At 36.1% G+C, this 57,671-nt stretch carries 59 protein-coding genes and 2 pseudogenes (1 of these 61 running past the window's edge); 24 read left to right on the forward strand and 37 right to left on the reverse strand.

Annotated elements, in window-relative coordinates:
- Positions 1 to 237: helix-turn-helix domain-containing protein (locus M2139_RS06440; RefSeq protein ID WP_280738087.1), on the reverse strand; the 237-nt coding region annotated here is incomplete at its 3' end.
- Between the two features lie 229 nt (positions 238 to 466).
- On the opposite strand from M2139_RS06440, the gene M2139_RS06445 reads away from it, so the two are divergent.
- From M2139_RS06445 to M2139_RS06460, 4 genes are read left to right on the forward strand one after another with little or no spacing between them, the layout of a single operon-like run.
- Positions 467 to 1,105 carry an ABC transporter permease gene (locus tag M2139_RS06445; protein ID WP_280738086.1) on the forward strand — a complete coding sequence of 213 codons (639 nt, stop codon included), beginning with the start codon at positions 467 to 469 and terminating at the stop codon, positions 1,103 to 1,105.
- A gap of 14 nt (positions 1,106 to 1,119) precedes the next feature.
- Positions 1,120 to 2,001, forward strand: coding sequence for a glycine betaine ABC transporter substrate-binding protein (locus tag M2139_RS06450; RefSeq protein ID WP_280738085.1), 882 nt, complete (start codon positions 1,120 to 1,122; stop codon positions 1,999 to 2,001).
- A gap of 24 nt (positions 2,002 to 2,025) precedes the next feature.
- A complete protein-coding gene (locus tag M2139_RS06455; protein ID WP_280738084.1) occupies positions 2,026 to 2,796 on the forward strand; it encodes an ABC transporter ATP-binding protein in 771 nt (256 codons plus the stop codon).
- Positions 2,793 to 3,404 carry an ABC transporter permease gene (locus tag M2139_RS06460; RefSeq protein WP_280738083.1) on the forward strand — a complete coding sequence of 204 codons (612 nt, stop codon included), beginning with the start codon at positions 2,793 to 2,795 and terminating at the stop codon, positions 3,402 to 3,404. The genes M2139_RS06455 and M2139_RS06460 overlap by 4 nt, the downstream gene beginning before the upstream one ends.
- A 57-nt stretch (positions 3,405 to 3,461) precedes the next feature.
- Here M2139_RS06460 and M2139_RS06465 read toward each other — a convergent pair whose 3' ends face one another.
- The 12 genes and pseudogenes from M2139_RS06465 to M2139_RS06520 all read right to left on the reverse strand — a co-directional run bounded on the left by M2139_RS06465 (position 3,462) and on the right by M2139_RS06520 (position 12,338).
- Positions 3,462 to 4,145 (reverse strand): DUF1129 family protein, encoded by a 684-nt coding sequence (locus M2139_RS06465; RefSeq protein ID WP_280738082.1) that lies wholly within the window; start codon positions 4,143 to 4,145, stop codon positions 3,462 to 3,464.
- A gap of 134 nt (positions 4,146 to 4,279) precedes the next feature.
- Positions 4,280 to 5,380, reverse strand: a complete 1,101-nt coding sequence (gene ychF / locus M2139_RS06470; protein ID WP_280738081.1) for a redox-regulated ATPase YchF — start codon at positions 5,378 to 5,380, stop codon at positions 4,280 to 4,282.
- Positions 5,381 to 5,415: 35 nt separating this feature from the next.
- Entirely contained in the window at positions 5,416 to 5,589 is a 174-nt protein-coding gene (locus tag M2139_RS06475) for a DUF951 domain-containing protein (protein ID WP_280738080.1), read from the reverse strand.
- A 34-nt stretch (positions 5,590 to 5,623) separates the two neighbouring features.
- On the reverse strand, positions 5,624 to 6,514 hold the full coding sequence (locus M2139_RS06480; RefSeq protein ID WP_280738079.1) for a ParB/RepB/Spo0J family partition protein: 891 nt from the start codon (positions 6,512 to 6,514) through the stop codon (positions 5,624 to 5,626).
- Positions 6,507 to 7,268 (reverse strand): AAA family ATPase, encoded by a 762-nt coding sequence (locus tag M2139_RS06485; protein ID WP_280738078.1) that lies wholly within the window; start codon positions 7,266 to 7,268, stop codon positions 6,507 to 6,509. The genes M2139_RS06480 and M2139_RS06485 overlap by 8 nt, the downstream gene beginning before the upstream one ends.
- A 257-nt stretch (positions 7,269 to 7,525) precedes the next feature.
- On the reverse strand, positions 7,526 to 8,242 hold the full coding sequence (gene rsmG, locus M2139_RS06490) for a 16S rRNA (guanine(527)-N(7))-methyltransferase RsmG (RefSeq protein ID WP_280738077.1): 717 nt from the start codon (positions 8,240 to 8,242) through the stop codon (positions 7,526 to 7,528).
- A gap of 220 nt (positions 8,243 to 8,462) precedes the next feature.
- Positions 8,463 to 8,885 (reverse strand): DUF3788 family protein, encoded by a 423-nt coding sequence (locus tag M2139_RS06495; RefSeq protein ID WP_280738076.1) that lies wholly within the window; start codon positions 8,883 to 8,885, stop codon positions 8,463 to 8,465.
- A 2-nt stretch (positions 8,886 to 8,887) separates the two neighbouring features.
- A pseudogene (locus M2139_RS06500) lies at positions 8,888 to 9,524 on the reverse strand (GyrI-like domain-containing protein).
- 51 nt (positions 9,525 to 9,575) lie between these two features.
- Complete coding sequence (locus M2139_RS06505; protein WP_280738075.1) at positions 9,576 to 10,469, reverse strand: YafY family protein; 894 nt, start codon at positions 10,467 to 10,469, stop codon at positions 9,576 to 9,578.
- Between the two features lie 194 nt (positions 10,470 to 10,663).
- Positions 10,664 to 11,608: a Gfo/Idh/MocA family oxidoreductase gene (locus M2139_RS06510; RefSeq protein ID WP_280738074.1), complete on the reverse strand. Its 945-nt coding sequence runs from the start codon at positions 11,606 to 11,608 to the stop codon at positions 10,664 to 10,666.
- Positions 11,609 to 11,658: 50 nt separating this feature from the next.
- Positions 11,659 to 11,886, reverse strand: coding sequence for a hypothetical protein (locus tag M2139_RS06515; protein WP_280738073.1), 228 nt, complete (start codon positions 11,884 to 11,886; stop codon positions 11,659 to 11,661).
- An 11-nt stretch (positions 11,887 to 11,897) separates the two neighbouring features.
- Positions 11,898 to 12,338: a hypothetical protein gene (locus tag M2139_RS06520; RefSeq protein WP_280738072.1), complete on the reverse strand. Its 441-nt coding sequence runs from the start codon at positions 12,336 to 12,338 to the stop codon at positions 11,898 to 11,900.
- A gap of 237 nt (positions 12,339 to 12,575) precedes the next feature.
- Here M2139_RS06520 and M2139_RS06525 point away from each other — a divergent pair, with 237 nt between their 5' ends.
- The 9 genes from M2139_RS06525 (at position 12,576) to M2139_RS06565 (ending at position 20,713) form a co-directional block, all read left to right on the forward strand.
- Positions 12,576 to 12,818, forward strand: coding sequence for a hypothetical protein (locus M2139_RS06525; RefSeq protein WP_280738071.1), 243 nt, complete (start codon positions 12,576 to 12,578; stop codon positions 12,816 to 12,818).
- A gap of 433 nt (positions 12,819 to 13,251) precedes the next feature.
- Positions 13,252 to 14,157: an N-acetylmuramic acid 6-phosphate etherase gene (gene murQ / locus M2139_RS06530; protein WP_280738070.1), complete on the forward strand. Its 906-nt coding sequence runs from the start codon at positions 13,252 to 13,254 to the stop codon at positions 14,155 to 14,157.
- A gap of 16 nt (positions 14,158 to 14,173) precedes the next feature.
- A complete protein-coding gene (locus M2139_RS06535) occupies positions 14,174 to 15,496 on the forward strand; it encodes a PTS sugar transporter subunit IIC (protein WP_280738069.1) in 1,323 nt (440 codons plus the stop codon).
- An 89-nt stretch (positions 15,497 to 15,585) separates the two neighbouring features.
- Positions 15,586 to 15,879 (forward strand): hypothetical protein, encoded by a 294-nt coding sequence (locus M2139_RS06540; RefSeq protein ID WP_280738068.1) that lies wholly within the window; start codon positions 15,586 to 15,588, stop codon positions 15,877 to 15,879.
- 8 nt (positions 15,880 to 15,887) lie between these two features.
- On the forward strand, positions 15,888 to 16,790 hold the full coding sequence (locus tag M2139_RS06545) for a BadF/BadG/BcrA/BcrD ATPase family protein (RefSeq protein WP_280738067.1): 903 nt from the start codon (positions 15,888 to 15,890) through the stop codon (positions 16,788 to 16,790).
- A complete protein-coding gene (locus tag M2139_RS06550) occupies positions 16,787 to 17,875 on the forward strand; it encodes a MupG family TIM beta-alpha barrel fold protein (protein ID WP_280738066.1) in 1,089 nt (362 codons plus the stop codon). The genes M2139_RS06545 and M2139_RS06550 overlap by 4 nt, the downstream gene beginning before the upstream one ends.
- A 3-nt stretch (positions 17,876 to 17,878) precedes the next feature.
- A complete protein-coding gene (locus M2139_RS06555; RefSeq protein WP_280738065.1) occupies positions 17,879 to 18,616 on the forward strand; it encodes an alpha/beta hydrolase-fold protein in 738 nt (245 codons plus the stop codon).
- A 3-nt stretch (positions 18,617 to 18,619) separates the two neighbouring features.
- Positions 18,620 to 19,750 (forward strand): anhydro-N-acetylmuramic acid kinase AnmK, encoded by a 1,131-nt coding sequence (gene anmK / locus M2139_RS06560; RefSeq protein WP_280738064.1) that lies wholly within the window; start codon positions 18,620 to 18,622, stop codon positions 19,748 to 19,750.
- Between the two features lie 102 nt (positions 19,751 to 19,852).
- The gene (locus tag M2139_RS06565; protein WP_280738063.1) at positions 19,853 to 20,713 is read left to right on the forward strand and encodes a MurR/RpiR family transcriptional regulator; all 861 of its coding nucleotides are present in this window, start codon (positions 19,853 to 19,855) and stop codon (positions 20,711 to 20,713) included.
- 219 nt (positions 20,714 to 20,932) lie between these two features.
- Here the strand turns inward: M2139_RS06565 and M2139_RS06570 are convergent, their stop codons facing one another.
- The 10 genes from M2139_RS06570 to M2139_RS06615 all read right to left on the reverse strand — a co-directional run bounded on the left by M2139_RS06570 (position 20,933) and on the right by M2139_RS06615 (position 30,069).
- Entirely contained in the window at positions 20,933 to 21,271 is a 339-nt protein-coding gene (locus M2139_RS06570) for a hypothetical protein (RefSeq protein ID WP_280738062.1), read from the reverse strand.
- A 150-nt stretch (positions 21,272 to 21,421) separates the two neighbouring features.
- Positions 21,422 to 22,549, reverse strand: coding sequence for a hypothetical protein (locus tag M2139_RS06575; RefSeq protein ID WP_280738061.1), 1,128 nt, complete (start codon positions 22,547 to 22,549; stop codon positions 21,422 to 21,424).
- A gap of 356 nt (positions 22,550 to 22,905) precedes the next feature.
- Positions 22,906 to 23,868, reverse strand: a complete 963-nt coding sequence (locus tag M2139_RS06580; RefSeq protein ID WP_280738060.1) for a hypothetical protein — start codon at positions 23,866 to 23,868, stop codon at positions 22,906 to 22,908.
- A gap of 44 nt (positions 23,869 to 23,912) precedes the next feature.
- Positions 23,913 to 25,280, reverse strand: coding sequence for a hypothetical protein (locus M2139_RS06585; protein ID WP_280738059.1), 1,368 nt, complete (start codon positions 25,278 to 25,280; stop codon positions 23,913 to 23,915).
- Positions 25,281 to 25,310: 30 nt separating this feature from the next.
- Positions 25,311 to 26,195 carry a hypothetical protein gene (locus M2139_RS06590; RefSeq protein WP_280738058.1) on the reverse strand — a complete coding sequence of 295 codons (885 nt, stop codon included), beginning with the start codon at positions 26,193 to 26,195 and terminating at the stop codon, positions 25,311 to 25,313.
- 116 nt (positions 26,196 to 26,311) lie between these two features.
- Positions 26,312 to 27,178, reverse strand: coding sequence for a hypothetical protein (locus tag M2139_RS06595; protein ID WP_280738057.1), 867 nt, complete (start codon positions 27,176 to 27,178; stop codon positions 26,312 to 26,314).
- Positions 27,179 to 27,235: 57 nt separating this feature from the next.
- Entirely contained in the window at positions 27,236 to 27,709 is a 474-nt protein-coding gene (locus tag M2139_RS06600; protein ID WP_280738056.1) for a hypothetical protein, read from the reverse strand.
- 87 nt (positions 27,710 to 27,796) lie between these two features.
- Positions 27,797 to 28,561 (reverse strand): hypothetical protein, encoded by a 765-nt coding sequence (locus M2139_RS06605; protein WP_280738055.1) that lies wholly within the window; start codon positions 28,559 to 28,561, stop codon positions 27,797 to 27,799.
- Between the two features lie 81 nt (positions 28,562 to 28,642).
- Positions 28,643 to 29,041 carry a hypothetical protein gene (locus tag M2139_RS06610; protein ID WP_280738054.1) on the reverse strand — a complete coding sequence of 133 codons (399 nt, stop codon included), beginning with the start codon at positions 29,039 to 29,041 and terminating at the stop codon, positions 28,643 to 28,645.
- Positions 29,042 to 29,439: 398 nt separating this feature from the next.
- Positions 29,440 to 30,069 (reverse strand): recombinase family protein, encoded by a 630-nt coding sequence (locus tag M2139_RS06615; protein WP_280738053.1) that lies wholly within the window; start codon positions 30,067 to 30,069, stop codon positions 29,440 to 29,442.
- 172 nt (positions 30,070 to 30,241) lie between these two features.
- Between M2139_RS06615 and M2139_RS14275 the strand changes: the two are divergent.
- Positions 30,242 to 30,712: pseudogene (locus M2139_RS14275) on the forward strand (HXXEE domain-containing protein).
- Positions 30,713 to 30,816: 104 nt separating this feature from the next.
- On the opposite strand, the gene mnmG reads toward M2139_RS14275, so the two are convergent.
- Both mnmG and mnmE read right to left on the reverse strand, forming a co-directional pair.
- A complete protein-coding gene (gene mnmG, locus M2139_RS06625; protein ID WP_280738052.1) occupies positions 30,817 to 32,709 on the reverse strand; it encodes a tRNA uridine-5-carboxymethylaminomethyl(34) synthesis enzyme MnmG in 1,893 nt (630 codons plus the stop codon).
- A 173-nt stretch (positions 32,710 to 32,882) separates the two neighbouring features.
- Positions 32,883 to 34,280, reverse strand: coding sequence for a tRNA uridine-5-carboxymethylaminomethyl(34) synthesis GTPase MnmE (gene mnmE / locus M2139_RS06630; RefSeq protein ID WP_280738051.1), 1,398 nt, complete (start codon positions 34,278 to 34,280; stop codon positions 32,883 to 32,885).
- Positions 34,281 to 34,677: 397 nt separating this feature from the next.
- Here mnmE and M2139_RS06635 point away from each other — a divergent pair, with 397 nt between their 5' ends.
- Positions 34,678 to 34,971 (forward strand): heavy metal-binding domain-containing protein, encoded by a 294-nt coding sequence (locus M2139_RS06635; RefSeq protein ID WP_280738050.1) that lies wholly within the window; start codon positions 34,678 to 34,680, stop codon positions 34,969 to 34,971.
- 203 nt (positions 34,972 to 35,174) lie between these two features.
- On the opposite strand, the gene M2139_RS06640 is transcribed toward M2139_RS06635, so the two are convergent.
- Entirely contained in the window at positions 35,175 to 36,059 is an 885-nt protein-coding gene (locus tag M2139_RS06640) for an AraC family transcriptional regulator (protein ID WP_280738049.1), read from the reverse strand.
- A gap of 151 nt (positions 36,060 to 36,210) precedes the next feature.
- Between M2139_RS06640 and rhaB the strand changes: the two genes are divergently transcribed.
- From rhaB to fucO, 4 genes are all read left to right on the forward strand, one after another.
- Complete coding sequence (gene rhaB, locus M2139_RS06645; RefSeq protein ID WP_280738048.1) at positions 36,211 to 37,671, forward strand: rhamnulokinase; 1,461 nt, start codon at positions 36,211 to 36,213, stop codon at positions 37,669 to 37,671.
- A 1-nt stretch (position 37,672) separates the two neighbouring features.
- On the forward strand, positions 37,673 to 38,929 hold the full coding sequence (gene rhaA, locus M2139_RS06650) for an L-rhamnose isomerase (RefSeq protein ID WP_280738047.1): 1,257 nt from the start codon (positions 37,673 to 37,675) through the stop codon (positions 38,927 to 38,929).
- Positions 38,930 to 39,005: 76 nt separating this feature from the next.
- Positions 39,006 to 39,827, forward strand: a complete 822-nt coding sequence (rhaD, locus tag M2139_RS06655) for a rhamnulose-1-phosphate aldolase (protein ID WP_280738046.1) — start codon at positions 39,006 to 39,008, stop codon at positions 39,825 to 39,827.
- A 101-nt stretch (positions 39,828 to 39,928) separates the two neighbouring features.
- A complete protein-coding gene (fucO, locus tag M2139_RS06660; protein ID WP_280738045.1) occupies positions 39,929 to 41,080 on the forward strand; it encodes a lactaldehyde reductase in 1,152 nt (383 codons plus the stop codon).
- Positions 41,081 to 41,148: 68 nt separating this feature from the next.
- Here fucO and rhaM read toward each other — a convergent pair whose 3' ends face one another.
- From rhaM to rpmH, 11 genes are all read right to left on the reverse strand, one after another.
- The gene (rhaM, locus tag M2139_RS06665) at positions 41,149 to 41,460 is read right to left on the reverse strand and encodes an L-rhamnose mutarotase (RefSeq protein WP_280738044.1); all 312 of its coding nucleotides are present in this window, start codon (positions 41,458 to 41,460) and stop codon (positions 41,149 to 41,151) included.
- Between the two features lie 17 nt (positions 41,461 to 41,477).
- Positions 41,478 to 42,332, reverse strand: a complete 855-nt coding sequence (locus tag M2139_RS06670) for an AraC family transcriptional regulator (RefSeq protein WP_280738089.1) — start codon at positions 42,330 to 42,332, stop codon at positions 41,478 to 41,480.
- Between the two features lie 330 nt (positions 42,333 to 42,662).
- Positions 42,663 to 43,487 carry a sugar phosphate isomerase/epimerase family protein gene (locus tag M2139_RS06675; RefSeq protein ID WP_280738043.1) on the reverse strand — a complete coding sequence of 275 codons (825 nt, stop codon included), beginning with the start codon at positions 43,485 to 43,487 and terminating at the stop codon, positions 42,663 to 42,665.
- Between the two features lie 8 nt (positions 43,488 to 43,495).
- Entirely contained in the window at positions 43,496 to 44,791 is a 1,296-nt protein-coding gene (locus M2139_RS06680) for a TRAP transporter large permease (RefSeq protein WP_280738042.1), read from the reverse strand.
- 3 nt (positions 44,792 to 44,794) lie between these two features.
- Entirely contained in the window at positions 44,795 to 45,331 is a 537-nt protein-coding gene (locus M2139_RS06685) for a TRAP transporter small permease (protein WP_280738041.1), read from the reverse strand.
- Between the two features lie 76 nt (positions 45,332 to 45,407).
- Complete coding sequence (locus M2139_RS06690; RefSeq protein WP_280738040.1) at positions 45,408 to 46,415, reverse strand: TRAP transporter substrate-binding protein; 1,008 nt, start codon at positions 46,413 to 46,415, stop codon at positions 45,408 to 45,410.
- A 70-nt stretch (positions 46,416 to 46,485) separates the two neighbouring features.
- The gene (locus M2139_RS06695) at positions 46,486 to 47,592 is read right to left on the reverse strand and encodes a glycoside hydrolase family 88 protein (protein WP_280738039.1); all 1,107 of its coding nucleotides are present in this window, start codon (positions 47,590 to 47,592) and stop codon (positions 46,486 to 46,488) included.
- 230 nt (positions 47,593 to 47,822) lie between these two features.
- Positions 47,823 to 48,578, reverse strand: a complete 756-nt coding sequence (jag, locus tag M2139_RS06700) for an RNA-binding cell elongation regulator Jag/EloR (protein ID WP_280738038.1) — start codon at positions 48,576 to 48,578, stop codon at positions 47,823 to 47,825.
- Positions 48,579 to 48,636: 58 nt separating this feature from the next.
- Positions 48,637 to 49,434 carry a YidC/Oxa1 family membrane protein insertase gene (locus M2139_RS06705; RefSeq protein WP_280738088.1) on the reverse strand — a complete coding sequence of 266 codons (798 nt, stop codon included), beginning with the start codon at positions 49,432 to 49,434 and terminating at the stop codon, positions 48,637 to 48,639.
- Positions 49,435 to 49,589: 155 nt separating this feature from the next.
- Positions 49,590 to 49,931 (reverse strand): ribonuclease P protein component, encoded by a 342-nt coding sequence (rnpA, locus tag M2139_RS06710; protein WP_280738037.1) that lies wholly within the window; start codon positions 49,929 to 49,931, stop codon positions 49,590 to 49,592.
- Between the two features lie 488 nt (positions 49,932 to 50,419).
- Positions 50,420 to 50,554, reverse strand: coding sequence for a 50S ribosomal protein L34 (gene rpmH / locus M2139_RS06715; protein WP_010766794.1), 135 nt, complete (start codon positions 50,552 to 50,554; stop codon positions 50,420 to 50,422).
- 741 nt (positions 50,555 to 51,295) lie between these two features.
- Between rpmH and dnaA the strand changes: the two genes are divergently transcribed.
- From dnaA to gyrB, 5 genes are all read left to right on the forward strand, one after another.
- Complete coding sequence (gene dnaA, locus M2139_RS06720) at positions 51,296 to 52,645, forward strand: chromosomal replication initiator protein DnaA (RefSeq protein ID WP_280738036.1); 1,350 nt, start codon at positions 51,296 to 51,298, stop codon at positions 52,643 to 52,645.
- A 254-nt stretch (positions 52,646 to 52,899) separates the two neighbouring features.
- Positions 52,900 to 54,030 (forward strand): DNA polymerase III subunit beta, encoded by a 1,131-nt coding sequence (gene dnaN, locus M2139_RS06725; protein WP_280738035.1) that lies wholly within the window; start codon positions 52,900 to 52,902, stop codon positions 54,028 to 54,030.
- Between the two features lie 325 nt (positions 54,031 to 54,355).
- Complete coding sequence (yaaA, locus tag M2139_RS06730) at positions 54,356 to 54,598, forward strand: S4 domain-containing protein YaaA (protein WP_280738033.1); 243 nt, start codon at positions 54,356 to 54,358, stop codon at positions 54,596 to 54,598.
- Complete coding sequence (recF, locus tag M2139_RS06735; RefSeq protein WP_280738032.1) at positions 54,585 to 55,706, forward strand: DNA replication/repair protein RecF; 1,122 nt, start codon at positions 54,585 to 54,587, stop codon at positions 55,704 to 55,706. The genes yaaA and recF overlap by 14 nt, the downstream gene beginning before the upstream one ends.
- Positions 55,707 to 55,806: 100 nt before the next feature.
- Positions 55,807 to 57,671 carry the 5' portion of a DNA topoisomerase (ATP-hydrolyzing) subunit B gene (gene gyrB, locus M2139_RS06740; protein WP_280738031.1) on the forward strand. It continues 85 nt past the right edge of the window, so 1,865 of the gene's 1,950 nt are visible here — the first part of the coding sequence; it begins with the start codon at positions 55,807 to 55,809; its stop codon lies beyond the right edge, outside the window.

The raw sequence follows: 57,671 nt of genomic DNA on the forward strand, positions 1-57,671 counted from the left end.
TTCCTTTACTGCCTTTTCTAACTTATCAGAAGTAGATAATTCTCTTTCTGATGGACGTCCTGAAGAAAAATTTAGCCTCTCAACCTCGCCACTTAAGTACCACTTTTTCCATTTGTAAATAGTTCCTCTGCTAGAAATTTGAAATTCTTCACGAAGTGAAGCTGCACTTTCACCGTTTAAAAACCTTTTAATAATTTGAATTTTGAGTTCAGCTGGGTAAAAATTATGTTTTGACATCAGAAAACACCTCCAAATTTATTTTACCAAATTTGAGGTGCTCCTTTTTAGTTGTATCTAATTATAGTGGCAGTTCCCCCTCCCGATAATTTCTTTTTTTAGACCTTGCATTTTAAATAGAATACTATTACAATTAATAAATCGAACATTTGTTCATGTTTATCCGATTGGTGTAACCGAATCCTTATGAATGAATCTTCACTCTTACTATAGAAGGAGGTGCGGGTGATTGAATTTAAAAAATGATCTCCTGGATTATTTGTTCAATAACCACCAAGAACTGATTTCCCTAACCTTACGCCACATTTTTATCAGCCTCGTCGCGATTTTATGCGCCATTCTGATTGCTGTCCCTCTAGGTTATCTCTGCACGAAAATCCCTGCCCTAAGAAAAAGTACCGTCAATTTATTTCAAATCATACGTTTAATTCCCAGTTTGGCTATTTTGATTTTACTAATTCCGATTATGGGAACCGGTACGCTACCAGCGATTACCGCCCTAATTATTTTGGGGATTCCGCCGATTTTAATGAATACGATTGTCGGCTTTAATAGTGTTCCCAGCGTCATGATTGAAAGCGGCGTTGCGATTGGCATGAATGACCGGCAAGTTTTCAGAAAAGTCATTTTCCCTCTAGCTATGCCCTTGATTTTAAGCGGCATTAAAACTAGCTTGATTGAAATTATCGCCAGTGCAACTTTAGCTTCAAAAATTGGCGGCGGCGGTTTAGGAGATTTAATTTTTACTGGTCTAGGCTTAAATCGTTTAGATCTGACTTTAATAGGTGGTGTCGTGGTGGCACTCCTATCAATTTTCGCCAATTTTACCATGAATTTTTTAGAAAAACGCATCGTTAGATACGCATAGAAAGGATTTTACAAATGAAAAGAAAATTATTCGCGTTGGTTTCAGCCTTATTTTTATTCGCTGGCTGTAATAGTAATGAAAATGCTGAGGGGCCAGAAATTAAAATCGGCTCTAAAGATTTCACCGAAAACGCCATTGTCAGTGAAATTTACGCTTTAGCTTTAGAAGAAGAAGGTTATCAAGTGGAGCGGGTGCAAAATATCTCGGGCTCTTTGGTCCATACCGCTATCGTCAATGGTGAAATTGATCTATATCCCGAATACACTGGCACTGGGCTGTTAACGATTTTACAAATGGAATTAGAAACCGATCCTGAAAAAACTTATCAGCTGGTAAAAGAAAACTACGATCAAGAATTTGAAATTACTTGGTTGGACTACGCCGAAGCCAATGACGGTCAAGGCTTGGTGATTCGCGCTGATTTAGCGAAAGAATTAGGGATTACTACGATTTCTGATTTGCAAAAAAATGCTACTAAATTAAATTTTGCTTCCCAAGGGGAATTTGATAAACGGGATGACGGTCTGCCTTTACTTGAAAAAGTTTATGGTGATTTTGACTGGCAATCTTCAAAAATTTACGATAATGGCCTGAAATATGAAATTTTAGCCAACGAAGAAGCCGACGTTACGCCAGTTTATACGACAGAAGGTCAATTGACCAATACCGATCAATATTTACTGTTAGTGGACGATCAAAAAGTTTGGCCACCCTATAATTTAGCGCCAATTGTCCGCAACGAAACACTAACTGAAAATCCTGAAATCGCCACAATTTTAAATGACATTTCAGCAAAATTAGATACGGAAACACTACAAAATTTAAACGCCAAAGTTGACCTTGATAAATTAGAAGTTGAAGAAGTCGCTGAAGAATTTTTTCAAACACTTAAATAGCAAACACAGCAAGGAGGGAATTGTATGAAAGCAACTGCAATCGAATTTCAAAATGTTAGCAAATGCTTTGATAACGCTAATAAAAACGCGGTTAACAACCTTAATTTAACGATTCAAGAAGGCGAATTTATTACGATTCTCGGATCATCTGGTTGTGGCAAAACCACTTTATTAAAAATGATTAACAAATTATACGAACCAGACACTGGTGAAATTTTAATTTTCGGAAAAAATAGCCAACAATTAGATGCCGTTGAATTACGGCGGGGCATCGGCTATGTGATTCAGCAAGTCGGCTTATTTCCCCACATGACGATTCAACAAAATATCGCCCTACTTCCGAAAATTCTCAAATGGGAACCCGCCCGCATCGAAAAATTAGTGGACGATTTATTAACCATGGTGGAATTAGCCCCGGCTGAATATAAAAATCGCTTCCCTAGTCAATTATCTGGTGGCCAGCAACAACGGGTGGGGTTAGCGCGAGCTTTGGCTGCTGACCCGGCAATTATGTTGTTTGATGAACCTTTTGGGGCGATTGATGCGATCACCCGCACGATGTTGCAAGACGAAATTTTGCGGATTCATTATGAATTGCAAAAGACTTTTGTCTTTGTTACCCATGATATTAATGAAGCATTCAAACTAGGCAACCGCGTAATCGTTATGAATGGCGGGCAAGTTTTACAATTTGATACCCCTGAAAAAATTATTCAACAACCCGCTGATCCTTTTGTGGAAAAATTAATTCAATCGGCGATTACCCAACAAGAATTTTGGGGGCGTTACAAATGATTGCTTTCGCTTTAAAATATAAAGATAAATTATTGCAAGCTTTAGTGGAGCATCTGGAATTAGTTTTTTTCGCATTGCTGATTTCGGTAGTTATCGCTAGCTTATTGACTATTCTTTCGTTATATTCAAAAAAACTCACGACTTTTTTAATTAATTTGGCAGCCACTCTTTATTCGATTCCCAGTTTAGCTTTATTAGGAATTTTGGTGCCTTTTACCGGTTTAGGAAAAACCACGGCTTTGATTGCTTTAGTTTTGTATAATCAGTATATTTTATTGCAAAACTTTACTTCTGGCATTCAAAATGTCGACAAAAGCTTAATTGAGTCGGCACAAGGCTTAGGGCTCACCACTTTGCAAATCTTCACGAAAATTCAACTGCCTTTAGCGAAAAAATCCTTAATTGTCGGAATTCGCTTAGGGATTATTTCCACCGTCAGTATTGCCACGATTGCCGCGACCATTAACGCTGGCGGCTTAGGGGTAATTTTATTTGACGGCTTGCGGGCCATGAACATTTACAAAATTTTGTGGGGCAGCATTTTAACCGCCGCTTTGTCTTTAACTTTAAATTTCTTGCTGACGCAGGTGGAGGAGCGGCTGAGTTAATTTAAAACGCAAAAAAACGGATTTCTTAATTGAAATCCGCTTTTTTTATTCATTTTTTTATTGCATTGAAAATGCTCCGACAATGCCATATTTTTTCTTCAAGTAATGGCGAATGGCAAAGGCCGCGCCGCCAATCACGATTAACAGGATTGGGTCTAAAATTAAATTAATCGCTGGTGGTAACATAACTGTTGCCGTCATAGCAAACAGACAAAACAACATCGCTGGTAAGATTTTCAAAGTCTTTTTAATAAAGCCTGGTCGTTCGCTTTTCGGTACGCTTGCCCGGTCATAGCGGAAGCTGTATTTATACATCATATTAAATAGCCAGCCACCCGTTGTCGCCATGACAAGAATCGTTAACAAGCCATAAGGTGCCATGTTTTTAGAGAACATCCGCACAAGGCCTGACATTAACGCTAACACTCCTAAAAGTAATAAAGCATTATCTAGCCACATTAGTAACGGTGTCGCTTCTTTAGCGGCTTGTGGTTTGTTAATGATATTGTCCGCACAAGCTGATACGGTGCCAAAAATTTTGCGGGCAGTAATCCCTTTTTTCTGACCATCAACTAAGACTGGCAAAACTTCATGTAAAGCTTGAATTAACTCTTCTTCACCGAAATTTGCTGCCTTTAAAGATTTTTTCAAATCGAATATATACTGTTGGTTACGTTTGGTTAAAGTTGCTTCTAACTGACGATTTTCATCATCGATTTGCCGTAACAATTCTGGTTCCATTTTACTGGGTCCCCCTTCAAAAGCTGTCCAATTAAAATGTTTAACAAAAAGTATTTTAACATACTTTCCCCTCGGTTAGAAACCGTTTTTTTATAAATTCATTGGCTGACGTCAGCCTAACGATTCTCAAAGGTTTAAACATTAAATCTAAACAACATTACATCTCCATCTTGTACCAGATACTCTTTCCCCTCAGAACGGACTTTGCCAGCTTCTTTGGCTGCTTGCATATTGCCGTAATGACTTAAATCTTCATAAGAAACTGTTTCAGCCCGGATAAAGCCACGCTCAAAGTCAGAGTGAATGATGCCGGCTGTTTGTGGTGCTTTCATGCCTTTGCGGAAAGTCCACGCCCGCACTTCTTGTTCGCCTGCGGTAAAGTAAGTCGCTAAGCCTAATAAATCATAAGCCGCCCGAATTAATTGGTCTAAACCAGACTCTTCAATCCCTAAAGCTTCTAAAAATTCCGCTTTATCCTCTTCTTCCAACTCAGCAATTTCTTCTTCTGCTCGCGCACAAACTACGATAACTTCGGCGTTTTCAGAAGCCGCAAAATTGCGAACTTGTTGCACATAAGGATTGGCTTCCGCATCAGAAACTTCATCTTCAGAAACATTGGCAACATATAAAACAGGTTTAGTTGTTAATAAGAATAAACTTTTAACAATTTTGTCCTCTTCTTCGGTAAATTCAATGCTGCGGGCAGATTGGCCTTCTTCTAAAACCGGTTTGATTTTATCTAAAACAGCTAATTCAGCCACCGCATCTTTATCTTTCGTTTTAGCGATTTTTGCCACCCGCGTATGACGCTTCGTTACTGACTCTAAATCCGCTAAAACTAACTCTAAATTAATCGTATCAATATCGGCTAAAGGATCCACCCGACCTTCAACGTGGGTAATATTTTCATCATCAAAACAACGTACCACATGACAAATCGCATCTACTTGGCGAATATGGCTTAAAAATTGATTTCCTAGCCCTTCCCCTTTGCTGGCGCCTTTGACAATTCCTGCAATATCGGTAAATTCAAAAGTTGTCGGTACTGTTTTTTTCGGTTTCACTAATTCAGTTAGTCGTTGCAAACGACTATCAGGTACTTCTACCATCCCCACATTCGGATCGATAGTTGCAAAAGGATAATTCGCTGCTTCTGCTCCAGCTTTGGTAATTGCATTAAATAGAGTTGATTTACCAACATTTGGTAAGCCAACGATTCCGGCTGTTAACGCCATGGTTACACTCACTCTTTCTACTTTTTCTTTTTAGTTTAGCTTAATTTCTTTTTCAGCTTTTTTTCAAAATCGCGTCTTGTTAACATCACGATATGACCGCAATGTTCACACTTAATTTTGATATCAGCACCCATCCGGATAATTTCCCAACGATTGGTTTGGCAGGCATGGGGCTTTTTCATTTCGACGCTATCTCCCAAATCATACATTTGATTGCCTCGTTTCTATCCAAAAAGGAATTGTTTAGACTTCTTCATCAAATTGAATATTCAAAATATCTAAAATACGGGTTAAATCAGCGGGGGAAAGATACTCAATTTCGATTTTTCCTTTGCCTTCTTTTTCTTGAATTTCAACATTCGTGCCAAATTTATCCATTAAGCGATCTTCGCTTTCCCGCAAATAATAAGGTTTTTCCTTAACTAAGCGGGGGATTTTAGCTTTTTTATCTTTTTCATCATTTAAATTAGCAACAATTTGCTCTAATTGACGAACGGTTAGTCCTTCTTTAACACAGCGATTGGCTAATTTTAAAATCAAGGTTTTATTTTTCAAACCTAACAAAGTGCGGGCTTGCCCCATTGATAAACGTTGATCTTGTACCATTTCTTTGACCAATTCAGGTAAAGTCAATAAGCGCAAATAGTTAGCAATGTACGGGCGACTTTTCCCTAAACGTTCAGAAACTTCCACTTGCGTTAAGTTAAGATTTTTCATTAACATATCATAAGCTTCGGCTTCTTCCATTGGGTTTAAATCTTCCCGTTGCAAGTTTTCCAAAACCGCAATTTGCATCATGGCTTCTTCGTCAAATTCTCTGACAATCGCCGGAATAGTTTCTTGGTTAGCTAATTTTGACGCGCGGAAACGACGTTCCCCAGCGATAATTTCATAACCTTTAACCGCTGATTGACGCACAATAATCGGTTGAAAAACGCCAGATTGTGCGATTGAATTGGCTAATTCTTGTAAAGAGTTTTCATCAAAAGTTTTTCGTGGCTGGTAAGGATTCGGCCGCAATTCACTTAATGATAAATTTAGGACCTCTTCATTTTTCACATCGACTTCTTCTAAGCTGGCAAAATCTTGAAATAACGCATCAATCCCTCTGCCTAAGCCTTTTCCTTTACTCATGAGCCATCACTTCCTCTGCTAAGGATAAGTAAACTTCTGCCCCACGGGAGCGAATGTCATAATCAATAATTGATAAGCCATGACTTGGTGCCTCAGATAATCGGACATTTCTCGGAATAATCGTATCATAAACATTTTCCCGGAAATATTTCCGCACTTCTTCCACCACTTCGGCCCCTAAATTCGTGCGGGCATCATACATGGTTAATAAAACTCCTTCAATCTTCAAATCAGGATTGAAGTGTTTTTGCACCAAACGAACGGTATTTAACAACTGACTTAAACCTTCTAAAGCGTAATATTCGCACTGCACCGGAATTAAAATTGAATCGCTGGCAGTAAAGGCATTAATCGTCATATGTCCTAACGACGGCGGACAATCAATAAAAACATAATCATAGTCATCGCTAATTTCAGCAATCGCCATTTTCAAACGTGACTCCCGTGCCATCATTGAAGTTAACTCAATTTCAGCACCAGCTAATTGAATCGTTGCCGGAACAATATCCAAATTTTCGCGGCTAGATGGCAAAATCGTTTCTCTGATGGGCACTTCATTCACTAACACATCATAAATACTTTTTTCAACATCAGGTTTTCTAACACCTAAGCCACTGGTAGCATTGCCTTGGGCATCAATGTCAACAAGCAAGACTTTTTTACCATTGTAAGCCAGGCAGGCCCCCAAATTAACGGTGGTTGTCGTTTTACCAACACCACCTTTTTGGTTGGCAACTGATATAATCCGAGCCATATTTTATTTCCTCCTAGTTCGTTTTACGGTATTAATTTTTCAAAGAAAAATTAGTTTGATTCTCACCACGTATATCATTCCACTAGCTTGATTCTTGAGTAAGTGGAACTGACATCCTAGTTCGTTTTGTGGCATTAATTTTTCAAAGAAAAATTAGTTTAATTCTCACTACGTATACCATTCAACTACTTGATTCTTGGTAAGTTGAACTGGCATCCTATTATTAATTACAGCTGTTAAATCCAGCTATCTTTTAACTATTTTAGTGGTTGTTTATTGGGTGTACCAGCTTTGCGGGGATATTTTTTTGGGGTTTCTTTTTTCTTTTGAACCACAATAATGTGCCGCTGATCGCCGGTAACCGGTAGGGTCATCGCTACTTCTTGAATGAATTTGCCACCTAAAATAGCGATTGCCGGTTTAGCTTCCACTAATTCTTCATCGCTTTTCGCAGCTTTCAAGGCAAAAAAGTAACCTTGTTTTTTAACAAGTGGTAAACACAACTCAGCAAGAACATTCAAACGTGCCACAGCTCGTGCCGTTACAAAGTCAAAAGCTTCACGAAATTGTGGTTGTTGCCCGAAAGTTTCCGCCCGATCATGATAAAGCTGAACTTTTTGCAAACCTAAGCTTTCCACGACGGTATTTAAAAAATTAATCCGCTTATTTAAAGAATCAACAATCGTCACTTCTAATTCGGGAAAAGCAATTTTTAAAGGTAAACTAGGAAAACCCGCGCCAGCTCCTACATCGCATAAATAGCCGCTAGCTGAAAATTCTTCTGAAAAAGCCAACATCATTGAATCATAAAAATGTTTCAAATACACATCGCTCTCTTCAGTGATGGCGGTTAAATTAATTTTTTGATTCCACTCAACTAGCAAAGTAAAATATTGTTGAAATTGCGCCATTTGTTCCGGCGACAAGTCAATTCCTTGCTGCGCTAACTGGGCTTGAAATTCTTCTGGTGTCATCTTTTTTCCTCTCTAAAAAGCTTACCTTTTTGTGAAACAGAAAAATGTTTCACAACCTTTCTCTACTTTACATTAAAATACGCAATTTCGCAATCATTTCTTCGCTTTTTATCAAGCAAAACCAAAGAAGTTTATCAAAAAATAAAGGTCATTTCGCTTGTCTGCAAATATTTTACGCCAAAACAAAAAAGAGCTAGGTTTCCCTAACTCTCACGGCTGACTATTTCGCGGTTTTCTTAAAGCTTAATAGCTCACTAATTAACTCAATATGTTCAGCTTCTTGGATTGGTAAAATAAGCGCCACTAGCTTGCTGTTTTCTTGAATCGTAATTTCAGGATAGGCTTCCACCCTTGCAAACAAAGGCGATTCCATTAATTTAGGCCAAATTTTCCAACCAAAATAAATCGACACTTTCACGCCCGTTCCCCAAATAGAAATCCAGCCTAAATTTTTCTTCTTCGCTAAAATTTTCGCCAACCAAGCTTTGCCATCCTTATAATAGTGCCATTCTTCACAAAAATCTAGTTGCTGAATCGCCGCTATTAATTGCTGATAAAGCAAATAATTAGCGGGCGAAAGTTGCTGTTGCAAGTTTTCAGCACTAGGAAATACTGTGGCATCATTTAAAATCGGTTTTTCCATAACTATTCCTCCATCTTAGCAACCGTCACCCGCAAAATCGTTTTCCGATTTGCCGGTTGCGTTTTTCGGGTATCACTTAAATAAATTTCGCGATGCTCATAGGCAGTTCGTTGCAATTGATTGGCGGCAAGAAATTCCGCCATTTTAGCAAAAGAAGCCGGCTCATCGTCAAAAGAACCTTTGTGTAGCATTTGCACACACAAGCCTTCTGTCATGCTCTCAAAAAAGACCTCTTCCAATAATGGTAAGTCTTTTTTCTTTTTAACTTCCTGTAAGACGGTTAAAAACATTTCTTTTGTAATCCAATCAGGTTGTTTTAACATAATTGTATAAGCAAAGGCAGCTTTATCTTTTATCCGGATTTAATGTGCTCCAAACACCCTCTAACGGATAAACCGTGTAATCATCAAAACCGCTGGCTACCGCTAACTCAGGATTACTTTGACAATTTTTCTTAAAAGCCATCTTTAGCGGATAGGCCAACGCATATAAAGCCGTGATTCGCTGGGAAAAATCTTCCTGATTGGGATTGCCCACCCCTTTAATCATTAAAAAATTTTGCTTAGGAACCGTCAAAATCTGGGGGTTAACCTTTGCCCCATATGCATTTTTTTCTTGCTTGCGCCATTCATATTTCATAAAATCCTCCTTCCTGACATCATTATAGCGAAGCAAACTTGCCGCCTTATGTCAGGTTTGATATAAATGGTATAATTTTTCTATTTCCATTTGCATTTGCTTACGAAATTCAGCTGGCGCTAAAACTTCAACACGCGCCCCAAAAGATAGCAAAAATTGATAGCTGGATTCATTATCCGGCAACGTCACCTGCACTTCAAAAGAACCATCGGCTTTTTCTGTAATTTTTTCAAAATTTTCATAAACCCGATAAGCCAACTCTGCGGGGAAAGCCAATGTTAAATCCACCATTGCCATTGGCGCACTGGTGACTTGCGGTAAAACTTTTTCAGGCGCTGTTCGTTGGAAATATTCTGAAGTCACTTGTAACTCTTTCATGCGAGCTAATTTAAACAAACGATAATCTGCCCGCAAATGACAAAAAGCGTAGAGATACCAGCTTTTTCCTTTAAAAACCAATTTCAAAGGCTCGACTTCTCGCTGAAAAAACTGACCTTTATAACTAAGATAAGTAAACTTTACTTGCTGTTTTTCCACGATAGCTTGCTGTAGAGTACTATACAACAACTCACGATTGATGCCCCAATCAGAAAAATCAACTTCCAACCAATTAGCTGCCGATTTTTGAAAAATCCCTTTTAACTTGCCTAAAAGCGCTAAGGTGTTCTCTTGCTCAACGAAATTCAAATTTTGCAACGCCAATAAAATCTGATTTTGCTCCGCTTCTGAAATCAATAACTTATTCAAAACATATTCCTCTTGGATAAAAATCCCGCCACCTTGCCCTTGAATCGTATAAACCGGCACTCCGGCAGCACTTAAAGCGTCAATATCCCGATAAATCGTCCTAACCGAAACTTCAAACTTTTCTGCTAACGCCGGCGCCGTCGTATTTCCTTTTTCCAAAAGCAACAACAACATCTGCAACAAACGACTTTCCGTCAATATTCTTCACCTCACTATCATTCTATGATTATTTTTTCAGAAAAAAGCCAAAATGTTTCATGTGAAACAAACGTTCCCTCTGCGTCTAAGTAAAGCGCAGAATTAAATATAGTAGCTAGACATCTCGAAAAGCGAAATAAAAAACTAGCAGAGAAGTCCTCATTTTAGCGATTTCTTCTCTGCTAGTGTTGCTTTTAGCGATAACAAGCTTCAATAATCCGACTTAATCTAACCGCAGCATCAATGCCATATTCAGCAGGCACCGGGCGATTATTCATCACCGCATCTTGAAAGACTTCAATCGGATAAGGTTCGTTCGTAAAGTTGCTAAAACAAGCTTCTTTGCCAGCAAAAGTTGTGGAATGCAGTTTTAATTGTTGATTATCTTCGGCGCCAGAAACTTGCAAATAACCTTTACTGCCGAGAATTTCTAAAAAATTAGCAGGCGCATCAGCAACAAAAGAAGTGTGAGCAGTTCCGATTGCTCCATTAGCAAAAGTCATGACGGTGGTTGAATTATCATCAATGCCTTTATTAGCCATTTGCGTTTTACTACAATGAATGCTTTCAGGCTCACCCAGAAAATATGGCAAAATATTTAACCCATGACAGCCTAAATCCAACGTAACCCCACCACCCGTTTGATTTTGATCGTACCAATAAGCTGGCAACCAATCAGCTAAAGCCCCAGTGTGGGTACGGCGGAAATAAATGCTGCTGACTTCGCCTAATACACCGTCATCAATCATTTTTTTCGCTTGACGATAACCACCCCAAACCAACGTTTCTAAAGAAATCACAAATTTCACGCCCGCTTTAGCAATCACCGCTTTTAATTCTAAGGCCGCTTTTTCATCGATAGTAAAAGGTTTATCAATGAATATATGCTTCCCGGCTTCGGCTGCTGCCACCACTAAATCATAATGACTCATGGTCGCCGCTTCAATCACTACCGCTTCGACCTTTTCATCGGCTAAAATCGTTGTTAAATCCGGCTGAAATTGACTGGCGTACTGATCCGCTAAATTTTTCCCGCGCGTGTGATCCGTATCCCAAACGTATAGACAATTGGCTTCGGGAACCCGATTTAAAAAGCCTTGCGTGTGAACGTGCCAACCACTAATTAGTGCATAATTCATTGAACATTTCCTCCTACTCTCTTTGACTATCTTATTTTTCTGCGGAAAAATTAATTATATTTCCGTAAAATTCTTTGTAGTTCTTCTTGAGCTGCAGTGTCGGCGGAACGTTGAAAAACAATTTCTTCATTTGGTAAATAATAAGCATTAACATCGCCGTTATCATCAGCTTCACAAAAACCACTGCTAAATGAAGCTTGCGTTTGCGCTTCATAAACAACGCCGTTATCACCTAAAAGGTATTTAGTGAAAGGTTGATTGGTATCAGCAAATTCCATAAATCCATGAGCTAGAACATAAGTATTAGGTGCTTCGCTAATTTCATTAGTTTCACCGAATGATAAAAAACAACACCACCTAAACAATGAATTGGAACCCCATCAGCGCCTGGCCTACCAGGATCCATCGGTTGCTGAACCTGGATTAAACCATCATCTGTTACGGCATACCAATCACCAAAACCTGCTGCACCATGATTAAAATACTCACTATTTACTGCTAAGCCACCTTTTTCACCTTGTTTTCCTGCCCAAGTAACAAATTCATTATTAATTTGAATTTTTTCTTCCTTAGAGTACATTCGCTGTGGTACATTTTCTACCGTTTCACTCGTGCTGGTTTCTACCGTAGTGCTGCTGGTACTTGAACTCGTTGTTTGCGTACTACTTGTAGCGGTTGCTTCACTAGTTGAAGAGCTACTAGTTGTATCTTTTTTATTACTGCAAGCCACTAATAATAAGCTCCCACTTAGCACTTAATAGTAAAAAAATATTCTTTTTCATATTTTTTTCTCCTACCTCAAATTGTCTTTGCTTCTATTATACCCGATTGATGAGATGTTAGGGAATAGTAAAATCTTCTGTGGTAATTTGTGTTTTTATTAACAGTTATTTCGCCAAATCCCCCACAAATTCAGATTTATCGCCATTTATGTGCTATAGTGGAGATATGAGAAAGAAGGCAAATAATGAAAACTAAATATCATGTGATGCGGGCTTACTCCGTTGCACCACGCTTATATGCTCGCGAAGGCACCGCCAGAAACGCTAACCAATCTCAGGCAAAGGTAACTGTCACCTATCTTGTATTGAACCCCCGCCAATTTAACAAAATCCACAACGCCCCTTACATTTACGATACCGACCTCGTAAAATTTTCTACCTTTAAAGAAGCCATTCATGAAGGCGAAAAACGCTTAAACGTTAACTAATTTTCGCCACTATTTCTTAAACTCCCTTAGGCTTTCAGCGTTTTTTCTGAAAGTATGTTATAATTGTTTCATACAAAAAATATTTTTATACGAAATTTTATTCCATTTTGCTGAAGTTTATTCACAAGTTGGCGTAACTATAGAGTTACAAGGATGTATTAGAGGTTAGGGAATACATTGTTTAAATGAAAAATTGAGTAATTTTTAGTAATAAGTCTCTCGCAACTTTTAAAATAATAAATATTGATTAGTTAGGTAGCCTGCTCAGTGATGAGCAGGCTATTGTTCATTTTTCGGGGGAAATCATTCCCTTTTTTAACTAAAATAAAACACAAAAAAGAAATTTTATTTCGTTTTTATATTAAAACTATTGAAATTTTTAATCATTTAGTTTATATTCTAGTTGTAACTATCAAAAGAAGGAGGATATAGTGTGTTAGAAAAGTTAGCAACAGAAAAACGAAATAGCAAAACGGAAAATCTTGATCACTCATCTGTACGAGAAATCATCGAAATTATGAATGAAGAAGACAAAACTGTTGCTACTGCTATTTCGAATGAGTTAGATAGCATCGAAAGCTTGATTAACGCGGTTATAAACTGTATGCAAAATGGCGGAAGTCTCTTTTACATCGGTGCAGGAACAAGTGGACGACTTGGTGTTCTTGATGCTGCAGAGTGTATTCCAACATTTAATACAGACCCCAAGTTATTTCAAGCCTTGATTGCTGGTGGAATGGCTGCTATGACAGTAGCTGTTGAAGGTGCCGAAGATTCTATGTCACTAGCTAAAAAAGATTTGCAAGAACGGCACTTAACAAAAAATGATTTTGTTTTAGGGATTGCTGCTAGTGGTCGTACCCCTTATGTGATTGGTGGCTTAAACTACGCTCGTGAAGTTGGTGCTCAAACTGGCGCGTTATCTTGTAATAAAAATGCGGAGATATCAGCCCATGCTACCTACCCAATCGAAGTGGAAGTTGGACCCGAAGTATTGACTGGCTCAACAAGATTAAAAGCCGGTACAGCTCAAAAATTGGTTTTGAATATGATTTCAACAGCCAGTATGATTCGCCAAGGTAAAGCTTATAAAAACTTGATGGTTGATGTGCAACCGACTAATGAAAAATTAGTTGAACGGGCTAAACGAATTATTATTGATGCGACAGATTGCTCTAATGAGGAAGCGGCTTTTTATTTAGAAGATTCTGACCAAAACCCTAAATTAGCAATCGTACGAATTCTATCTGGTAAAAACAAAGAAGATGCCAAAGCCTTACTTAAAGCAAACAACAATCATGTCCGGGAAGCAATTGAAGACAATGAGGTAAATAATTAAAGGAGATGAAAAAACAATGCAAAAAATGTTAAATTGGATTGAGTTAAAATTAATGCCACCAATGGCAAGATTTGCTGAACAAAGACACATGAAGGCCATTCGCAACGGAGTTATTTCTACGTTGTCACTAATTATGATTGGTACACTATTTTTAACAATTTCTAACTTACCAATCCCAGGTTTTGAAGAATGGATTATTCCTTACAAAGCTGATTTAGTTATACCTTTCCGCATTACAATGGGATTATTAGGAATTTATGGCTCATTTAGTATCGGCTATAATTTGACAAAATCATATAAATTAGATGGTATCACTGGTGGGATTTTATCCCTAGCAACCTTCTTGATGCTGACTATCCCTAAAAATGTAGATGCTTTATTACCAGAAGGAAAAGGCATTGGTTTAGGCTGGGTTATGCCAATGGATTACTTAGGTGGTTCAGGTATGTTCTCTGCCATTCTTGCTGCTATTTTTGCCAGCGAAATGTATCGTCTTTTTACAAAAAGAAATATTACCATTCGTATGCCAGAACAAGTTCCACCTGCTGTAGCACGTAGTTTCGAAGCACTAATTCCAGGATTTTTCATTATTACATTTGTATGGGTTATTCGTGTGCTACTTGGTTTTGATATTAATAAAATGTTAATGGACTTATTTGCACCATTAGTAGATATTATGGGGAATAATTTATTAGGTGTGTTACTACCTATGTTCTTTATTCACTTGCTATGGGCTGCTGGGGTTCATGGTATGAGTATTATCGGTTCCTTAGTACGACCAATGTGGTTAGTTATGTTAGATGCCAATGCTGACGCTTTTGCTTCAGGAACAGCAATTACAGACCTTCCATATATTGCACCAGAGCAATTTTATCAATGGACCGTAACAATTGGCGGTGCTGGGGTTTCTATCTCAATTTGTATTTTATTATTATTCTGTCGTTCAAAATTTTTAAAACAAGTAGGTCGTTTCTCTTTATTACCAGGTATTTTCAATATCAATGAAATGTTAATCTTTGGTGTACCAATTATCATGAATCCAATTTTAGCATTACCATTTATTATTGCACCGTTAGTAACAAGTACTATTAGCTATTTCGCTGTAAGTATGGGGCTGGTTAATGGTTTTATCAGTAATCAAGCTTGGACGCTACCTGCACCAATCGGCGCCTACCTATCGTCAGGAAACGACTGGCGAATGATTGTTTTAGTTGTGATTAATATCTTAGTTGCAATGGCGATTTATTTCCCATTTGTTAGAATGTATGACAAACAAATGCTTGCTGAAGAAAAAGCCAATGAAGCAGCTGAAAAAGAAAATACTGTACAAACAGCTTAAAAAGATTTATATATTCAGAGTGAGCGTTATGACTGAGCAATCAGTCAGCCTCACTCTTTATAATTATTCCCAATTCGGAGGCAAAAGATATGATTCAACTATTATTGATTATCGCAATTATTGGTTTTATCCTGTTAGGTGTGACATTAACCCATTTTTTAGAAAAAAAACACTGGTTGCCCAATCGTTTAATTACAGGATTTATGGTATTTTTAATTATTATAATTCCTAGTATCCTATTTACAGAACTTCCTTTAATCGTGAAATGGGTACTTTATGGTATTAGTGGTTTGTTGGCAATTATCTTTTTTGAAACTTCTCGCTTAATGTTAGAGCGAGGTGAATACAAAGGAATCGTTAAAACAGAAACAAAGAGAAAGTAGCGAAAAAAATGAAATATATCATTGGTATCGACAGTGGCGGAACAAAAACTGAAGCGATTGTTTACGATTTAGCAGGAAATGAACAACAACGGCTAAATACAGGGTTCGGCAATCTATTAGTTGATAAGAAACAAGGATTAGCAAATATCAAAGCAGCTATCACAGGTGTTTTAGCGAACCGAAATCTTTCTGAATGTCAATTATTAGTTCTTGGTTTAGCTGGTATTGACAGTGGTGGTTTAAAAAAATTTTTAGCTGCGGAACTCGCTGAATTTCAAATTCCTTTTGTCTTGTTAAATGATGCTCAGTTAGCTCATTATGCGCAGTTTAAAGGTGAATCAGGGATTTTAGTAATTGCGGGAACTGGTTCGGTTTGTTTAGGGATGAAAGCCAATACTTGGTATCGTGTTGGTGGCTGGGGACATTTATTTGGTGATGAAGGCAGTGGTTATTACATAGGAAAATGCGCAGTACAACAGGCCCTTGCTGAATATGATGCCGGTTTAGCTCCTAGCTTACTCACCAATCAGCTATTTACTCATTTTAATATCACTAACACTTTAGCGTTAGTAAAAGTAGCTTATCAACTTACTAAAAACCAAGTAGCTGAACTTGCAAAAATTATAGCTGAAGTCGCTCCTTGCGAGCCCCTTGCCGCAAATATTCTTACTGAAGCCGGACATGCCCTTGGAGAAGAAGTTCAGAAAACCGTTAACAAAATGCAAGTAAATAATCAAGTCATCTCCATTGGTTTAAACGGCAGTGTTATCGAGCATAATCCTTATGTACGCCAAGCTTTTTTTACTTATTTGGAGCAAGCTTCATTTATTCCAAATTTTATTGAAAAAGAAACTTCTAGTACTAAAGGTGCTTATTATTATTTTAAAAAGAATGGAGCAATAAATAAATGAGACGATTAGGAATTTCTGTTTACCCTAACCATAGTGGTGTAGAAGAAATAAAACAATATATGACAACCGCTGCAAAATATAATTTTAAGCGCGTGTTTACGTGCTTACTATCTGTAGAAGCTGGCAAAGAACAAATTGTAAAAGATTTCACTGAAACAATTACCCATGCAAAAGCTTTAGGAATGGAAGTTATCGCCGATGTTAGCCCTAAAGTATTTGGAGAGCTAGATATCAGTTACGATGATTTATCTTTTTTTAAAGAAATTGGTGCTGACGGGATTCGTTTAGACCTTGGTTTTACTGGTAATGAGGAGTCAATCATGACCTTTAACCCACAGGATTTAGCGATTGAATTGAATATCAGCGCTGGAACGCGTTATTTGGAAAATATTTTAAGCTATCAAGCAAATCCAGATAAATTGTTAGGGTGTCATAATTTTTATCCCCATCGCTACACAGGTTTAAGTTATGAGCATTTTATAGCAACTACCAAAATCTATAAAGAAAAAGGGATTCATACAGCTGCTTTTGTAAATTCGACTTCTGCTTCAATTGGTCCGTGGCCAGTCGAAGAAGGTCTTTGTACTTTAGAAATGCATCGGGAGTGGCCGATTACAACACAAGCTAAACATTTATGGGCAACTGATTTAATCGATGATGTCATCATCGCCAATGCTTTCGCTTCAGAAGAAGAATTAAAAGCATTAAGTCAAATCAATCCTTATAAATTAACTTTTGATTGTACAATTAAAAAAACAACACCTGAACTAGAACGTAAAATCATTTTAGATGAGTTTCATTTTAATCGTGGTGATGTTTCTGCCTATGTTGTTCGCTCAACACAAAGTCGCGTAAAATATAAGGGGCACTCATTTGAACCTTTCAACACCGTTGATATGACCACTGGTGATATTATCGTAGAAACTTCTTTATACGCTCATTATGCTGGTGAACTACAAATTGCTTTACTCCCAATGGAAAATTCTGGAAAATCAAATGTTGTCGGCAAAATCACAGAAGCCGATCAAGTTTTATTACCTTATTTACGTCCATGGCAAAAATTCGCCTTTAATCAAGTAGGTTAAAAAATGGCGATTATTCATGGAAGTTTTTATTCGGAAACACTTTTTCAACTGACCAATTATACTGCTATTCTACCTGACCAGCCTTATACAGAAGTGGCTATTATGTATTTGCTTCATGGCCGTTCAGGTAATTGTCAATCTTGGTTAAATCAAACTGGAATTAGTCGCTATGTCGCCGGAATGCCGCTTGTCATTTTTTGCCCTGAAGTTGCTTTAAGTTACTATAGTAATATGGCTATTGGTAGCAAATATTGGGATTTTTTAACAAAAGAATTCCCACAAAAAATGCAACTCTTTCATTCTTATACAGCAAGTAAAAATTTTGTTGTAGGAAATTCAATGGGTGGTTACGGCGCACTAAAATGGGGCTTATCAGAACCAGAGAAATTTGATTTTATCGGTTTGCTTTCTCCGTTAGTAGACGTCCGTAGTTTACTAACCATTTTTCCTGAAACAGCTATTGAATTTCAAGCTGCTTTTCAAACGAAAGAAGACTATGAGAGCTCTGAAAATAATTTGTTTAATACAATGAAAACTACTACGCCAAACAATCTACCACCAATTTATCACAGCTGTGGGAAGCAAGATTTTTTGTATCAAGATAGTCGACACTTACAAAAAACACTACTTACGCTTAGTAAAAACTATAGCAGTACCTTTGAAGAAGGCCATCACGATTGGCAAGAATGGGACAAACGAATTCAGGAAGTTATCATTTATTTAACACAAAAGGAGACATAAATAATGGTTTATGCAGTCGGTTTAATGTCAGGAACTTCTTTAGATGGAATTGATGCCGCCTTAGTGGAAATCTCTGGGGAAAATCAACAGACATCAGTAAAATTACTAGAATTCCTTACAATGCCTTTACCAGCAGATACACTAAAACGAATTAGAGCGGCTCTCTCAATTGAAGAATCCAACGTTGAAAAAATTTGCTCTCTTAATTTTGAATTAGGTGAAAAATTTGCAGAAGCTGCTATTGCTGTTTGTCAAAAAGCAGCGATTGCTCCAGAAGAATTAGCTTTTATAGGCAGTCACGGTCAAACGCTGTTTCATATTCCCGAAGCAAGAGCTGCCTACTACGCGTCAACCCTTCAAATTGGCGATCCAGCAATCATTTCTGAACGAACCAAAACTACTGTAGTTTCTAATTTCAGAGAGCGAGATATGGCGGTTAGCGGTCAAGGTGCGCCAATCGTTCCCTACTCTGAATATGTACTTTTTAAAAGCGAAACTTGTACCCGTTTACTGCAAAATATCGGCGGAATCGGCAATGTAACTGTGCTACCTAAAAATGGCCAACTGGAAGATACAGTTGCTTTTGATACCGGGCCAGGAAATGTCATTATCAACGAACTTTGCCTGCATTTTTATCAAAAAGAATACGATAAAGACGGTCTTTATGCCCAACAAGGCACCGTTAATGAAAAATTGCTGACTACATTAATGAATCATCCTTACATTAAACAAACTTATCCGAAAACAACCGGTCGCGAAACCTTCGGCAAACAATTCACTCACGGATTATTAGCGAAATGGCAACTATCTGCTGCGGATTGGTTAGCAACAGCTACCATGTTTACCGCTCGTTCAATCGCGCAAGCAGTTACACCTTTTATCGATGAACAAACAGAATTAATTGTTGGCGGTGGGGGTAGTTATAACCATACTTTAATGACGATGCTACAAAGTGAATTGCCAACCATTCAAGTTAAAACACAAGAAGATTTAGGTGAATCTTCTGAAGCCAAAGAAGCAATTGCTATGGCAATTTTAGCGAATCAAACCTTACATCACCAACCAAGTAATGTTCCTTCAGCAACTGGTGCTTACAAATCAGTTCCTTTAGGAAGAATTACTTTTTATCAGTGAACAAAAAGAAACAATCATTCAAAAAAAGATGATTGTTTCTTTATTTCGTGCGATAATAATTAAAATAATAGATATTAGTTCGACTAGAAGGGGTTGGAAAAAATGAGTGGAGAGAATATTCAAGGTAGGATTCGCAGTGTTATTGACATACTACCCACTTCTGAAAGAAAAATTGGTTTGACTATTTTAGATGACCCATCTGCAGTTATTAGTATGACTGCTGCTGAGCTTTCAAAAGTTGCAGGAACCAGTCCCGCTACGGTCATTCGCTTTTGTAAAAAAATAGATATCCCTAGTTTCACTCAACTAAAAATTAAGTTGTCCGCTGAAATCGAAACACCTATTCAAGAAGGATACTCTGATATTACTGAAAATGAATCAATTCCAGATTTGAAAAGTAAATTATTAGCTAATGCCTATCAATCAATGCAAGAAACCGTTGCTTTGCTAAATGATCAACGAATTGAGCAAGTTGTTGATTTGCTAATTGCTGCCCCCATTATTTATGTTTATGGTGTAGGCGCTTCTTATTTAGTAGCAGAAAACATTGCCCAAAAATGGAATCGCGGTGGTAAAACAGTCATTTGTATTCGTGATCCCCACATTTTAATTACAATTATCATTTCAGCACCTAAAGATGCTGTTTTCTTCGGAATATCTAATTCTGGAGAAACTAAAGAAGTCTTGCGTTTAGTAGACATCGCTAAAAAATATCAGCTTCACACAATTGGCCTCTCTCAGTTTGGATCCAATTCTCTTGCTACTAAAGTGGATTTGCCTATTCAAACAGTCCGTTCAAATGAAGCGATTGTAAGAAGTGCTGCGACAACTTCTTTGCATGATCAATTTATTGTCATCGATATTCTTTTTTATGCTTATGCTTCAAGAAATTTCAATAAAATGATTGATCGCATTCAAAAATCCAAAGAAGAAGTCCATCGCTTTGATAATCGCGGGAAATAGCTAAGAAGAAAAAGCCAAAGAAAAAGACGATCTTTTTCTTTGGCTTTTCATTTAATTCTTTTTTCTAAATTCTATTCTCCTTTAAATTTAGCGTCAAGATTTTTCTGAATAGCAAGTAAAAATGGCGCCTGCTGGACTTACAGCGGGCCCCAAAACGAACAATTGTTTCACATGAAACAAAGAAAATAACTTATCATGATTTATTTAAATATCATACTTTTACCTAAGATTCTCTCTGCTTTTTTTATAAGCAACAAAGATATCTGCCACTAACATTGAGCCAAAAATGTAAATCAAATAAGCGATTCGCAATCCTAGTAAATATTTCGTTTCTTTGGCAGCTAAGCCAAATAGGAAAAAGAAGGCAATACTACCAACGAATAATGTCAGGCCAAAAATTCTGTTGGAATATTTGTAAATATAGCCACGCTCTTTTTCAATGGATTTCCAAAAGAGAAGCCCTTTATACCCCAACTGCCCATTGCCATTGTAATAATACGATGAAAAAAAGCATAAAATAGCGACGACGATTAAAATACCTGCAACTTTCGTTTCCAATAAAATACTACCTCCTTTACCTTCCTTATGAAGAATGAAACTTCTAATAGATAATTGTATTATACTCCCTTAATTCAAAAAAGATACAAAAAAAGTGGTCAGGCACAATCTCTGCCTGACCACTTAACGCTTTATTTATTGACTTATTTATTAATAAGCTCCAACAATTAACCAGTTGCTTGTATTTGCCGTTAAATCATAAGAAGTTCCTGTAATTGAATCATTTCCTTGAACGTGGAAATTAGGTGCTCCTTGACTAGTCACATCTCTGCCATTTTTCTTAACTTTTACATTTGCTAATTTCAAAGTAGCATTTTTGCCTTTCCAGTCTTCGATTTGAGCATGTAAAATATAGCGGCCATGAGCAAGGGTAGTTAATTTTGTTTTGTATGCTCCAACGACTTGGTCGTTTAAGCGCGTAATTACATATTCACCCTCAGCAACTTTATAATATTGAACGGTTACTTTAGCCTTTTGTTCCATTTGAGCAGCGGTATTAATAGAGTAAAATTGTTCTCCGTTAGTACCTGCGCCTGCTGGGAAGTTGACAGTTTTAACAGCAATTCGATTTTGGGCAAATTCTGCTGAAGTACCGGCTTGGAAACCGATATCTAAACCAACTTGACCTGAACCAGGGCCGTCACCAGCAATGACAAATTGCATACCGAAGAAATCGTTAGCGCCTCTTGAACCGTTCATTGTGATGTCTGCTGAAAACTCAAACATTGGTTCTTGCGTAAAATTCGGAATCGCATCGTAAGGTTTGTTAGAGTATAACAAACGGTAAGAACCTGGAACGCTGCCTTCGCCACCGCCAACAGTGGTGATATTTTCATCCACTTTTCTTGGTGGAACAGTGCTTACAGGTGGTTTTGGAATTGGTTTTGGCGCTGGCACATAGCCTGGTGGGAAATCGGCTTTCGGATTGCCTTCTGCTTCCGCATACCACGCGATACCTTCATCTTTCCAGCCCATGCTAACTAATGCATCTTTTTCTTTTACATCAGGTGTGTAATGGTGCTCGCCACCATTTTTATTGTATAGACGATAAACAGGTTCACCCGTATTTGAGTCCGGTGCCACCCAGCCTGTTCCTTCGTATTTCCAACCAATGTTAATTAAATTGTTGGCTTCCGGTGCTTTCGCTGTATAAAAATGCTCCCCGCTATTGGCATTATACAGACGATACATATCCGCCGCTTCCGCTTCGGCGCTAAACCCCAATAACGCCGCTGATGCACAGAGCATCCCTACCCCATAAACTATTTTGCTTTTCATTCTTAATTCCTCCTATGATTTGATTATTTAAACTGAGTTTCCCCAGTTTTTCCCCGTTTTTTTACCAATTTCACCCAAAGTTTATCATAGCTAATTTACTTTTTCACTTTTTTTTGCTCAAAATATCAAAAAAAGTTTTTATTACTTAAAAAATCGATAGCTATGCGGTTAAAAATTGGTGTAAAATCCTAATGAATCCTAAAAAAATCAGCACTGAAATCACACACACATTAACACACTTATTTTACATCTTTTTCAAAAAATCCTAGTTTTTCTTTTTAAATACTGACTTTTAGGTATTCATTAGGAGTAATACCAAGTTAAATTTTGATAAAATATCTTTACTCATTTTTTTGCTAATAATGAATATCCATCGTAAATTGAGCCAAAGTATTATAATCTGCATCTTTTATTTCGCCAGCCCAAGTTAACTTATCACCTGACTTCATTTGATGTTTAAAAAGCTTATTTCCACCAAGTGTTTCCCCATCTTCAACATCACCAGGTTCCCCTATATCTTCTATTCTAATCTGACTTATATTTTCTGTTAATACTCCATTAGGAACCAACTCACCAATATAGCCAAATGAATACATATTAACGACTATACTATCATTCAAATTTGCATTCCCATCAATTGTTAATTCATTTTCTGTTAAATTCTTAAATGTTATAATTCCACCAGATTTAGTAACTTTAATATACTGATCAGAATACAGTTCTCCATCGTTTTTTTCAGCTGGTTTTGTTTCTTGACTCGGTTCTGTTACCGATTCTTTCTTTATTTCAGAACTAGAATCTGATACTGTTTCTTTATATTTTGCATAATCATCTTCTGTGAAGAGCGTAACTTCCCAATTGGGATAATAATGACCACTGAATTCAAGATCAGAACCTTTTTTCACATCTACCTTTATAGCATGCCCACTCCTGACCTCTTCAGTATGTCCACAGCCATTAACAAAAATAGAACCATGTTTGTATTTGTCATCAGAAGCATATTCTAGTTTAGTTAATACTATATAATAAACTCCAGCATTAATGTGTTTACCTTCTTCATACTTTCCATCCACATCAAACTTAACAGTTTTAGTTAACTCTATATTTTCAATTGATGTACTAGTCGAAGTATCAACATTACTTGAATTAGTTGTAGAAAAGTCCATTGCAAGATCACTACTTATATTCTGCTCAGTTTGTTTATCCCTACTTGAAAATCTCCCTACTATAAAAGCACCACTAATTAAAATGACTACACCAACAATCGTAAGTATATTTTTATTGGATTCTAACCATTTTATTATTTTTTCTTTATTCAATTTAACAACTCCTATTTAACAGTTTCTATTTAGCCATAAACTACTTAAATATTTTGTGATAATAAAAAGTAATAATTATGAATCAATACATTAATCAAGATGTAACTCATCAAGATAAACAGATAAATATAGCTTTTTTTCGTAGGCTGAATGAAAAAATTGATAATCTTTTCAAAGCCGAAAGTGATCATTATGATAAACGGTGCTACGATCGCCATGATATATCTTCCTTGTGGTTGATAATCAATCTTCAAGCAATAATACCAATGAAGCCCAAAGGTAATTAAACAACCTAACATAATCAATATAAAAGCGATGCGTTTACGTTGAATAACCAAATTTGGTGTCTCTTGTTGAAAATGTTTTTGAATGCTTTGCACCACAAAAGCTAAAATTCCTGTGCCAAAAAGACAATAGTAAATCTGATAATACTTTATATCTAAACGAATACTCATATAACCAAAGAAACCAATAAATGATTGAAGCGTGAAAGATTTAAAATGCGGATCCGTTAACATCGCTAAAAGATTTCCTAACTCATAAGGCTTTTGTAATGTCGTGCCATTTTCAGCCACCCATTTCATATACTCTTCGTGAAAGACTTGCATCCCAAAGAAATCTTTATATAACAGATAATTTCTTATTAAAAACGGAAAAATTGCCAAAGCTGATAAACAGAAAATCAGGGCAAAATTTTTATAAAAAACTTTTTTATCCGTTACTTGATGTTTGATATTAAAGAAATTGATTAGTAAGAAGAAGATTCCCCCCACTAAAATAAAACTATAAGAATTTAAATATCCTAAAGCGCAGATAATAAAACCTAGCGATAAATAAATACTATGGCGATAGCGCCATGGTTCAAAGCAGGTCGCAATCATTGTATAAACAATCATACTAGCTCCGGCCGCCGCAATTACATCATTATTTACATAACAAGATAAAAACGTAAACTGTGGTAAGAAACCTAATAAGCCCATTCCTAGTAAACTTAAACCTAAGTTATTTGAGAGTTTATAAATACTCTTGCCCGTGAAAAAGACGGTAATTCCACCAAAAAGAACACTGGTTAAGCGTGCCGCCCACAACAAAGCTTCTGGCGTAGAGCGGAAGAGATTCATCACCTGCATGAAAAAGGCACTAATAATCGCCCCAAGCATTTGTGGATAAAAAGCATAGGACCAATTTCCTAAAATATAAATGGCTTCCTGATCATAACCTGTAGGCAAAGAGGAATGATTAAAAATATAAGTAGGAATTTGATAGCGCATCATTTCATCAGGCGCTTGGTTATAAGGCAATTCCCATGCCCAAATAGCAAAACAGCTACAAATCATTAATACAAAAATAATTTGAATGGTTAAAACTAGCTGTTTTTGCTTGAGCTCGTTTGTTAAATTTTTTTCTTGCATAGGCTAATCCTAACTTTCTATTTATAAAGTCTACTTATTATTTCCAACGGTATACTCAATTGTTAACGTTTCTAATTTCTGACCATTTTTCCCTTCATCATCAAATGTCCACACCTGTATTTCTGAAACAAAAGTATGAGATTGAGAATAGTCAATGTTAAGCTTGTTATTATCCCAGTCTTCAAAATCATCAAGTAAAAAACTCGTTGGTATAGGATTTCCCTTTTTTTGATTTGGAGCTAAATCATACGCTAAGTTCCAATCAGTAGGATTGATACTAATACCGTCAATGGTTAAAAAACCATGATCTAGCCACGCAACTCCTGATCCTACCGATATTTTTTTATCTGTCTTATTTGTGATATAAATAATTCTATTATCGTTATCTAATTCAATCGTTATCATTGAACTATCTGAAATCATTTGAAGTTCTGTACTAGTTTTCGACTCACTCAGTTCTTTTTTGCTTGTTTTTGCGGATGACAAATCTTTTTCAGTTGAAGTTTCAGTCTTTTCTTTTGTAGATGCAACTTCAGGTTTTTCTCTCTTAAAAGTAAATGTATCTCCGTCCTGTTTAGGTTCAAGAACAAATTTATCTCCTATTAATTTGTAAAAATAAATACATTCTTTATCTTCCTCATTTAAAATAATCTCTTGCTTTTCTTTATCAATTACACCACTATAACTATAAAAAACACTGTTAAAAATTACATCGCTACTTCCAATAGTTAACTCACTCTTCAATACCGATGTATCATACCAAACACCTTCAATTTCATCACCTTTATCTTTTTCATTAAAGTTGCTTAAAATCAACGCTATTATTGCTATGAATAAAATTATATTCACAAGGAGAGATGCTAAAATTCGTTTGTTATTTTTCAATTTTGCCATTATTGTATTTTCTTTCCCCACTACCAAAATCCCCCTTTATCTATTCAAATCTATAAAATGACTTCTAATCTATATTGCGTCAAAACTAGTAATCTCACTGATTTTTAATCATTAAACATCTCTATTATTTTTTGTTTTTAATATCTTTCAAAAGAATCTACAACGACTCCAGGAATGGTAATCTCTCCACCCATTGTTGAAGTATAAGTTATCTCTCCAAAAGAAGTACCTCTAACCGTGATATGATCATTTTCCAATAAACGATTATTAGTTAGCTGATCTTCCGAAATCTCAATAAGAATGATTTGATCATAGTTATCATCGACAGCAAATCTAAATTGAGAATACCCACTTCCTTTAATAACTTGTATAATAAGCCCATTAAACTTAACTTTTTGATCTAAATAGGTCTCTGGATTACGGGCTAAGTTTTCAAAAGTAGTCCCAGTATCATAACTCGCTCTTGCTGCTTCAGCGGCTGCGGCTGCCTCTTGAGCTCTTTTTTCCTCTGCTTGACGTTCTTCTTCTGCTTTTCGTGCTGCATCTTCTTGAGCTTTTTTTTCTGCTGTAGCTTTTTCAGCAGCCTGTTTCTCTTCTTCTTCTTTTGCTTTTTTATCTGCGTCTGCTTTTAACTTTTCTAAATGTTTTTTAGAAAAAACTTTAATTTCTTTTTTTGTTTCACCATCTGTAACAATTAGTTCAACTTCTTTTTCTTCTGATTCAAGTAATTCCATAGAAATTTCAAATTTTTCGTTTTTAACTTTTTCGCTAGCAACCTTTTTATCCTCTTGTTTAACAATGATTTCTGCGCCTTCATTAGCGATACCTGATATAATTAATTCATTCTTTTCAAGTGACAAAATGGGTCTATTTACTTTAAGTTCAATATTAACCTCTTCACTTGATGATGTTATTGTTGTATTTGTTGTTGTTTTACTATCTTCTTTTTGACAACCTGTTGTAAATAATGTTACTAATAATAACCCTAAAATACGTTTTTTCATTCAAAGAACCCCTTTTCAATTTATAAATTCTAATTATTATACACATAAATATTTTTATTAATTTTCACACTTTGTATATTGAAGATTAGCTGGATAATCATTTTCAAGTATGTAACCTTGAATTAATTTATAGCCTTTAAGTTCATTAACATCATTTCCAATAGAGAATAGATCGATGTCTTCACCAGCCTCTTTATCCTGTTCATTTTTATAAACATAAACATTGGTCATATTCCCATCAACAATTTTTATATCATATCTGCCAGCAGGAATATCTTCCCCCACTTTTACTACGCCAGTTAAAGTTATGGATTCTCCTGGTTCAAACGGCTCCATTTCTGGAAGTGCTGTTGCTAATTCAAGCTCCATTTCTAAAGACAAAATAGTTTGATTCTGTTCTTCAATAGCCACAGTTTGCCTATCTATAATTTTCTTTTGTTCTTCATTTTTTTCAGATAATTCATTTACTTTATTTGAAGAACAGCCAGATAACAAACTACATAAAAATAAAACACAAATTACTTTTTTCATAAAACTCCTCCAAATATTACAACTATTAGCGATTGAATATATAAATAGTTTATTCGTCACTTTTTTCATTTTGAAATTCTTTCTTTATTAATCTTCTTCAAAATTAAACTCAAACTCTGATTTTGCACCTTCACTAGATAAGGTGACAATATCTCCTTTTTTCAAAACAAGTCTTTGATCTTCTGAATAACCATGGTCTGATGTAACAAATTGATATTCTCTTGTACCAGCATCACTTGTCACTACTATTTTCCCTGTTCCTTTTTCCGCTGAATAGCCTTCATTTCTATAAGTTAGGCTAACCATATATTTACCTGGTTTTAAATCTGTTCCTATTTCATAATCTCCTAAATCCAAATAATTGTAGTCACCATCGAAGTTGTATACACGATTTTCATCGGAATCATCCAAAACAGTTGCTTCATCTTGCAATTCATCTTGTACTTTTACTTTAAATTTAGCATTTTTTTCAAAAATGAATGTTTTCTTTTTCTCTTCACCTTCATCTGTATAATGAAGTGTTACAATTAGCTGCCCTTTTACTAAATCATAAGAAGCATTTTTTTCATCTTCTTGTGGCTCAGTCCAAATTATTTCTTTACGTTCCTTATCTATCGTAAAATTCTGGGTTACTTGACTTGTTTTAGAACCATCAATCCAACTATATAATTGCCACACTGCCACTCCATGTTTGTCTGTATCAATAGTAATAACATGATGATTTTGACTATCTACCCATCTCCCATTTAAATTATCTTTTTGATATTCAATAGTTAAAACAGCTAAGATTAGAATTACAAATATTCCGCCTACGAAATACCAACCTTTTTTAGTGAAGTTAGAGTTTTTCATTTTAATTCTTCTTTCATTTATTTTTAGATACATTTATTTAATATATATCTATTCAAATTTTGAAAATTGTACTCAGACCTATTAAAAGTCAGCCCAATCTTCTTTTTCACCAATATCTGTTTTATTTTTAACTTCTTTTGTTATTAAAAGTTCTTTTCGTCTTTGTTCTTCTTCTTTCGCTTTTTGTGTCAATGACTGTTTATCTAATTTTCTAAGATACATACCTATCATGAAAGTAGTATATTCTTTCGGAGTTTCAGCTTCTGGCTTATCCTTATTATCATTTGTATCAGAATAAAAAAATATGAAAGTTATCACAGGTATCCAGAGGCTAATAAATCCATAAACAGATGTACCAATAATTAATAACAGTACCAGCAGGCACTCAGCTATCATTATTTTCAATTTAAAAGCATTTATGCGATACAACATATTTGCATCAAAGCTAGCAATAACTTCTTTTTTATTATTTTTGTTCATTTAAAAATCACTCCTTTAGCTACTTGCTTGTAATAAATCCTTAATCTCGTGTTATCTTCTTATCTCCTCCTAATGAATCCTAAGAAATCAGCGCTGAAATCACACACATTAACACACTTATTTTAAATCTTTTTCAAAAAATCCTAGTTTTTTTAATGCTGATTTTTAGGTAGTCATTAGGAAATGACTACATTTAACAACTGTTTAATGTAGTTACTTTAAAACAAAAAAAAATGCTTGTGAAAATCAGCAAATCTTTCTTCACAGGCACTTTTATTTATGTTATTCTTATTTATAAGATGACTACATTAAACAGTTGTTTTTTAAACAATTTATATAGAGTTGACAAAGAATCGCAATTGGGAATTTCGTTATTTTTCACTCACTTCTATCCTACCTCATTTTCTTCTTTTAATATCTACACTTCTCAAAATATTGTAAACACTACTTACGGAAATCCCAAACTGTTGAGCAATTTCAGAAACGGTTAAATTATAACATTGGTATGATTCGACTACTTGTTGTTTTATGGTGGCCTCAATTTGTGGTCTGCCTAAAACTTTGCCATTCTCTTTGGCTTTTTTCAGTCCTAATTTTACTCTTTCGCGGGTGTTACTTACCTCATATTCATTAAAACTGCTTAAAATTTGAAAAAAAAGTTTGCCACCAATGGAATTTGTATCAATATTATCCATTAATGAAATATAGTTAACGCCTATTTCTAATAAGTCTTCTACTGTGGTAATCAAAGTTCGGAACTTTCGACTTAAACGATCATTTTTTAAAACAATTAACTGAACTTCTTTTGCTTGATCCGCAGCTAACTGATGCAAATGTTTTAACATTTTTTGAAATTCTGGTCGATTATCTTTTCTACCACTGCCATGTTCACTATAAATATAAGCACAATCAATCTCCCGCATCATTTCTATTTGATTTTCCAGCGAAACTTCTTGCTTATCCTCTGTGCTTACGCGACAATAACCAATCTTTACAACCTCTTTTTCTTGAATTTCCTTTTTTCCCATAAAATAAATGCCTCCTAACAATTAATAGTCTATATTCTACCTATCAGTGATGAGTTTGTAAGTAGTTTTTTGCTATTGAAAAGCGGCAAAAAAAATTGTTAATCCTGATATTTATTTGATATGATTAATTGAAAAATAACTATTGGATTGGCTTTATTATAAAGGAGATATAATGAATCAGTTACTGCTCTACTTTTTGTTTCCACTTTTATTTATGTTTCATGAACTTGAAGAAATTGATTTTTTGCCAAAATGGTCCCAAAAACAGGCTCAGAATTCAAAAATACCTTAAAAATTTAAAGAGATGCTCAATACTGATTCACAAGCATTTACCTTAATGGTTCTTGAAGAGTATTTTCTATTAATTGCTATTTCTATAATCTGCTATTTTTTGAAGACTCCTGAATTCTATCTGGCTTTGATAATGGCTTACAACATTCATATTATTGGCCATATCTTTCAAGCAATCTATCTGAAAAGCTATGTACCTGGTATCGTTTTAGGCACTGCTTCTTTTATTATTTTGGCAATTCAACTAATTGAATCTTTACCATTAGTTGATGTAACAATGGTTATTATGTTTGTACCTATATGCCTGTTCATTTTAGTTGCGAATCTTTGGATTATTCATAAATTTTTTTAACTTTAGTATAGTAATGACACTTCATTCTTAGAGACGGTATCTCTGAAAAAAACTGACCTATTAAACAAAAAAAGACCCGTTGCCAGGTCTTTTTTTCGATTATGCTATTCTTCCACTTTCACTAGCTTCCCCTGCTCCAAATACACCATTAAAATACTGATATCAGCGGGGTTCACACCGCTGATACGGCTGGCTTGAGCGATAGTTTCGGGTTGGATTTTTTGCAATTTTTGGCGGGCTTCGGTAGCTAGGCCGTTGATTGATTGATAATTTAAGTTGCTAGGAATGCGTTTGGCTTCCATTCGTTTTAGTTTTTCAACTTTTTCCAACGCTTTTTTGATATAGCCAGCATATTTGATTTGAATTTCAACTTGTTCGATTTCTTTTGCTTGCAAGTTTTCATCTGTAGGAATAAATTGCAACAAGTCTTGATAAGTGATTTCCGGACGTTTTAAAAAGTCACTAGCTAACACGCCGTCTTTTAATTCAGCAGAGTTGTGAGCTTTTAAGAAAGCTTGTACTTCGGCGGTTGGTTTGATGCGGGTGCTCTCTAAACGAGCAATTTCGGCTTCAACGGCTTGTTTTTTCTGCAAATAATTTTGATATTGTTCTTCTTTAACTAAACCGGCTTGGTAACCCAGTTCGGTTAAGCGTAAATCGGCATTATCGTGGCGCAAAAGCAAACGATATTCTGCTCGCGAAGTCAATAAACGGTAAGGTTCATTGGTGCCTTTAGTTACTAAATCATCAATCATCACGCCAATATAGCCATCGCTGCGTTTTAAAACAAGGGGGTCTTTCCCTTGGATTTTTAGCGCCGCGTTGATGCCGGCGATTAAACCTTGACCGCCAGCTTCTTCATAGCCACTAGTACCGTTAGTTTGACCGGCAGTGTATAAATTAGTGATTTTTTTTGTTTCCAAAGTTGGCCGTAATTGATGGGGAACTACCACATCATACTCAATCGCATAACCGGTGCGCATCATTTCCACGTTTTCTAAACCAGCAATGCTCCGCATCATTTCCACTTGCACATCTTCTGGCAAAGAAGTCGATAACCCTTGCACGTAATATTCTTCCGTGTTAACCCCTTCTGGCTCTAAAAACAATTGATGACGTGGTTTGTCAGAAAAACGCACGATTTTATCTTCAATTGATGGGCAGTAGCGTGCTCCCACCCCTTCAACAATCCCGGTAAACATCGGTGCTCTGTGGAGATTATTGCGAATAATTTCATGGGTGCCTTCATTAGTATAAGTTAACCAACAAGGAATTTGTTCTTGGTTGTAATCTTCGTCAGGAGTCGCAAAGCTAAAATGATTTGGCGCTTCATCCCCTGGCTGAATTTCCGTTACGCTGTAATCAATCGAGCTGCCTTTTACCCGTGGCGGTGTTCCCGTTTTAAAACGATCAATTTCTAAGCCTAAACTTTTTAAATTGTCCGCTAATTTTACAGCTGGTTGGGAATTATTGGGCCCAGAAGAATATTTTAGCTCGCCGATAATAATTTCTCCCCGCAAAGCGGTTCCGGCGGTAATAATCACAGCTTTGGCTGCATATTTAGCTCCGGCTGCCGTAATCACGCCTTGACAGACGCCATCTTCCACGATGATTTCTTCCACCACAGCTTGACGTAGGGTCAAATTGGCTTCCTTTTCAATCGTGTGCTTCATTCTGCTAGAATAGGCGTGTTTGTCAGCCTGTGCTCTTAAAGCCCGCACAGCCGGTCCCTTGCCGGTATTTAGCATACGCATTTGAATATAAGTTTGATCTATATTATGGCCCATTTCGCCACCTAGTGCATCAATTTCCCGCACCACGACGCCTTTCGCCGGCCCACCTAAGGAAGGATTACAAGGCATAAAGGCCACCATATCTAAATTGATTGTCAGCAGTAAAGTTTTGCAACCTATCCGTGTGGCTGCCAAAGCAGCTTCACAGCCGGCATGGCCAGCACCTACAACAATGACATCATAACTATCTCCTTGATATTGCATCTCAGTTAACGCTCCTTTTGATTGATGAAAATATACTGGTAATTTTGAAAAAAATATTTCAGATGATTTCTGTTTTTTATTTAATCTAAATGAGAATAAAATTCGTGGCAAAAAACGCCACTATAATTTGATTCTGCATTTTGCTCGAGAGTTGAACGAGCTTGTTCCGCTTTTTATTTGCCCAAGCAGAATTGGCTGAATAGTTGGGTGATTAGTTCGTCTTGGACGCTGTCGCCGATGATTTCGCCTAGGTAATCCCAGCAGCGAGTCATGTCCATTTGCACTAAATCAACTGGTAAGCCAGCTTCGATGCCGTTGACAACTTCCCCTAAAGCTTGTTGGGCTTTTTCTAATAAGGCAATATGGCGGGAATTTGAAACGTAAGTTGCATCTTTTTCGCCGATTTGCCCGCCGAAGAAAAGTTCCGCAATGGCGGTTTCCAACTGCTCCAAGCCTTGATTTTGTAAAACGGAAACTGGTAATAATAATTTTTCCCCGACTTCAGTTTTTAAAGACTCTACATCTAACACACAAGGTAAGTCGGTTTTGTTTAATAAAACTATTCGTTTGAAGTCTTCGGTAGCCTTTAATAACTCGTGGTCTTCCGTCGTTAAAGCTTCATTTTGATTCAAGACTAATAAAATTAATTCTGATTCCGCTAAAGCTTTGCGGCTGCGCTCCACGCCGATTTTTTCCACCACATCTTCGGTTTCACGAATGCCGGCGGTATCAATTAATTTCAAAGGTACACCACGAACATTCACGTACTCTTCAATCACATCCCGGGTGGTTCCGGCAATTTCCGTGACGATTGCTTTATCTTCTTGCAGTAAATGATTCAAAAGACTTGATTTACCAACGTTTGGTCGGCCGATAATGGCAGTGCTTAAGCCTTCTCGCAAAATTTTCCCCTGTTGGGCAGTTGCTAATAATTGCTGAATTTGCCCTGCTACCATTTGAGCTTTTTCTAATAAAAGTTGGCTAGTCATTTCTTCCACATCATCATATTCGGGATAATCAATGTTGACTTCCACTTGCGCTAACGTTTCTAAAATCGTTTGCCGCAACTGGCGAATTAATTTGGTTAAATTCCCATCTAACTGTTTTACCGCCACATCCATCGCTTTGTCCGTTTTCGCCCGAATTAAATCCATCACGGCTTCGGCTTGCGATAAATCCATGCGCCCGTTTAAAAAGGCGCGTTTTGTAAATTCTCCCGGTTCCGCTAAGCGAGCACCACAACGCAACGCCAGCTGCAAAACTTTATTGGTCACTAAAATTCCGCCATGACAATTAATTTCCACAATATCTTCCCGAGTAAAAGTTTTCGGCGCCCGCATGACTGAAATCATCACTTCATCAATCACTTCTTGGCTTTGCTCATCATAAATATGCCCATAATGAATCGTGTGGCTGGCCACTTTCAGTAAAGATTTCTGCCCCGCTTGATAAATGCGATCCGCAATCGCCACTGCTTGATCGCCACTTAAGCGCACGATACTAATCGCCCCTTCACCAGCTGGCGTGGAAATCGCCGCAATCGTATCAAACTCTAAGGTAATTTCGTTCATGATAACCTCCATTTTTTTCTCTTCAAACCAATAAATATGTACAAAAAAGCGCCTACTCCACCCCTTGTTTTTGCAAAAGGTGAATTAAGCACTTTGACTGCTTGATTCAATTATAATCTTTCTTCACAGGCACTAGCCTAGCATATTTTACGAAAATTTTCAAGTTAAAAAGCGCAGTGAGCTTGGTCAACTCCCGAGTAAAGTACAAAAATAAATTATAGCGGTGTTTTATACCGCGAATTTCTTTTTCACTTTATCGAGTGGAGTTAGCTCACGCAGCTAGATTAGTTAAAAAGCGGAGAGACTTGGTCTGCACCCGAGCAATATCCTTTGCTACTAGCAGCATAAAAAGGTAAAATTAAACTATCAAAATATCTAAAAAAGGGGTGCTGTTGTTATGAATGAAACACAAATTAAAGAAGTCGTGCTGTCTACCGGAAATGTTAATCGTAAATACCTTGTCAGAGATTTAATTTTTGCTACTGACCAAATTAATGTCGATCTTTTTGCTGAAGAAAACCAGCTTAATGACCTTTTGGCGCCAATTAAACATCAGCTTAAAATGAAAGCTCTGGAATATGGCGGTGATGCCGTGATTAATTGCCACTTCGATTACCAGCAACACGGCACAATTACTAACATTTTCGCCTATGGCACCGTTGTTCAATTTACCCAAACAACAATTGGTTAATTTTACTTTTTCAATAAAACGAAATCTAATTGACATTGGCGATAAAACCAAGTATATTTTACTAGAAATCATTCTTATCAGAGTAAGTATACGACAAGTAGCGATGCTTTGATGCAAAAAAATTCGAGATTACTCTCGAATTTTTTTGTTTATTAGAAAAGGAAAAGAGCGACTTAAAAAATCCCTTTCTAAGCACTTTATATTTAATGATGAACAGCATCAATTTTCCGGTACTCACTAGGAGTGAGACCGGTTTTCTTCTTAAATAGGCGACTAAAATAGGCAAAATTTTCAATTCCTATTTCTAGTGCTACCTCTTTAATCGACATTTTCGTATACCGTAATAAATCCTTCGCAAAAGAAATTTTTTGATTAATTTGATACTCGATTGGCGGAATCCCCATATATTTTGAAAAATCTTTAACAATTTGGTATTTATTTAAATGAAACTGACTTGTCAGAGCTTCCAAGGTTACACCTTTACGAAATTCATCATCTAAGATCGCTTTTACTACTAAAATATAATCAGGGATTTCACTATCTTGAAAATCCATTTGATATTTTTGTAACAGCAACTCATTTAATAGCTCATGAATCAAAAGTGAGGTTTGAAATTCTGTTTTAGCATTAGGCAGCCCTTGCAATTGTAGCAATTTATTCATAATCAAATGAATCTGATTCGTATAAATTTTTTCTGAATCTGTATGAAAAACAGGGTTACCATTTTTGTTAATTTCCTGATAAAATGCTTCCGCCTGCCCCCCGTTAAAATGAATCCAATCCATCTCCCAAGGCTCAGCACTCACTGTTTTATAGTGCTGATAATTTTGACAATCAATAAAGAAAACGTCCCCTGCAGTTATCACATGCCTTTTTTCCTCATAAATTAACTGACCTTTACCTGATAAAGTAAATTTCATCAAATAAGAAGGAAGATTTGCTCGCTCTGTAAAATATGGTTGATTTGCTTTAAAATGGCCAATCTCTTGACTATAGTAAAATAAATCCCGACTTTTTTGCGTAGGTGTAGAAATGAATCGCGTCGAATCTGGCGACCATGAATGATTTGCATTTTCCCAATATTCCATAGGTACTCCTTTTTATCAAGATAGTGCAATTATACACCAAAAACGTGTGATGAAAAAGTTAAAAATACTCTGTAAAATAAAATTAACTTTAAGAATAATTTAAAATGAAACCGATTTATTTCATATCAAAAAAGTGAAAGGAATAATTAAAATGCAAACTTATATCGCCGTGGATATCGGTGCTTCTAGTGGCCGTTTGATAAAAAGCCAACTAATCAACGGACAATTGACCTTAGAAGAAATTCATCGCTTCAAAAACGGCTTCCGTCAAGAACAAGGTTGTGATCGTTGGGAAATTGATTATTTAATTAAAGAGATTTTAGTCGGTCTAGAAAAGCTTAAAAAGAGTGGCATCACTGAATGTTTCGTAGGGATTGACACTTGGGCAGTGGATTATTGTTTGCTTGACAAACAAGGAAGACGCTTAGCTGATCCTGTTGCTTATCGTGACGCCCGTACGCAAAATGCCGTTAGCGATTTTGCCAAAAAAATACCCTTACAAACCTTATATGAAAAAACAGGGATTCAAATTCAGCCCTTCAACACGCTGTTTCAATTATTTGTGGAAGACCCTCGCTTGCTTCAACAAGCCGACAAATTATTGTTAATTCCTGATTACTTAGGCTATGTTTTCACCGGTAAAATGGCAATGGAAAAAACCAACGCCTCAACTATGCAATTGTTAAACGCAAATAGCCAAACTTGGGATACTGATTTATTAGAATTACTCAATATCAATAGCCAGTTATTCCCACCGTTAACAGAAGCAGGAACATTACTAGGTGAATTACAAACTGAAAAATTCGCTAACTATCAATTACCTAAAACCACTTTTATTACTGTAGCTAGTCATGATACGGCTTCCGCAATTATCGGTACACCAGGAGATAGTAGTGTTGATTGGGGTTACATCAGCAGTGGAACTTGGTCTTTATTAGGAGTTGAAACAACTGTCGCCAATGTTTCCTCAGCAGCTTTTTCAGGAAATTATACAAATGAATGGGGCGCCCATAATACCATTCGCTTTTTAAAAAACATCATGGGGATGTGGCTCATTCAAGAAGTTGCACGTATGCAAGATTATCAATACAGTTATCCAGAGTTAGCGGAACAGGCAGAAAAAATACCAGCTTTTCAGCAATTTATCGCTGTCAATGATTCGACTTTCTTGAACCCTAAAAATATGATTACTGCCATACAAAATTATTGCCGCAAAACTAACCAGATTATCCCTGAAACACCAGCTGAATTAGCCCGCTGTATCTATGATAATTTAGCATTATGCTACGCTTTGGAATTAGAAAAGTTAGAAAAATTAACCGGTACAACAGATCAAATTAAAACTTTGCATATTGTGGGTGGTGGTGCAAACAACCATTTATTAAATCAACTAACTGCGGACATTGCAAACATCACAGTTGAAGCTGGTCCAAGTGAAGCAACAGCAATCGGTAATATTATTCTTCAAATGGTTACTACAGGCGCTATCGCCTCTATCGCTGCTGGTCGCAAATTAATTAAAGCTTCTTTTGAGTGTCAGACTTTCAAACCACAATCAATTCAACCTGATTTATTATCACGTTATAAAAAATTTTTAGGAGGTACTATGTAAAATGACAACCATTAAACAAAAATATTTAACTGCCAAAGAAAAATATGCTGCAATTAATGTGGATACTGATGCTATTTTAAAGAAATTAGATAGCGTTAAAATTTCCATGCATGTTTGGCAAGGGGATGATGTAAAAGGTTTTTTAAGTGACGATGAACTTTCTGGCGGAATATCAGTAACAGGTAATTATCCTGGAGCAGCAACAACCCCACAAGAATTACGGCAAGATTTAGAAAAAGCTTACGCAATGATCCCTGGTAAACACAAATTAAACTTACACGCTATTTATTTAGATACTGAAGAAAAAGTTGATTTAAATGAACTCGAACCTAAGCATTTTGAAAACTGGGTTCATTGGGCAAAAAAGCAAGGCTTAGGTTTAGATTTTAATCCTACCTTCTTCTCTCACCCGATGTATAAAGACGGCTTCACCTTAGCTTCTGCGGATCCAGAAATTCGTGATTTTTGGATTGAACACGGAAAACGTGCCAGAAAAATCGCTGCTTATTTCGGTAAAGAAACCGGCCAAGTTTGTGTAAATAATTTTTGGGTACCAGATGGTTATAAAGATAATCCGATTGATCGTTTAGCTCCTCGCCAACGTTTAATGGAAGCTTTAGATGAAATTTTCGCTGAAGAACTACCAAAAGAATACACTTTAGATGCAGTTGAAAGTAAATTGTTTGGCATTGGTGCTGAAGCTTATACGGTTGGCTCACATGAATTTTATATGGGTTACGGCTTAACTAGAAACAAACTGATTTGTATGGACGCTGGTCACTTCCACCCAACGGAAGTTATTTCAAATAAATTATCCTCTCTATCACTATTTTGTGAAGGCATGCTACTACATGTGAGTCGACCTGTTCGGTGGGATAGTGACCACGTTGTTATTATGGATGATGAATTACAAGAAATTGGTCGTGAATTAGTTCGTAATAACTTATTAGGCAAAACACATATTGGTTTGGATTTCTTTGATGCCACAATCAATCGTGTCGCTGCTTGGGTCATCGGTACTCGCAATACCCAAAAAGCAATTTTAAAAGCGATGTTAGAACCTACCGAAGAGTTAAAAACGCTCGAATTAGCTGGTGATTTAACAACGCGTTTAGCTATGACAGAAGAACTAAAAGACTTTCCATTTGCTGATGTTTGGAATTACTACTGTGAAAGTAAAAACGTGCCAGTCGGTTTAGATTGGTTGAAGGAAGTAAAAGAATATGAAAAAAATATTTTAGCTAGCAGAAATGCGTAATCAGCTACTATCGTCGCTATTTTAGTTAAAAGTGCCGAAACAAAATATTCCATTAAAGTTGAAAAGGAGCTTTCTTATGAAAAAAATTAATGTTTTACAAGCCGAATTTGTTCAAGAATTAATTGAAACAACGAGTAATTTATATCGTCTTGGTTGGGATGAACGCAATGGTGGAAATATCACGTATTTATTAACAGAAGAAGAAATTTTATCATTTCTAGATCCAACTAAAGTCATTAGAGAAATTTCAATGATTTTTGATGCAAGTAAATTAGTTGGTAAATACTTTTTAGTGACTGGCTCTGGTAAATATTTCAAAAATGTTGAAAAATCTCCCGCTGAAAATATCGGCATTGTCCGGATTAAAGAAGATGGCAAAACTTTACAATTGCTTTGGGGTTTAGAAAATAACGCAACACCGACTAGTGAATTGCCAAGTCATTTTATGAGTCATATTGCTCGTTTAGAAGTCGATCCTAAAAACCGCATTATTATGCACAATCACGCCACTCATTTATTAGCAATGAGTTTTACCCATGATTTAGATGAAAAAGCCTTCACCCGAACTTTATGGCAAATGTGTACAGAATGTTTGGTTGTTTTTCCCGAAGGTGTTTCTGTTATCCCATGGTTAGTTCCTGGTACTAATGAAATCGGTGAAGCCACTGCTACAAAAATGAAAGAAACTCGTTTAGTTTTATGGCCACAACACGGTATTTATGGTGCCGGTAAAGATATGGATGAAGTTTTCGGATTAATTGAAACCGCTGAAAAAGCTGCGGAAGTCTATACTTACGTTTGCGCACAAGGTGGAGTTCGTCAAACAATTACTGATGAATCATTATGGGAGTTAGCGACTGCTTTTGGTGTAGAACCAAGAACCGGCTATTTAAGTTAGTAAATGTAACAAATCATCATTAGTAGAAAAGGAGCAATTCTCGCCTTTTCTAACTAATGATTTGTGAAAAGCAACACAAATACTATTTGGAGGCAATAAAAATGGCAAACAGAATGATCTTAAACGAAACATCTTACTTTGGTAAAGGAGCAATTGAAAACATTCCCGCTGAGTTTAAAAGTCGTGGTTTCAAAAAAGCAATGGTCATTACTGACAAAGATTTAATTAAGTTTGAAGTCGCTACAAAAGTAACAGCATTGTTAGATGAAGCAGGGATTGCTTACGGTATTTATGATGGTATTGTTCCTAATCCAACTATTCAAAACGTTAAAGATGGCGTGGCTGTTGTGAAAGCTGCCGCTGTTGATTGTATTATCGCTATTGGTGGTGGTTCACCCATTGATACCGCCAAAGCCATTGGGATTATCGCTACTAACCCAGAATTTTCAGATGTCCTTAGTTTAGAAGGGGTAGCTGCTACTAAAAATCCTTGTTTACCGATTTTAGCGGTACCAACAACTTCTGGAACAGCCGCTGAAGTAACGATTAACTATGTAATTACTGATGAAGAAAATCATCGGAAGTTTGTTTGTGTCGATCCTCACGATATTCCGATTGTAGCTTTTGTGGACAGCGATATGATGATGGGGATGCCGAAAGCTTTGTGCGCTGCGACAGGTATGGATGCTATGACTCATGCGATTGAAGGTTTTATCACGAAAGGTGCTTGGGAATTAACAGATATGTTGCATATTAAAGCAATTGAGATTATCGGTCGTTCCTTAAGAGATTCTGTGAATGGTGAGCAAGAAGGGCGCGAAGCGATGGCTTTAGCACAATATATTGCGGGTATGGGCTTTTCAAATGTCGGATTAGGTTTAGTTCATGGCATGGCGCATCCTTTAAGTGCTTGGTATAACATTCCTCATGGTGTGGCTTGTGCTTCATTATTGCCAACTGTCATGAAATACAACAAAGATTTTACTGGAGAAAAATATCGGGAAATTGCTATCGTATTAGGTATTGAAAATGCGGAAACGATGAGCTTAGCAGACGTCCGGGAAGCAGCTTGTCAAGCAATTGATGAGTTAAGTAAAGATGTCGGCATCCCAGCAACCATTTCTGAGTTAGGTGTAAAAGCTGAAGACCTACCACAAATTGCGGAAGATGCGCTACGTGATGTGTGTACGCCAGGTAATCCAAGAGATACTACTTTAGCAGAGATTATTGCGTTGTATCAATCGTTAATGTAATTTTTTTATAATAGAAAAGGGGAGTGAAAGCTATAACTGGCTTTCACTCCCCTTTTATTATTTCAAACTTATAATTCAAACACTTGCGATAATTCAATACTAACAGGCGAGTTATCAGGATTTGTTTCCATAATATCCGCCATATAGTCCCACCATTTTTTATTAACTTCAGTTTCTGCCGTTTGCGTCCACAAAGCTTCATCTTCAATTTCTAAATATGCAAAAAGTTGACTAGTCTTAGGTTCTAAAAAAATAGAATAGCTAATTGCTCCATGTTTTTTCAGTAAACTCCGCATTTCAGGCCACAACTCATCATGGCGTTTTTTATACTCCTCATGTCTATCAGGATAAATTTTCATACGAAAAGCTTTCTTAATCATTTTTCCCTCCTACTGAGTTAGTCCTCAAAATGTTGAAAATGAATGCTACGATTCTCATTTTCTTTTCGCAAAAATTCTTTAGGGGTCATACTAAATTCTTTTTTAAAAGCTTTTAAAAAATGTGAATAAGTCTGAAACCCACATTTGCTATAAACCATACTGGAACTGCGGTACTCTTTAAGGAGCTGTTTTGCATACAACAACTTCTTTTTCATAACAAATTGATGAAAAGTAATTCCAGTATGTTTTTTAAACTCACGCGTAATATAGTATTTGCTAACAAAAAAGACTTTTTCCATCTCTTCCAAGGTTAAAGGATTAGCTAAATGCGCAGAAATATATTGAATCATTTGCTCAATTCGTTCATTTTGAACAACAACTTTCGGCTGTTTTTCATTTTCTTCTGATAAGACTAAATCATTTAAAAAAAGCATATAATTAATAATATCTTGACGATATTTTATATCTGATCCATAAACTTCTGGATTAGGCTGCGAATCTACAAAAGCTAGCTTTTCCTTCAATAATTTAGGATTAGCTCTTAATACTTTACTCTTACCTATGCCTTGACTTTGAAAGCAGTCAGCTAAAATTGTCCACTTGGTAGAAAAACTCTCCAAAAAGTTAGGTGTAATAAAGATATAGACTCTTTCAAAATAATCAGTACTTTGCTTAATAATGCGGTGTAAGTCATTGTAATGAATCAAGAGAATCGTTCCTGCTTCAATATCAAATTGCTTATCATCCAAATAAAACGTTGCTACGCCTTCCAAGGTAGCATGAACTTCATAAAAATCATGATAGTGGTATAATGTTTTTTCTTGACTAACAACATCTTTGACATGATAAACTTCATATTGATCGGAAACCATCGTATTAACATGTGATACATTCTTTACTTGAATATCGGTCATTTTTCTTCCCCACTTATTAGAAATAAACATCGGACAATCGTATTTTTATTTAAACATAACATAAACAGTCGAAAATTCCCAAAAAGTTTATCTTTGCTAACCTTTGAGAAATTCCGACTATCTTCGTTGTGAGAGCGGGTCTGCTATTTCACAATACTGTTGTAATTTGTAATCTTTAAATTATTTTTCAAGACAGATAAATTTTGGGGTGATATCTGCCACTTAAGCAGACCTCCTTTTTAACACAAAGTTTATATGACTAACTAAAAGAAATTTTTAGTAGTTATTTTATTGAAGTAGCTCTAATGCTCGCTTGATACCGTCATCTTTGGTTTCTTCTAAAACAACAAACGCACCTGGTTTATAAGTTTTAACGATGTCAGTAATGGCTTGGTAATTAATTAACCCTTCGCCAATGTTCACGGGCTCAATTTTATCATCAACAAAGCGATAATCTTTTAAATGAACTGCAACAATTTTTTCACCAAATAATTCAAAGGCTTGTTGAACCATCGCCACTTGCTCTTGATAATTTTGACTAGTTATCAAATTACTAGGATCTAAAATAATTCCTAAAAATGGTGATTGAATTGCTTCCAACAGTTGCTGAACGCGCTCAATTGAATATAAAGGATGGTTCAATCCAGGTTCGATTCCCACCATCATTCCGACCTTTTCACCCGTTGCGACTAAGCGTTGAACCACTTGAACTAACTCAGCAAAAGCTGCATCACTAAAATTATCTTCTGTATACTGAATTTCTGGTAAAACACAACCGGTTTCACTAGCTACCATTGTCGCTCCAAAATGACGGGCATTTTCAAGATAACTTTCAAATTTACATAATAATTTTTCACGAATTGCTAAATCAGGATGAATCATATTAATATAGCAACTTAAAATACCAACACTAACCTCATTTTTAGCTAAGGTTCTTTTAACAAGTTCTCCCATCCCACAATTCAAATGTTCTGCTTCTGATGGTAATTGAGGAAAAGATAATCCTAAAGCTAATTGAATGGTATGGATTCCTTGCTCAGCTGTTTTTTCTGCTAAAGAATTGAAATCTGTTACCGTTGATAAATCGTGTCCGCGAATCATAAAATTTAACATACTAGCTCCTATCCAGCCAAATTAGGCAACCACATAACCAATTGTGGGAAATATGTTATTAAAAATAGTACGACTAAGATTGTGCAATAGAAAGGAATCAAAGGCTTCAACATCTGCTCGGCTTTAACCTTGCCGACACTGGCACCTACATATAAACCGGTTCCGACTGGCGGTGTAATTGAACCAACACATAAATTCATAATAGCAAACAATCCAAAGTGAACAGGGTCAACACCAACACTGGTTACCACTGGTAAGAAAATTGGTGTGAAAATTAAAATTGCAGGCCCTACATCCATAAACATACCTACAACTAACAGCACTAAGTTTACTAATAGTAAAATCAAATATTTATTAGTCGTTAAGCCTAAAATTGCTGTACTAATTGCTTGCGGAATTCCTGTAAAGGCCATTGCAAAACTCATCATAGAAGAAGTCGCCAATAAAAAGGCAATCGTCCCAGTTGTTAAAACTGCATCTCTTAACATTTTTGGAATATCTTTAATCGTTATCGTTTTATAAAAGAATAACGCAATAATTAATGAGTATGCAACAGCAATGGCAGAAGCTTCTATTGCTGTAAATAAACCAGATAAAATACCACCAATAATAATCACGATTAACATTACACTAGGCAATGCTTCTTTGATAATTTTTAATGCTGTTCCTTTTTCCGTTACTTTAATTGTTCGATAATTATTTCGCTTAGCATGAATAAAAGCTACAATCATAATTCCCACACACCATAATATGCCTACTAAATAACCACCTAAAAATAAAGAAGAAATTGAGGCACCACTAGCAACTAATGAATACATAATAAATGCTGTACTAGGGGGAATCACCATTCCCGTAGGAGCTGACGCAATATTTACAGCTGTTGCAAATTTACGATCATAACCTGCTTTAACTTGTTGTGGAATTAGTACACCACCAATTGCTGTAGAAGCAGCAATTGCTGAACTAGACATTGAGCCAAACAGCGCATTACCTAAAACATTGGTATGAGCTAAACCACCAGGGACACGTCCTACAAAGAGCATCGCAAAATTTACTAGCTTCTCAGCAATACCACCACTATTCATGATAATCCCCGATAAAACGAAGAAAGGAATTGCCACTAAAGAGAAACTATTTAAACTAGAAACCATCTTTTGCGCAGATGTAAAAACTGCAATATCAAAAGGAACCACTAATAGTAACGTTGCAATTGAAGAAACTGCGATACTAATTGCAATCGGCATACCTAAAATCAGCAGAATGGCAAAAACCATAAATAATATTAAACCTGCTTGTAAAGCCATAAATTACACTTCCTTTTCTTCTTCAAATTCTATATTCATTTCTTTCATTTCAACAACTTCTTCTTCTTCCTGAACTGCTTCATTTGGTCCTTCAATCAAATTGATTAAACTATAAATGAACATAATAACCCCTGATACTGGTACTGCTAAATAGATATATCCCATAGGAATTGATAGTGACGGGGAAATTTGACCCATAGTAACAGTAACTGCTTTCCAACCACCGAAAATCATGATTACCCCTGCAAAAAGCAAGAATAAAATTTGAATAATAATTTCTAAAAGTCTTTTATTAGATCCACTTAAATGATCACTTAATAAAGTAACTGCCAAATGACTTCGTTTACCAACAACATAAGCTGAAGCTAACATGGATAACCAAACTAAACCAAAACGGACAAGTTCTTCAGTAATCGTATTAGGATTATTCAAAACTGTTCTTGAAAAAACTTGATATAAAACTGTCAAAATCATAACCGTTAAAATCACTGAGCCAATGATTTCTAAAAGTTTATCTAGCGTATTTCTTACTACTTTCATAAAGATCCTCCTTTTTCATAACTTAAAATTCTTACTTAATTTAAGAATCTGTAATCAACTTTTTATCTTTTTGTACTTATTCAGCAATTGTTCGGATTTGCTGATACAGCTCGCCGTATTTTTCACTTTCTTTAAACTGTTCATGTAATGGTTGAACTGCTTCTTGGAATGGTGTGCTATCGACATCGTTGTATACCACATCATATTTTTCAGTGGCAATTTTCTTCTCTTCTTCTACTGCAGCTTTAAATACTTGTTTTTCGTATTCTGTTGATTCTTGTGCTGCTTCTAAAAAGGCTTCAAATTGCTCGTCTGTTAAGCGTTCTTTTACACTATCATTCATGATTACAATATCTGGTACCCGAGTATGTTCATCATAAGAATAGTATTTAGTAACTGCCCCATGACCAGCTGTATATAAAACAAATTCATTATTTTCAGCCCCATTAATTAAATTGGATTGTAAAGAAGTAAAAACTTCCCCACTTCCCATTGGTACAGGGGACCCACCTAAAAGTTCAACCATTTTAATAGCTGTTTCACTTTGCATTACTCGAATTTTTTTCCCTTTTAAATCCGCTAACGTTTCAACTGGTCCACTTGTCATGTAAAAACTACGTTGCCCAGAATCATAGTAAGTCAGACCGACAAAGCCTAATTCTTCAGTAGAGTTATAAATAACATTAGTGATTTCTGAGTTTTCCATCACTTCAAAATAGTGCTCTTCACTATCAAATATATAAGGAACACCAAACATAGAATAATAGCCAGAAAAACTTTCTAAAGCTGAACCACTGACTTTAGCTAAATCAATTCCTCCTGTTTGCGTCAGCTCAATCAACTCGGTTTCTCCACCTAGTTGAGCATCAGGAAAGTATTCAATTGTTACAGCTCCATCTGTTTTTTCTTCTACTAGCCTGCCAAATTCATTCATCGAATCAATAACCGGCTGACTCGTACTTGCATAAGCGAAACGTAAAACAACACTATCTTCAGTCTTCGCTTCACTGCCACCACAAGCCGTGAAAAGACTGGTACTTAATATTGACATCGCAGCAATTGAGATAAGATGTCTTTTTTTCATGATTTTTCCTCCTCTATATTTATTCGTTTTATCTTATAGCTATCAACCAAATAGCTAATTATTTATTTTGTTAGCAGAAATCAACTAGTAATTCTGTTAAACATAGAACAGTTAATGATTGTCCATAAGGCATTGCTGTTGTTCCGATGTTACGATAAAAATCCAAATTGTCTCCCATTCCCGTGCCGATAGAAACGTTTTGTACCTCACCTTTTTCATCAATTTGTTGCAATAAACCAGCCACTGCTTTATGGGCAATTTCTTTATATTCTTTTGGTAAATAGCGTTTATGAACTGCTTTTAGTAATCCATAAGCAAAACCTGCTGCTGCTGAAGATTCTAAATAAGAATCTGGATGATTAATTAATGTATGCCATAGTCCACTTTCATCTTGATACTGAGCTAAAGCTTTTGCTTGCGCTTTCAATGTTTCGATTAATAATTTTCGGAAACTATCTTCTTCCCGTAACTCTAAAATTTCAATAATTTCTGGAATAGCAATTGTTAACCAACAATTACCACGAGCCCAAAAGGCTTCAGCATAATTGTGCATCCCTTCAAAAGTCCAACCATGATACCAAAGACCAGTTTTTTTATCCATCAAATATTTAATGTGAATCATAAATTGATAGCGGGCTTCTTCAAGATATTCAGGGCGATTAAGCAGTTTTCCGATTTTAGCCAGTGGTAACACCGTCATCATCAACGTATCATCCCACAATTGGTTGGTATTTGCTGGACCATAAGTGGCATGTTGCAGACCATTTTCATTTGTTCTTGGCATATCATGCATCACCCATTCAGCCCATTGTTCTAAGTAAGGAAGATAGCGTGTATCTTTTGTATCTTCATATAAGTAAGCCATAGTTAATAATGGTGCCATGGTATTTACATTTTTAGGTGGTGCACCTTCTGCCATACGATCTCTAAACCAATCTTGAACTACTTTTAAAGCATTAGGATTTTTAGTATTTTGATAATTTTTATAAATACCATATAATCCCACACCTTGTGGCCAATTCCAAATAGTCCAGCTCTTATCATCAACTTTCAAACCATCAAAATCCAATAAGAATTCTCCGCTATTGTCTTTAATTGTTGTTAAATTTTCAATTAACAAATCAATTTTAGCTTCGACTATTTCCTTTGGTACGAAAATTTCTTCTTTAATAATCATATATTCCCTCCATCTTATAAATCGCTTTCATTTCTATGTGATAAATATAACAAGTTTAAAGTCTTTTAAAAATGACTAAGATTGAACAAAAACTGTCAAAAATTGATGTATTTTAGAAAAAGAAACCTAAAAAAAGAAAACTATTATGCAAATGATTTTCAAAATGACAACTATTTTATTCAAAAAATAAAAAAACTGTCTGCCAAAAATTTGACAGACAGCTTTTCTTTTTAATAAAGTTTTCTAACAGGTTCAACGACTAAATAGCGGTAAGGTTCTTCCCCTTCTGAGTGGGTTTGAACGTAGTCTTTATGGCTTAAAACAGAATGGATTTGTTTTCTTTCAAAAGCTGGCATTGGTTCTAAGAAAACTGGTCGTCGTGTTTGTTTGACTTTTTCAGCGGTTCTTTCGGCCAAACGTTCTAAGATGACTTGGCGTTTTTCACGGTAATCACCGACATTAACCACCACAGAAATTTTATTAGCAGCAGCTCGATGAACAAAAACTTGTGCTAAATATTGCAAGGCATTTAAAACTTTGCCGTGTTTACCGATTAACAAGCCTTGTTTATCACTATCTAAGTGCATCGTGATTAAGCTGTTATCCCGTGACATTCTGACTAAAGCTGGCGCCCCTAATTCTTTAGAAATATTCGTTAAATAAAGAGCTAATTCGGTTAAAGCAGCTTCATCGTCAAGGTCTTCTAAAACTTTAGCTTCACTAGTTTCAGCTACATTGCTAGCTGCTTGTAGTGGTGTAACTGCTTTCACTTCAACACTGCTGGCAACTGTTTCTTCCGCAACGGTTGGTTGTTCAGCTACCGCTTTTTTATCAATGCTGACTTGAGCATTTTTTTTACCCAAGCCTAAAAATCCTTTTTTTGCTTCTTCAATCACTTTGATTTCAGCAGCATCGCGACTGATGCCCAGTTGTTTTAAACCGGTTTGAATCGCTTCTTCAACTGTATTTCCCTCAAAAATTGTCATCAGAAAAACCCTCCCATTATTTGTAAAAAGCTTACGCTTTAATTCAGTCCTTTAAAACTTATCTCTTATTACGTTTTTTCTTCGGATTCATCGCTTTTTGTAAAGCTTTTTGACGTTCTTTTTCAGCTTGGGCAATTGCTTCCCGCTCTCTGCGGATTTTGAATGGATTGTTAATCAATAAAGTTTGCACCACTTGGAAACCATTTGAAACTACCCAGTATAATGACAAACCACTTGCTGCATTGACAGCCATTGCAAAAATCATGACTGGCATCACAAAGTTCATGATTCTGGTAGCTCCCCCACTATTCGCCTGACTCATGCTTGATAAATAAGTACTGGCAAAAGTAAAGACCGCTGCTAACACTGGTAAAATGAAATAAGGGTCCGGAAGGCTTAAGTTTAACCATAAAAATTGACCTTCTTTTAACTCTGGTACTCGTGAAATAGCTTGCCATAAAGCCATTAAAATTGGCATTTGGGCAATTAACGGAATCCACATCCACATCATTTTAACATTGTTGTCGGCATATAATTTTTGTTGACCTTCAACTAATTTTGCTCTAGTATTCGCATCAGTAGCTGCATATTTCGTTTGCAATTCTTTTAATTGCGGTTGAATTTCTTGCATCCGCCGGCTAGTTTGCGTTTGGAAATGACTTAATGGCATTAAAATAACTTTAACCACAATCGTGAACAAGATGATCCCCACACCCATATTACCAAAAGATAAAGCTTTAATGGCTTCACCAAAGTAATAAACAATGTAACGATCCCAAAAACCGGTACTACTTTGCGTTACTTCACCAGTACCACAGGCTGATAAAACAACAACTAAACTCAGCATACTAAACATTAAAAGATAGCGTTTGTATTTTTTATTCAATTCAATTTCTCCCCTACATACGATAAGCGGTAAAGGTTTAGTGAACCTTCCTAACAATTGAAAAGCTCTCCTTCACTGCTCTTTTCCGATATTATTTTCTAAAAAATTCAACTTTTCAGTTGAGATTATTTTTTTATTAGTTGCGCTAAATTTAGAACATGAGTCAGATTTTTTTTCATTTCAGGGGCGCTTAATTGACTGGCAGTCGGCCGCGCAATCACGATAAAATCCTGATTTTCTTTAATCTGATCCTTCATTTCAAAAATTACTGCACGAATTTGACGTTTTACACGATTTCGCTCAACGGCATTGCCAATTTTTTTGCCCACTGACAATCCCACACGAAAATGCTGATTCTTTGGCTTATCAATGGTATAAACGACAAAATTACGATTCGCACAGGAACGACCTTGTTGAAAAACTTTTTGAAATTCTTGTTCCTTTTTTACACGATAAGCTTTTTTCATAAGTTCCCTTCGTTTCTATTGAATAACCATACTTTTGGTGCTTTGTGAAAAGCGCTTGAAAATGTTTCTTTGACTGTGCTCGGAAGTTGAACGAGCGGGCTGCGCTTTTTTTGTAATCTAGCTCCATGCGTTTGCACCACTCGGTAAAGTGAAAAGAAAATCCGCGGTTAAAAACACCGCTAATATTTTCTTTTGCACTTTACTCGGGTGCAGAGCGAACGCTTTCCGCTTTTTTCACAATCTAGCTCCATGAGCTAACTTCTCTCGATAAAGTGAAAAAGAAATTCGCGGTATAAAACACCGCTATAATTTATTTTTGCACTTTACTCGGAAGTTGACCAAGCTCACTGCGCTTTTTTTATTATCATACCATATTTTTATTTATATTTATCTAAAAAATCGAGAAAAATACGGTTGGTTTTGGCTTTGGTAAGTAAAAATTATTTTGTCCATCTCAACATACAAAAAAAACCACTGAAATCAGTGGCTTAAGCTGAAAGAACTTTTCTTCCTTTAAGGCGACGGCTAGCTAAAACGCGACGACCATTTTTTGTGCTCATGCGTTTGCGGAAACCGTGAACTTTTTGACGTTTACGTTTATTTGGTTGGTATGTTCTTTTCATTTATTCCACCTCCATGACAAAATCTATCTATCATTACAGACATACCTTGTCATTATACAAACCTATCAATGAATTTGTCAATAAGAAAATCGTTATTATAGGAAAATAAATGTTGCTTATGCTTTGATAAAGCATTGCTTTTTAGTTGTTTTCTTTCAAATTTTATTTGAACACTTAAAAATAAACATACTATATAGTAGTAAATAACTTAAACATTTTTCTCCAATTAAACTTATCCCCAGTCTGTTAATAACTTGTGGATAAAACTAGGATAACTTTTTGCGAATTTTTTTATAAATTTCAGTTTATCTGAAAATATCCCCAGAAAAAATTAGTTATTAACAAGTTTTCCACAGAGTGTGAACAAGTCGCAAAAACCTTGCTATATTCAGCCTATTTATCCACTTGACTTGTTAAAATACTTCTGTAAAAGTCAATTCATCCACAAAATAAGCACCCTTTGTGGAAAAAGTTTTTCCTGTTTGTGAATTGCTTTATTCACATTCATTTCTTTTTGTGGATAAGTTTTAAATCTTTTGTTCTTTTTCTGATTTTCTGTGGAAAACTTTTGCAAAACATGCTAAATTATAAGTACCTGTTTTTTTACATATGAAAAAGTTAGTTATGACCTTTAATCAAAGGGATTTTCTGTACATACTCATTTCGACTGATAATTTTGATAAATAAGGGTCGACGGCGTGAAAATCAAGATTACTTTAGAAAGAACAAGGAGAAAAATAAATGATTACATTGGAAAGTTTGTGGGAGGAGCTTCAAGCTGTTTATAAAGTAGCTTTAAGTAAAACCAGTTATGATACTTGGATTGCGCAAGCCAAGCCCCTAGCTCTTGATACAGATAAAAATGAGCTAGTTATTGAGCTGCCTAGTCGTGTCCATCGAGATTACTGGGAAAAAAGCTTAGTCTCTAAGATTATTGAAACGAGTTTTCGCTTAGTTGGCCAAGAAATTAATCCGATTTTTTTAGTTTCCGGGGAAGAAACTAAAACGGAAGATACAACAGCTAAAGTCGAAGAATCCCCAGAGCAACAAAAGATTATTACCCAAAATGCTTTATTAAACTCTAAATATACTTTTGATAAATTTGTGGTGGGAAAAGGCAATCAGATGGCTCATGCGGCGGCGTTAGTAGTTGCGGAAGATCCTGGTATCATGTATAACCCGCTCTTCTTTTATGGGGGCGTTGGTTTAGGGAAAACCCATTTGATGCATGCGATTGGTCATCAAATGTTAACTAAATATCCTAATGCAAAAATTAAATACGTAAATAGTGAAGGCTTTACTAACGATTTAGTCAATGCCATTCAGAAAAAAGAAATGAATCAATTTCGTGAAGAATATCGGAATGTTGACTTATTATTAGTAGATGATATTCAATTTTTTGCTGGAAAAGTCTCTACACAAGAAGAATTTTTCCATACATTTAATGCTTTATACGATAATCAAAAGCAGATTGTTTTAACAAGTGATCGTTTGCCAAATGAAATTCCTGAATTGGAAGAACGTTTAGTTTCTCGCTTTATTTGGGGCTTATCTGTTGATATTACGCCACCGGATTTAGAAACCCGGACAGCGATTTTACGAAAACGGGCGGAAGCTGATCAGTTAGAAATTCCTGATGACACTTTAAGTTATATCGCCGGTCAAATTGATTCAAATATTCGCGAATTAGAAGGCGCACTGGTGCGGGTTCAAGCTTTTTCAGCCATGACCAATGCCGATATTACCACTAGTTTAGCCGCTGATGCTTTGAAATCTTTAAAATCTGGCGGTGGTGGTAGCCAACAACTGTCTATTTTAAAAATTCAAGAAGAAGTCGCTAACTATTACCATATTCAAGTAAAAGATTTAAAAGGCAAAAAACGTGTGAAAAGCATTGTCGTGCCCCGTCAAATCGCCATGTACCTTTCAAGAGAGCTGACGGATAACTCTTTACCGAAGATTGGGGCTGAATTTGGGGGCAAAGATCACACTACAGTGATTCATGCTCACGAAAAAATTATTCAACTCTTAAAAACCGATACGGCTTTACAAAAAGATATCGCTGAATTGAAGAATTTTCTTTTGCACTAAGAGTAGGCAGTCATTTTGTTAGAAAATAGCCTTGTGGATAACTAGGAGAAGTTATGCTACTTTTATCCACAAGTTATCCACAGTGTTTTTTTCTTGATCTGTTAGTCTTTTTCTACTTTTCCACAGAACTAACAGGCCCTACTACTTATTCTATTTATATAATATAAAATATTAAGGGCTCCGCCTTTGATATTTAATCTTTTTTCTTAAAAATTATCAGTCTAACGGACTTACTTTAAAGGAGTGTTTTCACAATGAAGTTTTCTATTTCTAGAAATATTTTTATGCAAGAGTTACAAACGGTTCAAAGAGCGATTGCAGCTAAAACAACGATTCCGATTTTAACGGGTTTAAAAATTGAATTAAATAGTGAAGGCTTAAATCTAACTGGGAGCAATGGCGATATCTCGATTGAAACGATTTTACCTTTAGATGATGCCGATGCTGATTTACAAGTGGAATCACCCGGAACGATTGTCGTGCAAGCCCGTTTCTTCAATGATATTATTCGTAAATTACCTGAAGATCATTTTTCACTAGAAGTAATGGAAAATCATCAAGTTAACATTGTTTCAGGTAAAGCTAACTTTTTAATTAATGGTTTAGATGCTGCTAATTATCCGTTATTACCGATTATTGAAACTAACAGTCAATTTGAATTACCTGTTCACAGCTTAAATCAAATTATTAAAGAAACAGTTTTCTCGGTTTCTGCTCAAGAAAATCGCCCAATTTTAACTGGGGTGCATTTTATTTTGAAAGATCATATTTTAACAGCGGTAGCGACGGACTCTCATCGTTTAAGTCAACGTCAAATTCCGATTACCCAAGAAGTACAAGAAATTGATATTGTTATCCCTGGCAAAACTTTAATTGAACTTTCTCGTTCTTTAACAGATGAAGAAGAATTAGTTGAAATTAGTATTATGGAAAATCAAGTGTTGTTTAGAACTGCTAAAATGTATTTCTACTCTCGCTTGTTAGAGGGCAATTACCCTGATACTAACCCATTGATACCAACTAGCTTTAATACGGAAATTGAATTTTCAGTGCCGATGTTATTGTCAGCGATTGAACGGGCATCTTTGCTTTCTCATGAAGGCCGTAACAACATTGTTCGCTTATCTGTTAAAGAAGACAGCGTGGTGCTTTACGGTAACTCACCAGAAATTGGTAAAGTGGAAGAAGATTTAAACTTTGAATCAATTACTGGGGAAGCGATTGAAATTTCTTTCAACCCTGATTATATGAAAGAAGCGTTGCGAGCTTTTGGTGGCATTGATATTGTGGTTAAATTCGTTTCTTCTGTGCGGCCGTTTATTTTAGAGCCGGTGGAAAATGATGCGCAATTTATTCAATTGATTACGCCAGTTAGAACCCGCTAATAAAAAAGAACTCCCTGCTATTTTTCAATAAAATGAAAATTTTTGAAAAATAGTCGAAATCAAATTAAATTTGTTAAAAAGCCTTAAATTCAATTTTAAGGCTTTTTTTGATGTTTGGTTAGAAACTATTTATTTTGCTTAAATCTGCTTAAAAAGCAATTATATGCGAATAAATTTGTTTTCTGCTTAAAAAATGGGTATAATAAAAGATGAGATATTGAAAATAGAAAAGCTAAAAGAAGCAACTAAAACTTGCAAACAAAAGTAAGTGGTGGAAAGCCTGATTTCAGGGGATTGGCTTCAATGGCTAGACATGAGGGATGGTATGAAACGTTCAATTTATCTAAAAACTGACTATATGACTTTAGGTCAGTTGCTGAAAGAAATCAATGCGATTTCTAGCGGTGGTCAGGCTAAATGGTTTTTAGCTGAAAAAGCCGTTTTTGTTGATGGTGAGTTGGAAAATCGTCGTGGACGCAAATTATATGCTGACACAGTTGTCGAGATACCTGATGAAGGTACTTTTTTTATGGTAAAAAAGGAAACTACAACTGATGAGGCTGAATAAATTAACTTTAAAACAATTTCGTAACTATCAAGAGGTTAGTTTGAATTTTGAAGGGAATTTGACGATTTTTTTAGGGGATAATGCCCAAGGGAAAACCAATTTGCTAGAGAGCATTTATGTGTTAGCTATGACTCGCAGCCATCGTAGCTCCAATGAACAAGAATTGGTAGCATGGCAAAAAGACTATGCTTTAATTCAAGGGGAGCTGCAACGACAGCAAAGCACGATTCCAATTGAGCTGCAATTAACGAAAAAAGGTCGCAAAACCAAAATTAATCATATTGAGCAAAAAAAACTCAGTGCTTATGTGGGGCAAATGAATGTGATTTTGTTTGCGCCAGAAGATTTAAGCTTAGTGAAAGGCAGTCCGCAATTGCGCCGCAAATTTATTGATATGGAGCTAGGGCAAATCAATCCGATTTATCTCCACGATTTAGTGCAATATCAAAACGTCTTGAAACAGCGCAATCAATATTTAAAACAACTGCAAGAAAAAAAGCAGACGGATGAAGTTTATTTAGATATTTTAAGCGAACAACTGGCGGAATTTGGGGGGGAAATTCTTTATGAACGCCAGCATTTTCTGCAGCGCTTAGAAAAATTTGCCAATCAAATTCATCAAAAAATCAGCAACCAAAAAGAAGTGCTGGAAATTGCTTATGAAAGTAGTTTAAAAATTGATTTAACTATGAGTAAGGCTGATTTACAGCAGTTATTGCTTAGTGAATTAATGGCTAATCGCAAACGGGAATTGTTTAAAGGCAACACTTTTATTGGTCCTCATCGGGATGATTTGACTTTTTTGATTAATCAGCAAAATGTTCAGGCTTTTGGTTCTCAAGGGCAGCAGCGCACCACCGCCTTAAGTGTTAAGCTAGCCGAAATTGATTTAATGAAGGAAGAAACCGGTGAATATCCGATTCTTTTATTAGATGATGTCATGAGTGAGTTGGACGATAGTCGTCAGCTGCATTTATTAGAGACGATTGAAGGCAAGGTTCAGACTTTTTTAACCACCACCACCTTGGAGCATTTGAAAAATAAAATGACGGTTACGCCGCAAATTTTTCATGTGCAGCAAGGGCGAGTTAGCGCTGACTCAGCGTAAAATAAGCTTTTTATGATTAAATGAGTGCTTGTTTTATAACAAGTAACTGATTGATTGAAGAGATAGATAGCAATTTTGATAGATGAAAGGAAGTGTCTGAATGACAGCAGAAGAAAAAACTTTAAAAGAACGTGCTAAAGAATATGATGCCAGTCAGATTCAAGTATTAGAAGGTCTGGAAGCAGTTCGTAAACGGCCTGGGATGTATATTGGTTCTACCAGTTCAGAAGGGCTACACCATTTAGTATGGGAAATTGTCGATAATTCAATTGATGAGGCCTTAGCCGGTTTCGCCACAACCATTCAAGTGGTGATTGAAAAAGATAACAGTATTACGGTAATTGATGATGGTCGGGGGATTCCAGTGGGGATTCAAGAAAAAACTGGTCGTCCAGCCGTGGAAACTGTTTTTACTGTCTTGCATGCCGGTGGTAAATTTGGCGGTGGCGGATATAAAGTTTCTGGTGGTTTGCACGGGGTAGGTTCTTCCGTAGTAAATGCCTTATCAAAACAATTAGATGTTAAGGTTTATAAAGATGGCAACGTTTATTATCAAGAATTTAAACAAGGGGCAGTCGTCGCTGATTTAAAAGTTATTGAAACGACAGAACGCCACGGTACAACCGTCCATTTTATTCCTGACCCAGAAATTTTTACTGAAACAACTGAATTTAACTTTGATAAATTAGCAACTAGAATTCGGGAATTAGCTTTCTTGAATCGTGGTTTGAAAATTTCAATTGAAGATAAACGAGCAGCCGAAGAAACTTTAAAAGAATATTATTATGAGGGCGGTATTAAGAGTTACGTTGAGCATTTGAACGAAACCAAAGAAGTACTGTTTGATGAACCAATTTATGTTGAAGGGGAAATGCAAGATATCGTTGTAGAAGTTTCCTTACAATATACAGATGGTTACCAAAGCAATTTGTTGAGTTTTGCCAACAACATTCACACTTATGAAGGTGGTTCTCACGAATCAGGTTTGAAAACTTCATTGACTCGAGTAATTAATGATTATGCTCGTAAGCAAAAAATAATGAAGGATAATGACGAAAACTTAACAGGTGAAGATGTGCGTGAAGGTTTAACCGCTGTTATTTCTATCAAACATCCAGAACCACAGTTTGAAGGACAAACCAAAACGAAGTTAGGTAACTCTGAAGTTCGGACGGTTACCGACCGCTTATTCTCTGAACATTTCAGCAAATTCTTAATGGAAAATCCTAATGTCGGCCGTAAAATTGTCGAAAAAGGTTTACTAGCTTCAAAAGCTCGTTTAGCTGCCAAAAGAGCACGGGAAGTAACCCGTCGTAAAGGGGCGCTAGAAATTAGTAGCTTGCCAGGGAAATTAGCTGATTGTTCAAGTAATGTCCCTGAAAAATGCGAATTATTTATCGTCGAAGGAGATTCTGCCGGCGGTTCTGCTAAACAAGGTCGAAGCCGGGAATTTCAAGCGATTTTACCAATTCGTGGTAAAATTTTAAACGTTGAAAAAGCCAGTATGGATAAAATTTTAGCTAATGAAGAAATTCGTTCACTATTTACAGCAATGGGAACTGGTTTTGGTGCTGATTTTGATGTTTCAAAAGCTCGTTATCATAAATTAGTTATCATGACCGATGCCGATGTAGATGGTGCTCACATTCGAACATTATTGTTAACTCTTTTTTATCGTTATATGCGTCCAATTGTGGAAGCTGGCTATGTTTATATTGCCCAACCGCCATTGTACGGGGTAAAACAAGGGAAAAAAATCACTTATATTCAGCCAGGTAAAAATGCTGAAGAAGTTTTACAAAAAACAATTGAAGATTTACCAGCAACACCAAAACCAAGCGTGCAGCGTTATAAAGGTTTAGGGGAAATGGATGACCATCAATTGTGGGAAACTACGATGGACCCTGAAAATCGCATGATGTTGCGGGTAAGTGTGGACGATGCCATTGAAGCCGATAAAATTTT

It is taken from the genome of Enterococcus sp. PF1-24 (genome assembly GCF_029893325.1).
GTDB lineage: Bacteria > Bacillota > Bacilli > Lactobacillales > Enterococcaceae > HY326.

What these genes read in the sequence shown, in the direction of transcription:
- M2139_RS06450 (WP_280738085.1), top strand. Translation starts at nt 1,120, where the DNA reads ATGAAAAGAAAATTATTCGCGTTGGTTTCAGCCTTATTTTTATTCGCT.
- M2139_RS06455 (WP_280738084.1), top strand. Translation starts at nt 2,026, where the DNA reads ATGAAAGCAACTGCAATCGAATTTCAAAATGTTAGCAAATGCTTTGAT.
- M2139_RS06460 (WP_280738083.1), top strand. Translation starts at nt 2,793, where the DNA reads ATGATTGCTTTCGCTTTAAAATATAAAGATAAATTATTGCAAGCTTTA.
- M2139_RS06465 (WP_280738082.1), bottom strand. Translation starts at nt 4,145, where the DNA reads ATGGAACCAGAATTGTTACGGCAAATCGATGATGAAAATCGTCAGTTA.
- ychF (WP_280738081.1), bottom strand. Translation starts at nt 5,380, where the DNA reads ATGGCGTTAACAGCCGGAATCGTTGGCTTACCAAATGTTGGTAAATCA.
- M2139_RS06475 (WP_280738080.1), bottom strand. Translation starts at nt 5,589, where the DNA reads ATGTATGATTTGGGAGATAGCGTCGAAATGAAAAAGCCCCATGCCTGC.
- M2139_RS06480 (WP_280738079.1), bottom strand. Translation starts at nt 6,514, where the DNA reads ATGAGTAAAGGAAAAGGCTTAGGCAGAGGGATTGATGCGTTATTTCAA.
- M2139_RS06485 (WP_280738078.1), bottom strand. Translation starts at nt 7,268, where the DNA reads ATGGCTCGGATTATATCAGTTGCCAACCAAAAAGGTGGTGTTGGTAAA.
- rsmG (WP_280738077.1), bottom strand. Translation starts at nt 8,242, where the DNA reads ATGACACCAGAAGAATTTCAAGCCCAGTTAGCGCAGCAAGGAATTGAC.
- M2139_RS06495 (WP_280738076.1), bottom strand. Translation starts at nt 8,885, where the DNA reads ATGGAAAAACCGATTTTAAATGATGCCACAGTATTTCCTAGTGCTGAA.
- M2139_RS06510 (WP_280738074.1), bottom strand. Translation starts at nt 11,608, where the DNA reads ATGAATTATGCACTAATTAGTGGTTGGCACGTTCACACGCAAGGCTTT.
- M2139_RS06515 (WP_280738073.1), bottom strand. Translation starts at nt 11,886, where the DNA reads ATGGAATTTGCTGATACCAATCAACCTTTCACTAAATACCTTTTAGGT.
- M2139_RS06525 (WP_280738071.1), top strand. Translation starts at nt 12,576, where the DNA reads ATGAAAACTAAATATCATGTGATGCGGGCTTACTCCGTTGCACCACGC.
- M2139_RS06535 (WP_280738069.1), top strand. Translation starts at nt 14,174, where the DNA reads ATGCAAAAAATGTTAAATTGGATTGAGTTAAAATTAATGCCACCAATG.
- M2139_RS06540 (WP_280738068.1), top strand. Translation starts at nt 15,586, where the DNA reads ATGATTCAACTATTATTGATTATCGCAATTATTGGTTTTATCCTGTTA.
- M2139_RS06545 (WP_280738067.1), top strand. Translation starts at nt 15,888, where the DNA reads ATGAAATATATCATTGGTATCGACAGTGGCGGAACAAAAACTGAAGCG.
- M2139_RS06550 (WP_280738066.1), top strand. Translation starts at nt 16,787, where the DNA reads ATGAGACGATTAGGAATTTCTGTTTACCCTAACCATAGTGGTGTAGAA.
- M2139_RS06555 (WP_280738065.1), top strand. Translation starts at nt 17,879, where the DNA reads ATGGCGATTATTCATGGAAGTTTTTATTCGGAAACACTTTTTCAACTG.
- anmK (WP_280738064.1), top strand. Translation starts at nt 18,620, where the DNA reads ATGGTTTATGCAGTCGGTTTAATGTCAGGAACTTCTTTAGATGGAATT.
- M2139_RS06565 (WP_280738063.1), top strand. Translation starts at nt 19,853, where the DNA reads ATGAGTGGAGAGAATATTCAAGGTAGGATTCGCAGTGTTATTGACATA.
- M2139_RS06575 (WP_280738061.1), bottom strand. Translation starts at nt 22,549, where the DNA reads ATGAAAAGCAAAATAGTTTATGGGGTAGGGATGCTCTGTGCATCAGCG.
- M2139_RS06585 (WP_280738059.1), bottom strand. Translation starts at nt 25,280, where the DNA reads ATGCAAGAAAAAAATTTAACAAACGAGCTCAAGCAAAAACAGCTAGTT.
- M2139_RS06595 (WP_280738057.1), bottom strand. Translation starts at nt 27,178, where the DNA reads ATGAAAAAACGTATTTTAGGGTTATTATTAGTAACATTATTTACAACA.
- M2139_RS06600 (WP_280738056.1), bottom strand. Translation starts at nt 27,709, where the DNA reads ATGAAAAAAGTAATTTGTGTTTTATTTTTATGTAGTTTGTTATCTGGC.
- M2139_RS06605 (WP_280738055.1), bottom strand. Translation starts at nt 28,561, where the DNA reads ATGAAAAACTCTAACTTCACTAAAAAAGGTTGGTATTTCGTAGGCGGA.
- M2139_RS06610 (WP_280738054.1), bottom strand. Translation starts at nt 29,041, where the DNA reads ATGAACAAAAATAATAAAAAAGAAGTTATTGCTAGCTTTGATGCAAAT.
- M2139_RS06615 (WP_280738053.1), bottom strand. Translation starts at nt 30,069, where the DNA reads ATGGGAAAAAAGGAAATTCAAGAAAAAGAGGTTGTAAAGATTGGTTAT.
- mnmG (WP_280738052.1), bottom strand. Translation starts at nt 32,709, where the DNA reads ATGCAATATCAAGGAGATAGTTATGATGTCATTGTTGTAGGTGCTGGC.
- mnmE (WP_280738051.1), bottom strand. Translation starts at nt 34,280, where the DNA reads ATGAACGAAATTACCTTAGAGTTTGATACGATTGCGGCGATTTCCACG.
- M2139_RS06635 (WP_280738050.1), top strand. Translation starts at nt 34,678, where the DNA reads ATGAATGAAACACAAATTAAAGAAGTCGTGCTGTCTACCGGAAATGTT.
- M2139_RS06640 (WP_280738049.1), bottom strand. Translation starts at nt 36,059, where the DNA reads ATGGAATATTGGGAAAATGCAAATCATTCATGGTCGCCAGATTCGACG.
- rhaB (WP_280738048.1), top strand. Translation starts at nt 36,211, where the DNA reads ATGCAAACTTATATCGCCGTGGATATCGGTGCTTCTAGTGGCCGTTTG.
- rhaA (WP_280738047.1), top strand. Translation starts at nt 37,673, where the DNA reads ATGACAACCATTAAACAAAAATATTTAACTGCCAAAGAAAAATATGCT.
- rhaD (WP_280738046.1), top strand. Translation starts at nt 39,006, where the DNA reads ATGAAAAAAATTAATGTTTTACAAGCCGAATTTGTTCAAGAATTAATT.
- fucO (WP_280738045.1), top strand. Translation starts at nt 39,929, where the DNA reads ATGGCAAACAGAATGATCTTAAACGAAACATCTTACTTTGGTAAAGGA.
- rhaM (WP_280738044.1), bottom strand. Translation starts at nt 41,460, where the DNA reads ATGATTAAGAAAGCTTTTCGTATGAAAATTTATCCTGATAGACATGAG.
- M2139_RS06670 (WP_280738089.1), bottom strand. Translation starts at nt 42,332, where the DNA reads ATGGTTTCCGATCAATATGAAGTTTATCATGTCAAAGATGTTGTTAGT.
- M2139_RS06675 (WP_280738043.1), bottom strand. Translation starts at nt 43,487, where the DNA reads ATGTTAAATTTTATGATTCGCGGACACGATTTATCAACGGTAACAGAT.
- M2139_RS06680 (WP_280738042.1), bottom strand. Translation starts at nt 44,791, where the DNA reads ATGGCTTTACAAGCAGGTTTAATATTATTTATGGTTTTTGCCATTCTG.
- M2139_RS06685 (WP_280738041.1), bottom strand. Translation starts at nt 45,331, where the DNA reads ATGAAAGTAGTAAGAAATACGCTAGATAAACTTTTAGAAATCATTGGC.
- M2139_RS06690 (WP_280738040.1), bottom strand. Translation starts at nt 46,415, where the DNA reads ATGAAAAAAAGACATCTTATCTCAATTGCTGCGATGTCAATATTAAGT.
- M2139_RS06695 (WP_280738039.1), bottom strand. Translation starts at nt 47,592, where the DNA reads ATGATTATTAAAGAAGAAATTTTCGTACCAAAGGAAATAGTCGAAGCT.
- jag (WP_280738038.1), bottom strand. Translation starts at nt 48,578, where the DNA reads ATGACAATTTTTGAGGGAAATACAGTTGAAGAAGCGATTCAAACCGGT.
- M2139_RS06705 (WP_280738088.1), bottom strand. Translation starts at nt 49,434, where the DNA reads ATGTTTAGTATGCTGAGTTTAGTTGTTGTTTTATCAGCCTGTGGTACT.
- rnpA (WP_280738037.1), bottom strand. Translation starts at nt 49,931, where the DNA reads ATGAAAAAAGCTTATCGTGTAAAAAAGGAACAAGAATTTCAAAAAGTT.
- rpmH (WP_010766794.1), bottom strand. Translation starts at nt 50,554, where the DNA reads ATGAAAAGAACATACCAACCAAATAAACGTAAACGTCAAAAAGTTCAC.
- dnaA (WP_280738036.1), top strand. Translation starts at nt 51,296, where the DNA reads ATGATTACATTGGAAAGTTTGTGGGAGGAGCTTCAAGCTGTTTATAAA.
- dnaN (WP_280738035.1), top strand. Translation starts at nt 52,900, where the DNA reads ATGAAGTTTTCTATTTCTAGAAATATTTTTATGCAAGAGTTACAAACG.
- yaaA (WP_280738033.1), top strand. Translation starts at nt 54,356, where the DNA reads ATGAAACGTTCAATTTATCTAAAAACTGACTATATGACTTTAGGTCAG.
- recF (WP_280738032.1), top strand. Translation starts at nt 54,585, where the DNA reads ATGAGGCTGAATAAATTAACTTTAAAACAATTTCGTAACTATCAAGAG.